The organism is Mucilaginibacter sp. P5_A4 (genome assembly GCF_056400605.1).
In genome coordinates this window covers 1-57,671 of sequence record NZ_JBFUKX010000030.1, presented here as the reverse complement: position 1 = coordinate 57,671, position 57,671 = coordinate 1, and the positions used below count along the sequence as shown (strand labels likewise).

Here is a 57,671-nt window from a genome sequence, read left to right as displayed (position 1 = left end):
TGAGCACTTCAGAAACATTGCTAAACCTGGAGACAGAACCGGTGAATTTGTCGGCTGGTAAAATACCACTGTACGCCACATCAACATCGTACCATCTCGAAACTATCCGCATAATCTGCTGTATATCGTTACTTTCAAACACAAACAGGCCGTTCTTCCAGGCTGTGGCTTCCTCCACATCCACATTGCTGATATTAAATGCAAGAGGATTTAAAAAAGCCTGCTGCCCCGGCTGCAATATCCGGGATTGATTTTTGGCAGCTGATGTTACTTTTACTTTCCCCTCAAGCAGGGTGGTTTTAACAGCCGGCTCATCATCATAGGTATTGATATTAAAATGCGTGCCCAATACCTCCACCGTTTGCGATTTACTATAAACTCTAAACGGTTTGGCCGCATTATGCGCAACTTCAAAATAAGCCTCGCCTGTTAACTCAACTTTACGTTCATTGCCGCTAAAGATTGTTGGATAGGTTAACGAAGACGCAGCATTAAGTAATACCCTGCTGCCATCGGGCAACACAACCCAATATTGGCCGCCGCGCGGGGTGGTCATGGTGTTGTAGGCAATTAATTTTGCCTCATCGGATGTTGATTTTTGGGAAGAATTGTAAACTATACGTCCATCGGCTGTTTTATTAATTACTACTGCGCCCTGCTGTGCAATTGTCCCGTTTTTGGCACCTGTTAAAATAACCTGTTTGCCATTGGCAAGGGTTAAAATTGCCTTGTTACCACCAGGAGCTATGTCATTTTTAAACGGGTGGGATTTATGCTGAACAAGGGATAGTTTCTCGTCGTGACGATTCGCCAGGTATAAACCGGCGCTAAATGCAACCAACAAAATGGATGCAGCTACAGACATCCATTTTATTTTAATTTTTCTTAATATATATGGATTTTTCTCTACCCGATCGCTTATTTTATTAAATATTTCCCTCTCAAAGTCTTCCCTTTTTCCAATTTTTTCATCCCAGGGAATATCTTTCAAATCAAACTCATCCAGGTAATCATCCAAAAGTTTTCGTTCCTCCGGCGTACATTTACCGGATAGGTATTTCTCATACAATTCAATGTAATCTTGCTGGTTCATGAATTCATATTAGGTTCTAAGTGTATAGGCACTTTTTTAGGGGTGTACACACATACAATCGGGGCAATAATTAAATAAAAATCATAAACAACTCATTATCAGTTATTAATATTTTAAAAAAAAGCATAAATTGTACCGGCATTATTTTAATTAAATAACATAATTTTAACCGGCCAATTATTATGTTGAATAATCACTTAACAGATGCACAGTTGTGGGAAGCCATCATTAATGATGATTTCCGTGCTTTTAATGCATTATTCAAGCGCTACTGGCAAAAATTATTCATGAATGCCTATACCAAGATAAAGGATAGAGACGCCTGCGAAGAGATTGTGCAGGATATTTTTATTTATTTGTGGAATAAGAGAAAGCAGTTAGAAATAGAGTCGTTCCCAAAGTACCTTGCTGCCTCAATCAGGTATAAGGTTTTAAATCATTTAAGGTCGGCAAAATTATCCCAATTATCTTATATAGAAAATCTTAACGATATACGTGATCATGTTTGCGCTAATGAGGGTGATGAAAATATTGAGCAAACTGAGTTAATTCAACAACTCCATGCGTATCTCGACCACCTTCCAAACCGCTGTAAGGAGATTTTTGTAATGAGCAGACTGGAACATTTATCAAACGAGGAGATTGCCACACGTTTAAACATATCTAAACGAACGGTTGAAAACCAGGTTACCAATGCTCTAAAGCTATTAAGGTTGTCTTTAAAAGATTCGGCCTTTGTTTTTCTTCTTTTGGCTATTATTTCGAGACGGTAATTTTCTGGCATCTCTGCTCCAATGCCAGGAATTATTAAATTATTTATCGGCCACACAGCGAAAACCGAGATGTTCCATACCACTATCCTCTGTACTTTTCATCCGGCGCGATACCCGGTAACCCGAGCAGTAACTGTCATTGCACAGGAATGAGCCACCCCTGATCACCCGCTTAATGGCATAAGGCTCATCCGGGTCGAAGCTTTTAGCCGGTCCCGCTGGATTTTGGATGCCATTAGACTGGCTGATAGTTTTATAATAATCATTGTTATAATAATCTGCACACCACTCCCATACATTACCGGCCATATCATATAAGCCATACCCATTTGCAGCAAAGCTTGATACCGGCGCCAACCCATAAAATTTATCTTTCACTGTATTTTTATCGGGGAAGTGGCCCTGCCAGGTATTGGCTTTGACCTTACCCTGGTCAACAGGCTCGTTACCCCATGGATAAACATTACGCTGCAATCCACCGCGGGCAGCCCACTCCCACTCCGCTTCGGTGGGTAAACGTTTACCTGCCCATTTACAATAAGCAACGGCATCGTACCAGGAAATATGCGCAACAGGGTAATTCTCTTTTCCTTTAATACTGCTGCCAGGGCCATGCGGGTGTTTCCAATCGGCGCCTTGTTTCCAGGTCCACCACTGGCTGTAATCATTCAGATTAACAGGATGCGTTGGCGCACTAAAAACCAGCGATGCCGGCACCAGCAGGCTATCGTCGGGCTTTTCGGTTCCGGGAGGCAATTGTTTTTTTAGTTCATTCCAATCGGGTTTCTTCTCGGCGGTGGTCACATAATGGGTGGCCTTTACAAACCTGTTAAATTCGGCATTGGTTACTTCGGTAGCATCAATCCAAAAACCATTAACCGTTACCTTATGCTTCGGATATTCATCGGGGGAGGCCTGTTTATTATCAGCCCCCATCAGGAAGGTACCTTTCTTTATAAAAACCATACCCTCATGCCCTTTGCTTGCTCCCGGTTTCTCCAATAACACTGCCTGGCGGTTGGCTAATGATGGAAAACGAGCCGGGATGTTCGATTCACAGCAAATAGCTTTTTTTGCCGGCAATGCAGGTTTTACGATAATGCCCGCAGCTGCTGGTTTGGGTTTACATGATGAAAAAGACAAGGCCACGCCTATCATTGCAACGCCACAACCTATGCCCAATAATTGCTTACTTCTGCTTATAAATAATTCCTTCATCACCGGCTAAATGTTTTGTTTTTAATATTATATCTTACTTATATTCTTAATTCGCTTTAATATCAAGTATAGCTTTAGGTTTTATTAAATTGAAATCTAAAACTACATTGTTTGCGTTTACCCATCGCAGGTATTCCAATGAAAGCTTTTTTACAACATCAGGATTTTTTGCTGCCAGGTTGTTGGTCTCCCCTCGATCGCTTTCTATATCATACAGTTCCCATTGATTTACAGGGAATACCGATACCAGTTTCCATTTACCTTCGCGGATGGCCCTGTTGCCCCATAATTCCCAAAACAGCGGTTTATCGCGGTTAAGGTCCTCGCCCTTAAAGAACAGCCCCGTAAGGCTTTTGCCAATTAATGGATTGGTTTTAGTTCCGTTGAAAGCTGCAGGGTATTTAGCGCCCGCCACATCGTAAAATGTAGGTGCCAGATCTACCAGGTGTGCAGTTCCCCTTGCAATGGTATTGGCTTTTATCTTACCGGGGAACCAGGCGATCAATGGTGAGCTCATACCGCCTTCATATAATGCCCCTTTAAAAGAACGCAGCGGCGAATTGGAAACAAACGACCAATTTTTTCCCTGGGCTTCAAATGAGCCAGCGGTGCCTACAGGCCCCAAATTGCGCGCGGCGTGTACTTTACCATGAGCTACATCTTCAGCAGGCGCCCCGTTATCCGATATGAACACGATCAAAGTATTATCATCCTTTTTTAGCTGCTTTAGTTTATCAAGCACCTTGCCTACGTTCTGGTCCATACGGTCAACCATGGCCGCGTAAACTTCCATCTTAGCCTTCCATAGTTGCTGCTCATCATAGGTGAGGTTATCCCAGTTGGGCACTTCCGCATCTCTCAATGCCACAGGTTGATTAGGGTCACGTAAACCTAATTGTACCTGGCGGGCCAGGCGTTCTTTGCGTAACGAATCCCACCCGATGTTGTACCGGCCCTTGTATTTGGCAATATCCTGAGGCAATGCCTGTAGTGGCCAATGAGGCGCGTTGAAGGTTAGGTATAAAAAGAAGGGCTTATTGGTTTTGCTTTGGTCATCCAAAAATTTGGTGGCATGGTCGCCTATCTCATCCGTCATATAATAACTGTCATCCGGCTTGTGCCAGCGCTTGTTATCTTCTTCAATGACCACAGGATACTTATTACCCACCAATGGCATATAACCTGTATTAAAATAATTTGCCGCGCCACCGATGATTCCGAAGAAATGATCAAAACCCCGCTGGTTTGGCCAACTGGTACTATCATTACCTACATGCCACTTGCCCGACATTAAGGTACTGTAGCCATTTTGCTTTAAAACTTCGGCCAAGGTTAGCGATTCCTTATTCAAATAACCCTGGTATGCTGGTAAACCCAGGTTTTGATCAAAATAACCTATACCCGCCTTATGCTGATCCTGGCCCGTTAAAATGGATGCCCGGGTTGGCGCGCAGATGGCATTGTTGTAAAACTCTTTTAAGCGCAGGCCCTGTGAGGCCAGTATATCCAGGTTGGGCGTATGAATCTCGGAGCCATACGAGCCGAGGTCTGAATAGCCCATATCATCCACTACAATGAGAATAATATTAGGTTTTTTACTTTGGGCCCGAACCTGTTGTAAACCGGTGCCTGCTATTAAAAGCGCGGCGCAGGCAATACTTAATTTTTTCATTTATTTTTTCGATTTGGGTGATGGCGTATCTATCATTGATTTTTGATTTGATTGTGCAACACTCGCTTTTTTGTGGATCCTTAACTTAAACACATCATCCCAATCTATAAAAGGATATATGTTATTAGTTTTGGCCTGTTCATCAAACAAAGCCTGCAGTTCTTTTAATTTTTCGGGATATTTTGCGGCAAGATCTGTCCTTTCATTAAAATCTTTATCCAAATTATAAAGCTCCCATTTATCCTTATTATAATCTCTTACCGTATCAGCACTGTTGCGGGAGGTATTAAAAAACGAGGTATTGTGATAAGCCTCTGCTTTCCATCCATCTTTATAAATGGGGCGTGAGCCAAATATGTAATAATACTGCAGGTTATGCCTTGAAGGAGCTTTAACATTATCAAATGAATAAACCAACGATGTTCCCTGTAAGGTGTCCTGTTTTATGCCTTTAATATATTCTGGCAGTTTAATACCTAAAAATTCAACAGTAGTAGGCAGCAGATCGCTCACATGACTGTATTGCGTTCTGATACCGCCTTTATCCTTTATTCCCTTTGGGTAAAAAACAATCAATGGGTTGCGCGTGCCGCCTTCTGAATTGGCATCCTGTTTCCAGTACTTAAATGGCGTATTTGCAGCCTGCGCCCAACCCAGCGGGTAGTTTACCTCGGTACCTTTTGGAGTACCAATATCGTCTATTTTGCTGAGATTATATTTAATAGTTTCCTCTTCCGAACGACCATTGGTAAGTATAGAACGATCGATATCGCCATTCTGAGATCCTTCTTTGCTCGCACCATTGTCGCCAATTACTACAAATATAAGGGTGTTATCCAGTTGGTTGCTTTGCTTAAGATAGCTTATCAAACGCTCTGTTTCATGATCGGTATAGGTAAGGTAACCGGCGTACACCTCCATAAAGCGGGCATATAATTTTTTTTCGTCTGCCGACAATGTGTTCCAGGCTTTTATACCGGCATTTCGCGACGACAGTTTTTAAGCTGTGCTGGAATAGCCGGGGAGAATGTATTTAAACCTGGGGCAGGATTTAAAAAAGTGTTCATTGTTTTAATTTTACGGAGGCAAATATAGAATTATTTTTATAAACTACTAATTCTATAGGAATTATATTTTTTATTTGATTAAGAACACCCTTTTCGTCCCGTTTTTGTTAGTGGATTACAATAGTTGATACTACGGGGATTGCTATTGAACGATGATATCGTGGTGGCCAATGTTCTAAGAAGCTTTCTAAATTTGATTTAATAATGTTTTTATACTTCTAATGAAACGCATATCCACGCGTTATTGAGTAAGAAAATAACCGACCCGCAGGGAGCTCATTAATGCCTATAAAAGCCAAAACACAACATCAATAATCTCCAATAAGCAGGTCCGCTATGCAAGAAAACCCTTTCTATCCGCTCTGAAAGTTGGGGATTGCTTCGTACCTCCTATAACGGTGATGAGGTGCTTGCAGTATCGATAGACGCCATTGCTGTTTTTTCCAGAAGGACTGGTGTATACTCAGCAGTGACGCCTATAAAGATAAATCGTCTTCTATCGCACAATATCCCTCTTCTTCTTCTTCCCCACTATCCACTTCTGTAATTTCCAGGTCAAATACGCCGAACCGGCACCTACCACCGCACCGCCTAAAACATCACTTGGATAATGCACCCCAAGATATAATCGCGAGTAACCAACCGCACTTGCGTAAACAAACGAAGGCGCTATTACATACCATTTGGGTATAGCCAAACTTAATGAGGTAGCCGTAGAAAAAGCAAATGCAGTATGTCCCGAGGGAAAAGATGGATCTGTAGGGTATTCCTTAGCGTAAATCACGTCTGGATGCACAATAAACGGGCGCTCGCGGTTGAATACTTTTTTGATCACATAAGTTGCACTGCCTGCAACAATAAATGACCCTGCAGTTTGCAGTCCGCTTATTTTAAGCTCATCATCATGATTTATATAGCCCGCAACAATTAAACTTACCGGTGCGGCTATGTTTACAATAATAGCTTTATCGCTTACAAACTTCCAGGTTTTATCGGCACCACTTGCAGGCCCGTTGATGCTTTTAAGCAGGTTAAGATCAATTCCCTGGGCAAAAAGATTTGCGGTAAAAAACAGGGCTAAAAGGGTAATTTCTATTTTCTTCTTCACTGGTGATAATTCAACCCAGCAAATATGAAATAACAATCTGTAGTAATACTGAAGAGCCTCACCTAAATCCTCTCCAAAGGAGAGGACTTGAATTGCTTCTTTTTAAAAAAGCCTTCTGCAAACAAAAAAGCCTTCGTTTGCAGAAGGCTTTTTTATTTATATGATTTTTCCAGAACCTTCCTTTGGAGAGGGCAGGGTGTGTCTTTGAGCCTAATTCACCCTGTGTATCTCAATAGCCTCCGGTATCGAAAGCATCAACGGAACTTTTTCAACCGTTACAAAGCTCAGGTCGAGGCCAAAACCACGTTCTTCTGATAAACTTAAGTGTTTCAGGTACACATAAAAATCCATGATAAATCGCTCATATAACGACAGGCTATGCGAACGTGAAAACACCTTTTCAATAACCACAAACCTAAAATCGCCAACAATCTTGTGTTTATTTAGTGATTTATAGTGACTGGTAATATCAACCTCGCCCTTTTTAACCAAATCTTCAACCACTTTCCTAAACAACAGGTTTATTTGCTGCTCAACGCGGAAACCTAATTTAAAGTCGATACGGATAAGTTTATTTGGCACTAAAAAGTCAACCTCATATTCGCGTTTGTAAGGCTCATCAACTACGTCAACGTGAACCAGCCAGTATACGTCGGCACGTTTAGGCTGTTTTTGTAATATGGAGTAAACTATTTTCGATTCAATTTCGGAGTTWAAATTGGCGCTGGTTAAATAAACCAGCTGCGATGCGTATTTAGGTACGCTTTCGTCAGCGCTCAGTTCATTAATAATGTTATAATAATCATCAATACCTACAAACTTAACATAACGGTTCCTGATTTTGCGCGCCGTATGCCACGTCCACATTACGGTGAACAATATAAACCCTATTGATAAAGTAAACCAGCCGCCATGTAAAAACTTAACCAGGTTACCTGTAAGGAATGTACCTTCAATAACCAGGTAAACAGCTAAAAATATATTAATAATGTAATTCGGTACTTTTTTACGTTTCAGGAATTTGGATACCAGTATTGTGGTCATGAGCATGGCCACCGTGATACTTAAACCATAAGCCGCCTCCATTTTATCCGAGTGGCGAAATATCAGTACAACACCCAGGCATCCAGCCCAAAGCAGCCAGTTAACACTGGGTACATACAATTGGCCCTTTTGTTCTGATGGATAATTGATACGCACTTTTGGCCAAAGGTTAAGCCGCACAGCCTCGGCAATTAGCGTAAACGATCCCGATATTAGCGCCTGGCTGGCAATAATGGCGGCAACAGTAGCTATACCTATACCAAATATAAGGAACCAATCGGGCATAATTTTATAAAATGGGTTATTGGCGTTCAGGTCCATAACAGTGCCATTTCTTTGCAGCAACCAAACAGCCTGGCCCAGGTAGTTAAGAATTAAACAGGCTTTAACGTATATCCAGCTTATCCGGATGTTTTGCTTACCACAGTGGCCCAGATCTGAATATAAAGCCTCGGCACCTGTAGTACACAAAAACACAGCTCCTAAAATAATAAAAGCGCTATGACTGCTGCTCGAACTTAATAATTCATAAGCATAATAGGGGTTTAGCGCCCTGATGATGCCGGGTGAATAAGCAATATAACTGATCCCCAACACGCCCATCATGGTAAACCAAATGAACATAATTGGCCCGAAAGCTTTACCAACCAGCGATGTACCAAACTGTTGAATAATAAACAGCCCGGTAATAATGGCCATAACAATTTGTACAGTAGGCAAATGGGGATAATAGGTTTGCAAACCTTCAATTGCCGACGATATGGTGATTGGCGGAGTAATGATACCATCTGCAAGCAATGCGCAGCCACCAATAACTGCGGGCACAATAAGCCATTTTGCCTTTCGGCGCACAAGTGAGAACAGGGAGAAAATCCCACCCTCGCCTTTATTATCGGCACGCAATGTGATCACTACATATTTCAATGTAGTTTGTAATGTTAACGTCCAAAAAATTAGCGAGACTCCTCCAAGTATTAAAGTTTCAGAAATTTGGTTTGTACCAACTATGGCTTTAAATACGTATAATGGTGAGGTACCAATATCACCGTAAATTATTCCTAAACTGATGAGGAGGCCGGCGGCCGACAGTTTTTGCAGATCTTTGTGGTTTGACACTATTTTGCTTTTGTGAAGCCGCAAAAATATTAATTTTTTCCATTAAACTTAAATAATCATTAAACGTATACGTAAATTGCATGTCTATACCTTAAAAACAGCCCTGGTTGTTAAATTTTGTTAAAAAGTTTTACAAAAACGTCATTTTCTTAGGTCATCAGGGCATTATTTATACTTTTGTAAGGAATCTTAATAATGAGGCGAAAAATTACTTATTCTTTTACTTACACACATGCATGGCTTGTACTAGTTGCGATGGCAACTTTTATGAATTTTGCATTCGCTGACGGAGTTGCGCCTCATAAGGAAACTTATGCAAATAAGCTTAAGGGAGATACCACCTATCACGTTACTAAAACCAAGGGTGGTAAGCCTTCCTATTTAAAGAACGGCCTTCACCTGGCATTGCCACCGTTAAAACCTGCCGTAACATCAGCAGTAAAAGTGAATGTATCGCGCTCCGACGATAAATTGCTTAATGATGTGCAATTGTACCCAAACCCTGTAACCGACCAGATTAACCTTAAATACTCCATCAGCCGTAACTCCAACGTAACCGTTAAAATAATGGATGTTTTGGGTAATGATATTACCACCGTGTTTAATCAAAGGGTTGAGGTGGGCGATCATAATATTACCTACTCTATTAACAACAAACTTAGCCGCGGCTTTTATTTTGTACGCGTAGTGGCCGGTACCGAATCGGTTATTAAACGGATCTCGGTGTTGTAGACTTTCTAAATTGCTTGTAAATTTAAATTCGCGCAAAAACTGCCCTTTTTATTTCTTTCAAACCCATCCTATTTGCCAATACTCGGCGCCAAACAGTTTCATTTAATAGCTTTTTCTGGCGTTTGACCCGTTAAATAATTTAAAAGTGATTGCTGGTTATTTCCTCCTCCCAGCTAACAAATCCATCAATTTTTTTAGCTTTGGCGTTTATAGCATTTCCATATGAAAATAATTGCCATTGGCCGCAACTATGCCGAACATGCCAAAGAATTGAATAACCCGGTACCTGCAATCCCGGTTATTTTCATGAAACCGGATACTGCCATTATAAAGGATAACAAGCCTTTTTATCACCCCGATTTTTCGGAAGATATACACCATGAGATCGAGATAGTACTCAAAGTAAGCAAGGAAGGCAAACATATTGGCGAAAAATTTGCCGCCGGTTATTACGAAGAAGTTGGTTTAGGTATTGATTTTACCGCCCGCGATGTACAAAGCCGTCATAAAGAAAAAGGCCTCCCCTGGGAATTGGCCAAAGCTTTTGATGGTTCGGCGCCAATCAGCATTTTTGTGCCAAAAGCAAAGTTTACCAATATCTATAATATCAATTTTAAGCTGGATGTAAACGGCGAAACCCGCCAGCAGGGCAATACCGGCAATTTGCTTTTCTCTTTTGAAAGCATTATCGCCTTTGTATCCAAATACATCACCCTAAAAAAAGGCGACCTGATTTTTACCGGCACGCCGGCAGGTGTAAGCAAAATAAAGCCCGGCGACAGGCTTGAAGGTTATTTAGAGGATGAGAAAATGCTTGATTTTTACGTTAAATAAGCATGATTAAAAAAAGAACTATTGTTATCTGCGCCTTGTGCATAAGCCTTTGTTTAAATTTACAGGCGCAAACTACTATTATACAAAGCAGGCCCTACCCTCAAAATTATTTCCGCTATCCGCTTGATCTGCCCCCTACTACGGCCGGTTCATTTGGCGAGTTAAGACCCCAGCATTTTCACTCCGGGCTCGATTTTAAAACCAACCAGCGCACAGGCTACCCGGTATATGCCGCAAATGACGGCTATATTTCAAGGGTTCGGGTTCAGTTTGGCGGTTTTGGGCGGGCTATTTATATTACCCATCCTAATGGATATACCACCGTTTATGGTCACCTGCAAAGCTTTACACCAGCGGTTGCAGCTTTGGTAAAAGCTTACCAGTATGAGCATCAAACCTTTGAGGCCGACTTTAAATTAAGCCCGGCCCAGGTGCCTGTTTGTAAGGATGAAGTTGTAGCTATATCCGGTAATGCAGGTGCATCTGCCGGTCCTCATGTACATTTCGAGATCAGGGACACACAAACCGAAGAAACCATCAACCCGCAGTTGTTTGGCTTAACTATTCCGGACAAAGTGCCACCCACCATCACTTCCATAGGTATTTATCACCTTAACGGCAATCCATTCAGCGAAAAAACACAGCGTGAATTTATGGCCGTTAATGGGGCAAACGGCAATTATCACTTAACAAAACCCCAGGTATTACATTTAAGCGGCTATATTGGTTTCGGTATAAATACAACCGATATGAACAGTACATCTGCCAATCATAATGGTATTTATTCGCTGGAGCTGAAACTGGATGGCCACACAGTGTATACCTTTGCAGTTGAACGTTTTGCGTTCGATCAAACTCACGCCATTAATGCCTATATAGATTACCCTGCTTTTACCTCATCGCACAGGTGGATGCAGAAATGCTTTATTATGCCAGGCAGCCATATTTCGCTTTACCCGCAATCTATCAACAGGGGTATTATAACCTTTAATGATAATGAAATGCATGAGATTGAATACGTGGTAAAAGATGTGGCTGGTAATACATCATCATTAAAATTAAAAGTGCAGGCAAGTCAGTTAAACGCTGCTGCCAATAAAATAGCAGGTACTTTATTTCACTATGATAAAAAAAGCGAGTTTAGTACCGATAAGGTAAAAGTGACTGTTATGCCCGGCAATTTGTATGACGACCTGGATTTTGCCTACTCCAATTCACCAAGACCGGTTTCCGCCTATTCATCGGTACACCATATCCATAACCGCTTAACCCCTATTCATGATAATTATGAGCTTTGGATAAAGCCCGAAGCAGATTTAAGTAAATATGCCGATAAAGCAGTTATTGTAAGCACAGCGGGCTTTTGCCAGGGCGGTTATTACCAGGATGGCTGGGTAAAATCGCAGCTGAGCAGTTTTGGCGATTTTTATATTAAACTGGATACTATACCACCGGTAATACGCCCACTAAATATCAGCAACGGCAGTAATATGAAAGTGGCCCGCAGCATTAATTTCAGGATAAGCGATAACCTGTCGGGCATAAAAAGCTATATTGGAACCATTGACGATAAATGGGTTTTAATGGAATTGGATTATAAAAGTAAAATTCTAAGTTATACCTTTAGCGGCGATATTGAGCCTGGTAAACACGTATTTAAGCTTACCGTTGCCGATAACAAAAATAATTTTGCAGATTTTACCGCAGATTTTTACCGATAAACAACCCAAACAATGTCAACATTAAAAGAAGGCGATAAAGCCCCGGATTTTACAGCAAAAGACCAGAACGGCAAAACCGTTTCATTAGCTGATTATAAAGGCAAAAACGTGATCCTTTATTTTTACCCCAAAGATGATACTCCCGGCTGCACAGCTGAATCGTGCGATTTCAGAGATAATTATCAATCGCTACTGAGCAAGGGCTACGAGGTGATTGGTGTAAGTACCGATGACGAAAAATCGCACAAAAAATTCGAGACCAAATATAGCCTGCCTTTTACGCTGATAGCCGATAACGAAAAGGCAATTGTTGAAGCCTACGGCGTTTGGGTTGAGAAAAACAATTACGGCAAACAGTATATGGGCACCGCCCGCACCACCTTTATAATTAATGGCGATGGCATCATCGCCCACCTGATTAGTAAAGTTGATACCAAGAATTCATCACAACAAGTGCTCGACTTAGTAAAATAAGTGTTAAAAGAACAATAATTATTTTTACTTTAGCAGCTCAGTTCCCTAAATTTATAATGAAATCAACTATTAAAGACTTAGAAAAAACCGCGTCACAGATCAGGCGCGACATTGTACGCATGGTACATGGTTGTCAATCTGGCCACCCGGGTGGTTCATTAGGTTGCACAGAGTATTTTACCGCCCTGTATTTTGAGGCGATGAACCACGACCCTAAATTTAATATGGATGGTATTGGCGAAGACCTTTTCTTTTTATCAAACGGCCACATTTCGCCGGTGTTTTACAGCACTTTGGCGCATGCGGGCTACTATGATAAAGCCGAAATGGCAACCTTCCGTAAGCTTAATTCGCGCTTACAGGGCCACCCTACCACACATGAGCATTTACCGGGTGTACGTATTGCTTCGGGCTCATTAGGCCAGGGTTTATCTGTGGCTATCGGCGCCGCTTTGGCTAAAAAACTAAATGGCGATAAAAGCCTGGTTTATACACTACATGGTGATGGCGAATTACAGGAAGGACAAATTTGGGAAGCAGCAATGTTTGCGCCGCATAACCAGGTAGATAACCTGATATCAACTATTGATGTAAACGGCCAGCAAATTGATGGGCCAACCAAACTTGTTTTATCACTTGGCGACTTACATGCCAAATGGGAAGCTTTTGGATGGGATGTTTTGGAAATGAAAGGCAATGACATGGCTGATGTGGTTAAAACTTTGGCATTGGCTAAAAGCCGCAGTGGTAATGGTAAACCTATCATGATATTAATGCATACCGAAATGGGTTATGGCGTTGATTTTATGGTTGGCAGCCACAAATGGCATGGTGTTGCTCCTAATGATGAGCAACTGAAATTAGCATTGGCTCAATTGGAAGAAACTTTGGGCGATTATTAATCGGTTGCGGGGAGCGAGGTTCGGGGAGCGGGTATTTTGTACCTCCTTTTTACAGTAACCAAGCCACACAACTAATTACAAACCACATCAAAAGACAAAAAATGAAGAAGTATACTTATACAGAAAAAAAAGATACCCGCTCGGGCTTTGGCGCCGGGTTGCTGGAAGCCGGCAGAAAAAACGACCAGGTGGTTGCACTTTGCGCCGACCTTATAGGTTCGTTAAAAATGAATGATTTTATTAAAGAATTTCCTGAGCGTTTTGTACAGGTGGGTATTGCCGAAGCAAACATGATGTGTATTGCTGCAGGTATGACCATTGGTGGTAAAATACCTTTTACAGGTACTTTTGCCAACTTCTCAACCGGAAGGGTATACGATCAGATTCGCCAATCAATAGCGTACTCCAACAAAAACGTTAAAGTTTGCGCATCGCACGCCGGTTTAACTTTAGGCGAGGATGGTGCAACACACCAGATACTGGAAGATATCGGCCTGATGAAAATGTTGCCTGGGATGACCGTTATCAACACTTGTGATTATAACCAAACCAAAGCTGCCACAATGGCAATTGCCGAATATGAAGGCCCGGTTTACCTGCGTTTTGGCCGCCCGGTTGTTCCTATTTTTACAGATCCTGATCAAAAATTCGAGATTGGAAAAGCATGGATGGTGAATGAAGGCGCCGATGTTAGTATATTTGCTACCGGTCACCTGGTATGGCAGGCAATTTTGGCAGGCGAGATACTGGCAGAACAAGGCATTGATGCCGAGATTATTAACATCCATACTATTAAACCTTTGGATGCCGAAGCAGTATTAAAATCGGTAGCAAAAACGGGTTGCGTGGTTACTGCCGAAGAGCATAACCGTTTAGGTGGATTGGGCGATAGCATAGCACAGGTTTTAGCTACACATAATCCTACCCCGCAGGAATACATTGCTGTAAATGATAGCTTTGGCGAAAGCGGCACACCTGAGCAGCTGATGACCAAATACGGCCTTGATGCAGAACATATTGTGCTTGCCGCAAAAAAGGTTATCGAAAGAAAACAAAAATGCTTAATTAGCATTTAACTATAAAAATTATAAAATGTCGGTGCAGGTTGAAGATTCAGAGATTTTAAGCAAGTTCCAGGACGAAAAAACGCGTAACGAAGCGTTTAACCTGTTGCTTAAAAAATACCAGCAAAAAATTTACTGGCACGTTCGCCGAATGGTAATTGACCATGACGACGCGGATGATCTTACCCAGGATGTTTTTGTAAAAGTTTGGAAAAACCTGTTGGGTTTTAGGAACGACGCGCAACTTTATACCTGGATGTACCGCATAGCATCCAACGAATGCATTACTTTTTTGAACAAGAAAAAACAAAAAAATAATGTTTCGTTGGATGATGTTGCTTATGAACTGGCTGATACACTGGCCGATTCGACCTATTTTAACGGCGACGCGGCACAACGCAAATTACAGGAAGCGTTGCTAACCCTGCCAGAGAAACAGAAACTCGTATTCAACATGAAATATTATGAGGATATGAAGTATGAAGAGATTTCGGCAGTGCTGGGTACAAGTGTAGGTGCTTTAAAAGCATCCTTTCACCTTGCAGTTAAAAAAATAGAGACTTATTTGCTTTCTAAAGATTAATTCAGAATTAATTCAGATTTACGTTAAACCTTTTAGCACTTTGTTCATCTATAGTTATGTATGAAAAGCGATATGGACAATAGGGAATGGCTGGATGATTATACATCACTTAAACAGGTAAACACAAACAACCCGTTTATGGTGCCGTCTGGCTATTTCAATGAATTAGCGCAGCACATAACATCACGCATCAGGCTGGAAGAGCTAAAAAGCTCATCTACAGGGTTTATCGTTCCTGAAAATTACTTTGAACAATTAAGCAGCAACATACAAAGTCGTGTAAATATTGAATCGGCTTTAGGTACCGGGAACACCGGCTTTACTACCCCTCCCAATTTTTTTGAAAAACAGGCAGGCAATATCCAAAGCAGGATTACCATTGAACAATACGTGAATAATGAAGCTGAAAGCTTTAGCATTCCCGAAAATTATTTTGAAGAGCTGGGCACTAACATCCAAAGCAGGATTGCTGTGGAGGAACTTTTAAATAACCAGGATGAAGGTTTTACGATTCCTGAAGGTTATTTTGATGAGCTGGGCAACAATATTCAAAGCAGGATTGCAGTGGAGGAACTTTTAAATGAGGAAAGCTTTACTGTGCCGGCAAATTATTTTGAGCAGCTCAACCAAAGCATTTTAAATAAAACTGTTAACCAGGTTGAAGAAGTTGCCCAGGTGATTAACCTGCAGGATACAGTTCAAAAGAGAGGTGTTATTCGCAAAATGTTCGCTTCGGCTACCTTTAGGTATGCAACAGCGGCTTGTTTTGCTTTAATTCTTGGCGTAGGTGTGGTTTTGAAAAGCCCGACACCTGCAGATCATAACCACTCTTACCTGCACCAGGAATTATCAACTGTGCCTGTAGCCGAAATTAAAAACTACCTGCAATTGCATATGGATGCGAGCGATACCCGTACACTGATGGACGGCTCACAAAAAATTAACAGCGAGAGTTTGGACGAAGATCTGTCGGATTATATAGATACTAATTAATTAAGGAGTTTTAATGGGTAAGTTAATCAGGCATATTTTTTTAATACTATTTATTATAGCTGCCGGTCTGGAATCCTACGCGCAGGTTAACAACCTGGCACCGGCCAGGCAGAACGCGGCACGCCCTAAGAAAAATGGAATGGGCGCTAAGCTTGAGGCCGCACGCAACAATTTTATCAGCAAACAGCTTGATCTTAGTGACCGTGAATCAACTAAGTTTTGGCCCCTATACCGCCAATACCAACAGGAGCTAACTGCTGTACGCATCTTAAAACGTTTAAACAACTCCAGTGCCTCCTCTAATGGTACAGAGCAAATAGACAAGGAAATTTACTACGAAAGCCAAATGGTAGCTATACGTAAACGCTACCGGGACTCTTTTTCAAAAATACTTCCGCCCGAAAAAGTAAGCAAGCTTTACAAAAGCGAACAGGAGTTTAACGACGAGCTCATCAAACAACTCAGCGAACGCAGCGAACGGGCGGGGAATTAGGCATTAGGCATTAGGCATTAGGCATTAGGCATTAGGCATTAGGCATTAGGCATTAGGCATTAGGCATTAGGCATTAGGGGGAATTGCCGGCGATTTGTTTTGTTTTAGATTTCTCACATTAAAAGTTCACTGGCATTACCTCACAATTAACTTATCTTTGGACTGATAAACTCAAGACTTAGCACTTAATACTTTTATGCCTACCCTACGTCAGCTTTTTTTGGCTAATAACGCGCAAACAACCAATTTTCCTTTATTACTGGAATTTGAGCATGCCGAGGGTATTTATATGTACGATGCAGCGGGCAAGGCTTTTATTGACCTCATCTCGGGTATTGGCGTAAGCAGTTTGGGGCATGGCAACCCACACGTAAAAGAGGCCATTAAACAGCAGGTTGATAAATACATGCACCTGATGGTTTATGGCGAGTTTGTACAAACACCGCAAGTACGTTTTGCTGAAAAGCTGGTGTCCTTACTTCCCGGGAACCTGCAATCAGTTTATTTTACCAACTCGGGCGCCGAGGCGGTTGAAGGAGCCTTAAAACTGGCCAAGCGTTTTACCGGCAGGCAGCAAATAGTGGCCTTTCATAATTCGTACCACGGCAGTTCGCACGGAGCCTTAAGTGTAATGGGTAACGAGGAATTTAAGCAGGCCTACAGGCCTTTGCTGCCTGGTGTTACCTTTATCCGGTTTAATAATGCCGACGATCTGCCGCATATAACCGATGAAACCGCCTGCGTTATTGTTGAAACCATACAAGGCGAGGCTGGTATCAGGGTACCTGACATTGCCTACATGCAGGCTTTACGCAAACGGTGTGATGAAACAGGCACACTGCTTATTTTAGATGAGATACAGGCCGCGTTTGGCCGTACAGGTAAACTTTTTGCTTTTGAGCATTTTGGCATTGTGCCCGATATATTGTTACTGGCAAAAGCCCTGGGGGGAGGAATGCCCATCGGCGCTTTTATATCATCCAACAATATAATGGATTCCTTAAAAGAAAACCCTATCTTAGGCCATATCACCACCTTTGGTGGCCACCCGGTATGCTGCGCAGCAGGACTGGCCGCCCTGGAGGTTTTGATTAATGACGACCTGGCATCGGGCGTAGCCGAAAAGGAAACGCAGTTACGCAAGTTGCTGGTTCACCCGGCCATAAAGGAAATTCGGGGAAAAGGGCTGATGCTGGCCATCGAACTTGAAGATTTTGATCTGAATAAAAAAATAATTGACCGCTGTATTGAAAACGGCGTAATAACTGACTGGTTTTTGCATTGTAGCAATTCTATGCGCCTTGCCCCGCCACTCATCATCAAACCTGGTGAAATTGAAAAAGCGTGTGAGGTAATTATAGAAGCCATAAACTACTGCACAGCCTAATTTGTAAGCAATATTCTCCATTTGCTGCTGGTAACTTTTAGGTCATCAATATTAAATAATATCTTATAAAATTTAGTTTTAATTAAATTGGTATAGTTTATGCATTTATCCACATAGCCATAAAAATGCGCTGCAGGCGCCTCTATCTTTATAATCAAGAGCACTAATGCCCTTTTTTATAGTCAACGAAGTAAACAAACAATTAAAAATTGATGTTTTTTCTGTACCACAGTTTTTAATATTTCTACCAAACATGAAAATAGCATATATATCTACCTATCCTCCCCGCGAATGCGGTTTAGCCACATTTAATCAAAATTTAATGTGTGCTATCAACGCGAACTTTCCTGAAAGGACATCACTGTTACAAGGCGGCTTTGTTGTTGCTTTAAATGATTCGGAAAGCATCCAGGAATACGAGTATCCCGAGGAGGTAAAATACGTTATCCGTCAAAATCACCAAAAGGACTATATCAAGGCAGCCAATTATATCAACACCAGCAATGCTGATGTTTGTATTATGGAACATGAGTTTGGCATTTATGGCGGCGAAAGCGGCATTTACATATTGCCATTGATAAACCGGTTAGAGAAACCTTTAATATCCATACTGCATACCATACTAAAAGATCCCAGCTATGTTCAGCGCATCATCATCCGTGAAATTGCCGAGCAATCTTCAAAGATCATCGTAATGAGTCATCGGGCTGTAGAGTTTTTAACTTGTATTTATGAGATCCCCGCCGAAAAGATCCAGATCATTGAGCATGGTGTGCCGGATATAGAAGCGCTGGAAGAAAACCCGGTAAAAAATCTCATCACATTTAAAAACCACCGGGTAATGCTAACATTTGGTTTACTAAGCCGCAATAAAGGATTAGAAACCGTTATAAAAGCCTTACCTAAAATTGTAGCTAAACATCCGGATGTGATGTACGTGATATTGGGGAACACGCACCCTGGCGTTATCAAAAGTTCGGGCGAGGAATACCGCGATCACCTGAAATCGTTGGCCGCGCAATTAGGTGTATCACAAAACCTGGCGTTCATCAACAAATTTGTTCCCGAGGAAGAACTGATAAATTACCTTACTGCCTGCGAATTATACGTTACCCCATACCTGAACGAAGCACAGATTACCAGCGGCACCTTATCATACGCTGTAGGTGCAGGTGCTGCCGTTGTATCAACCCCATACTGGCACGCCACCGAGCTTTTGGCTGATAACCGCGGAAGATTGTTTGATTTTAAAAACTCCGAAGCGCTTGCCGAAACCGTAATTGAATTGCTGGACCAGGACCGCGTTTTACTGGAATTAAAAGAAAACGCCTATCAATATGGCCTGCACCTGCGCTGGCCGGTAATCGGTTCTGAATTTATTAAAGCAGCACAGGAATCGGTTTCAAGGTTTGATTTTAGTGACAAGATATTAAAGAACAGCATTGTTGACCCCGAAATACTCCCTAAATTCAGTTTAACACATGTATTGCGTTTAACCGATGATACCGGTATAGTACAGCATGCCAAATATGGTATCCCCAATTTAAAAGAGGGCTATTGTTTGGATGATAACGCACGTGCGCTCATTATGGCGCTGATGGCTTACCAGCGTAATAAAAGCAACGAAGCTTTTGAACTGCTCCCTATCTATCTAAGCTATATTCACTATATGCAAACGGATGACGGTAACTTCCGTAACTTCCTGAGCTTTGACAGGCGTTACCTGGATGAGGTTGGTTCTGAGGACTCATTCGGGCGTACCGTTTGGTCATTAGGTTATTTGATAAGTTGCGCAGCCAGTAACTCATACAGGGAGTTTGCATTAGAGATCTTCCATAAATCGATACCGCATTTTGCAGCATTAAAACATTTACGGGGAGTGGCCAATACTATTATTGGTGTAAGTTTGTATTTACAGGTTTTCCCTACAGATGAAGGTATGGTTAAAATGTTGGCCAACCTTACTCAACCACTTATAGATGCATATGAAAACACGCAATCAGATGACTGGCAATGGTTTGAAGAAAAAATGACCTATGATAATGCCATACTACCGCTTGCACTTTTGCATTCCTGCGAAATTACAGGTAACGACAATGCCAAAAGAATAGCACTTGCAACCATGGCATTTTTAGATAAGCTAACCCTATCTAACGGTTATTTAAGCCCGGTTGGTAATGATGGCTGGTATTATCGTGGCGGCACCTTCCCTACATTCGATCAGCAGGCCATTGAAACGATGGCCATGGTGTTGATGCATTTCCAGGCTTACCAGATCTTTAGGGTACCGCAATATGTTGAAAAAATGTTCCTGTGCTACAAATGGTTCCTGGGCGAAAACACGCTGCGTGCCCCTTTATATGACCATGAAACCAAAGGTTGTTGCGATGGTTTGCTGCCAAAAGGCATTAACCGTAACCAGGGTGCCGAAAGTACGCTGGCTTACCTGATATCGCATTTAACTGTATTGAAAGCATTTGAGCTGGAATACGAATACAACAAATATGGGCAAAAACTGGAGATCTGCTAAATGAAGGTAGCGGTTTTAGCACCTGTAGCCTGGCGCACACCACCCAGGCATTACGGGCCATGGGAACAAATTGCATCAAATATTGCCGAAGGGTTAATAAAGCTGGGTATTGAAGTTACACTTTTTGCCACGGGCGATTCTGTAACTGCCGGTAAACTGGATGCAGTTTGTGCCTACGGTTACGAGGAAGACCGCAGCCAGGATGCCAAAGTACTGGAGTGCCTGCACATAAGTAACCTGATGGAAAAAGCCGGCGGGTTTGATATTATTCACAACAATTTTGATTTTTTGCCGCTTACTTATTCGGGTCTCATCAAAACACCCGTCATCACTACGATACACGGTTTTTCATCGTCAAAGATCATCCCGGTTTATAAAAAGTATAACCACATAGGTAATTATGTATCCATCAGTAATGCCGATCGCAGCCCGGAGCTTAGCTACATGGCAACGGTTTATAACGGCCTGGATACCCGCGATTTTGAATTTTATGAAAAACCGGAGGATTATCTGCTTTACTTTGGCCGCATTCATCCAGACAAGGGCACAGCCGAAGCGATCCAAATAGCAAAAAAAAGCAAACGAAGGCTGCTCATAGCGGGTATTATACAGGATGCGAATTACTACCGCGAAAAAATAGAGCCTTTTTTATCCGGTGAAATAGAATATGTTGGCCATGCCGGGCCGGATAAACGTAAAGCACTTTTAGGTAAAGCCGCTGCCTTGTTACACCCCATCAGTTTTAATGAACCATTCGGAATGAGTGTGGCCGAGGCCATGCTTTGCGGTACCCCGGTAATTGCATTTAATAAAGGATCGATGCCGGAGCTGATCAGGCATGCACAAACAGGCTTTTTAGTTAATACGGTTGATGAAGCGGTTGAAGCAGTGTCACGACTGGGTGAAATTAAAAGGATTGATTGCTATAATTGGGCAGGTTCCCGGTTTTCAAGCGATAAGATGGTGGCAGATTATTTAGAACTATATGTGAAGATACTGGGTGGAAAACAAGATAGCTGAAAGCATGCATAGTGAAGGAAAAAGCCATAAACAAGCTAATGCGGTACTTGTTAAAGTATCACAATACTAAAAACGGCTTTAAGCTTTACCCCGTAAACTATCACCCGGCATCCCTTATCAATCCGTTTTCTTCGGAAGAATTACCAGATTCTGGCTGATTTATGAAATCATTTAACGGCCTTATTTTGGTCTCGCCAAGCAGTGGATAAGGGTTCTCGGTAACTTCCTCCTGAACTTCTTCCTGCTGATGTTGCAAAACTTCGGCTTTACGGGCATAGCTGTAACCTAATTTTTTGTTTTCTTCCTCAATAAAATTGAACAGATCGCCAAGGCACGTGTAAACCGATTGCAAATATTTGTAGTTGGTTGAAGTAAGAGACTTGCCTAAGTCTTCAGGGCCCTTTCCAGGCTCGCAAAAATTAAGTTTGGTAATAATACCATTAATCAGCTCAACTTCAAATTTGCCCTCGTTGTGCCAGGTTAAGCTGTTTTTTATTTCTCTAAAATGATCCATTGTTTTATAAGTTTTTTATCATATAATAAATCATAACACCCACTGTAAAATTAAATAGGGCCACCTTTATTATTACATCAATGGATATGCCAAACTCATGTTTTTTTTTTAAATTTTTAATAACCTGCCATATTGAATTGTAACGCCATTTTTTTAAATGAACGACAAGAAATCAGGATACAAAGTTGAAATAATACGGCTTATTATTTAGGACGGTTTGCTGTTTGTGGAAGGCCGAAAGCAGAACGAAATCTGGGGCATAGCTATTGGCCAATTTAAAAGGTAACAAAAGCTGGTTATTCGCTTTTATCCTCTTTTAGCTTCGTTAACAGCTCCGCCAGGCTCACCTCGGCAAATGCGGTTGAGGAATCTGATACCCCATATGGGATAATCAGCTTGTCGTTGTGTATTATTGCTCCACAGGAGTATAATACATTAGGCACATAACCCTCGCGTTCATCGCTATTAGGGATCAGGAGCGGCTCATGCAGACGGCCTATTTCAATAGCCGGATCATCCAGTTTTAATAAACTTGCGCCCAATACATAGCGGCGCATAGGGCCTACGCCATGGGTTATTACCAGCCAGCCATCTTTAGTCTCGATAGGCGAACCGCAGTTACCTATCTGTATAAATTCCCAGGTAAATTTAGGTTGCTGCAGCAGGATTGGCTTTTCCCATATATTTATCTTATCCGCATACATGATATAGTTATTACAGCCATCAATACGGGATATCATTGCAAATTTGCCATTTATTTTACGCGGAAACAGGGCCAGGTTCTTATTTTGAGCGCCTGCACCATATAAGGGCATTATTTTGAAATTATAAAAATCTGTGGTTTGCAATAGTTTAGGCATAATGAGCGAACCATCGTAAGCAGTATAGGTAGCATAGTAAACAGAACTGTTATCTTCATTAGTGAACTGAACAAAACGGGCATCCTCAATACCTTTACGCTCGTACTCAGATATCGGGAATATTACCCTGTCGGAAATATCGGTATCCAATGAAAAAACAATCTCATAATATGAATCGGCCAGCCAGAGTACTTTATCGTATTCCAGTTTTTTCATATCGCTTTCCTGTAGCCCTTGCGATTCGATAATGATACGGCGCAGGTTGGCGTATTCAAAGTGATGGTCGAGCTTTGATTCCAGCTCATTTAAAACATCAATATCTATCTGGGTTACGGCTGCTTTATCAAAAAAAAGTTTTTTATTATAAACGGCGTTGCGTACAATTTCGGCCTCATCGATATAATTACCCGCAGGTAAAATGGTAATATTATTAAACTTATCAATTAATCCACGGCGAAACGTGATAGATGAAATATGCCCCTCGCCTACCGCCCTGAAACTGATGATCACCCGGCGTTGTCCGTCTTCAAGTTCAGTCTGATCCGGGTCCTCAACAATGGATGGATTAAAGAATGCTGCCGATTCTATAGAATATTCGTGTGTAAAATAAGAACCGATAAGCAATTTACGGCTAATCGTAAGTGTATCATAATCAATATTCAACTCTATAAATAGCGGTTTTAATTTGCTGCAATGACGATTTAAAACCCGGGTTATATTACGGTGACGTTTGGAGTATTCCTGCAACAGCGGCGAAACAATACCAAAGGCAATTTCCTCGCTGATGCCCATTACCCGTTCTATTACTTCTTTAGCACGATCATTACCATTGAAAAAGAATCTTGCAATTACACGTTTGGGGTCGGGGTTAACTCTTATGGGTTTGCGTTCAATGGAAAGTCTCATATAAAAGAATAATATTTACTTGGTAACAGCGTTTGGCTGAAATTGATTTTGGTAATTTTAAATAGACAAACGTAAATAATTTTATTAAAGTCTTAAAGGAAGGATATATTCTGAGTTGGCGATTTTTTCCACCTTCTTCTTTGTCAATAAGTCTTTTATCTTTTTATCCATACCTTTTGTAAATTGCGCGCTTATGAATGTATTAATTGTTGAAGACGAGAAAGGTTTGGCCCTTGAGGTTGATGAGTTTTTAAGCCACGAAGGGTTTACAGTTGAACACGCACGCACCAAAAGATCGGCAGAGGAAAAGATCTTTGTAAATAATTATGATTTCATACTGCTTGATCTCGGCTTGCCTGATGGCGATGGTTTCGACCTTTTGAAGATGCTCAAAGGTTTGGATAAACGCGACGATGCCGTTATTATCCTCACTGCTCGTGGCGCGGTCGACGATCGGGTATCGGGCCTGGAGCAAGGCGCTGATGATTACCTGGCTAAGCCATTTTCTTTAAGCGAATTGTTAGCTCGCATGCATGCCATTACCCGCCGCAAGCACCGGCTGGAAAGTAACGATATTAACATTAAAGGATTAAAAGTTAATATCCAGAACCGTACGGTGATGTATAATGAGGAGCGAATCAATCTTACCAAAAAAGAGTTCGAGATCTTCAACTACCTTGTACTCAATAAAAATCGTGTAATATCGCGTACCAACTTAACTGAACACGTTTGGGGCGATGTATTGGAGATAAACTCCGACTCGAACTTTGTGGATGTGCATGTAAAAAACCTTCGAAAAAAACTATCCCAATACATTCCTATCGATTGGTTTGAAACCGTAAGGAGCATTGGTTACCGAATCAATATTTAACCAAACAGAGTGTAAATGAAACTACAGGTAAAACTGGCCCTTTATAATACGCTTACCAAAGTAGCTATTATCCTGTTCACGGGCCTGCTTATCCTGCTATCTATCGAGAAAATTTCCTACAATCATATCGAACTTCGCCTTGAAAATGATCAAAAAGAAACCTTAAAAAGTCTATCGTCAAAAGAGATCGGCAGTATTTTAAAAGATCAGAAAGCTTATACCGACTATAATATTTTGAAGGAAGAGTTTATCACCATTACACTGGCAAAATACAACCCCGAGATCACAAAAGAAGTAAAGTTTACTACCGAAACGCGCGATTTTGACAAGTATACCCAAACTTACCGCGTTTTAACCCACCGGCTAAATTTTGAAGGGCATACTTATATGCTTCGCATTGGCGTGGCCATTGAATCGGTTGAGGAGTTAAAATCAATTATCAAAAAGTTTACTATCCTGGTTTTGATTATTGCCCTGGTGCTGACATTGATAAGCGACCTGATTTTTACTAAATTTTTATTGGCCCCCTTTTACCAGATCATCGATCGTAAACTTATTAAGGTAAACGATCCCATGAACTTTGATTATGAAAAGATAAAAACCACCACACAGGATTTTGAACTGCTCGACGATAGCATCAGTTCGCTGATGAGAAAAATATCCAACCTGTTTATCCTCGAAAAGCAATTCATCGCCAATGTTTCGCATGAGTTGCTTACACCTATATCCATCATTAGTTCGAGGCTTGAGAATATTTTATTGCAGGAAGAATTGAGCGAGGGCAGCGAGAATAAAATGCATGCATCGCTAAAAACACTCAACCGGCTCAAATCTATCATTAACAGTTTATTGCTGATATCGAAGGTTGAAAATAACCAGTACGATAAAGCCGATATGGTAATGATAGCAGCCGTAGTAATGGAGATACAGGAAGAGCTGGAAGACCGGATTGAAGAAAAACACCTAACCTTTATCAATAACCTTAAATACATTTACACCATACAGGGCAATCGCCCGCTAATGCATACACTGTTATATAATATAATTAATAATGCCATAAAATATAACAACACCGAAGGAAGTATCACCATAAGTGATGAACTGAAAGAGGAAATGTATACCATCATTATTGCCGATACCGGCGCGGGCATGGAGCAAAAACAAATAGAAAGTGCATTTAACCGCTTTGAAAAGCTTGAGACCGATGAAAAAGAGAGTTATGGTTTAGGCTTAGCTATTGTTAAAAGTATTACCGCATTTCATGACATTAAAGTGCAAATAAATTCGGTAAAGGGCAAAGGGACTGCCGTTAAATTGATATTTAATACCCCCATCCCGCTTTCATAGACCTTTCCTTTATATCATTTTATTTCTTTTAACCAGGTATGTTTTTAACATGGTTTGGTATCCTTCATTAATATCAACATCAACCAGGTCGATATGATATTGGGCGCATTTTAATTCCAGCTGATGCCGGTATTCTGTTAATGAAGCTTTGTAGGCATCCCTTATTTTACCGGGATGTACCTTTATTTCGGCTCCGCTTTCTATATCAACAAAATGATGCGGGCGGTTATCAAAGTTAAAGTCAATCTCCTTATGCTTATCGTTTATATTAAAAATAATCACTTCATGTTTACTAAACTTTAAATGCTGAACCGCTGCAAACAAAGCCTGCTGCTTATCAGGATTCAGGCTATTTTCCAGCATATCGCTAAAAATTATTACCATTGATCGCTGGTGAATTTCATTAGCCACATGGTGCAATACCTGGGTAATATTGGTAACCGTGTTTACCTGCGGGTTATTATATGCTTTCTCCAATTCGGCATATAAATGAAAAAGGTGGGTTGTGGTTGATTTTGCAGCGCTCAGCCAATCTACTTTGTCCGAAAACAGGCAGAGTCCAAAAGCATCCCGTTGCTTCTTAAACAAGTGCATTAAGGATGCCGTGGCATATATAGAAAATTGCAGCTTGCTAATCCCTTTTTCAGGAAAGTTCATAGATGATGAAGTATCCAGCAGCAGATAGCAGCGCAGATTGGTTTCCTCCTCAAATTGCTTTACAAACAGTTTATCGGTACGGGCAAGCAGTTTCCAATCGATATTTTTTACTGATTCGCCGTTATTGTACAAACGGTGTTCGGCAAACTCTACCGAAAACCCATGGAACGGGCTTTGGTGCAGCCCGGTTATAAAACCTTCAACTACCTGCCGGGCCAGCAGCTCAAGATTGGCTAACTGCCGTATTTGCTGATTGTTGTTTAATTGGGGCATAAGGCTAATATAGGGCATAAAAAAAGCGTTGCCAAAATATGCAACGCTTTTTAAAGTAAAATATGGTGGATTAAGCTGTTGATAAACTTAATTTATGCCTGTACGGGTTAAGCTAATTGCTTAGCTAATTTCTCAGTTAATACTGATTTTGGAACTGCACCAATTTGTTTATCCACAATTTCGCCATTTTTAAAGAATAATAAAGCAGGGATGTTACGGATACCGAATTTCATTGATATACCTGGATTGTTGTCGACATTTACTTTACCAACAACAGCTTTGCCTTCGTATTCTTTTGCAATATCTTCAACTACCGGACCAACCATTCTACACGGACCACACCATTCTGCCCAAAAGTCAATAAGTACGGGTTTGTCTGATTTCAGCACAAGTTCGTCAAAGTTTGCATCAGTTATTTCTAAAGCCATGATTTTTATTTTTAAATTTTGTAATACAAATATATACTATTCAATTAGCTTGCCACAAACACAGCCTGACAATGTGACAATTATATTAATATAAGTTATCCACTTAACGTTGGCGTGACTGTGAGTTTTTAACAAGGGGTTAATTGAAGGTAATACAAGAAACGTCATTGCGGAGGAACGAAGCAATAACGATAATAATGTAAACTATATCCTCCTACCCCAACACCGGCTGCACATTTGTAATATTGAATATCCCCTCAATCAAATCATCACTCGGGTTTACTTTAAAGTTTTTAGATGATAGCTCCACCTGCATGGCCTCTTCGCGGTTATTGATCTTGAAGCGCAGCTTGCAGTTTTTAACCGGGTATTTCTGGTTATTCTCGTTAATAATGTGTTGTATATCATCCAGCAGTTTGCTGTTAAGCATGCTGATATCGATACATACGGTTAATGATTTGGTGAGCTTATCCCGCATTTCGGACAACAAATCCATCACCATGATGCGCAGGTCCCAGTTATCTTTCTGGCGAAATTTCTCTTCTATGTTGCCTTTGATATGTAAAAAGTAGCCATCCATCATCAGGTTACGAAATTTCACATAGTCGTCGCCAAATAGGGCAAACTCATACGACTCGTTGTAATCCTCCAATACAAAAGTACCAAAGGGCTTACCTGTCTTGGTCATTTTGTGCTGAACATTCCCCACCAGGCCGCCAATACGGATCTCGCCCCTCTTACGCAGCTCATTAAAAGCGCCCATAATATCTTCGCCACCCTCACCAGAGCGGGCTTTTTGCATCAATTTCAGATCGCTGATGGTGCTGTTGCAAAAACGTTCAAGCTCTACCTTATAATTATCAAGCGGGTGGCCCGTTAAATAAATCCCGATCACCGTTTTTTCGTATTTCAGCTTTTCTATCAGCGGCCATTCTTCTGCCTCGGGCATAGCCGGTTCAGGAACGTATGAGGCTACCGAGCCCCCAAATAATGACGATTGTGAACTGCTTTGCACATTCTGGTAATCGTTGGCATACTTAGTAAGGCGTTCAATACCTGTTAATACACCAACATCTGTTTTAGCAAAAAATTGCGCGCGGTTATAGCCAAACTCATCAAAAGCACCACCATAAACCAGGTTTTCGTATGATTTACGGTTTACGCTGCGGGTGTTGGACCGCCGTGCAAAATCATATACAGACGTATACGGGCCATTAGCTTCGCGCTCCTCAATAATACTTTCAACCGCTTTATCGCCTACCCCTTTAACGCCCGTTAATCCAAAACGTACCTGGCCTTTTTTGTTTACCGCAAAAGCCATGTCCGACTCGTTAATATCCGGACCTAAAACCTGTACACCCATCCTGCGGCATTCTTCCATGAAAAAGGTGATCTTTTCCATATTGTTCTGGTTATTTAAAACCGCTGCCATGTACTCAGATGGGTAATGCGCTTTTAAATAAGCTGTTTGGTAGGCCACAAAGGCATAACAGGTAGAGTGCGATTTATTAAAGGCGTACTGGGCAAATGCTTTCCAGTCTGTCCATATTTTGGTAAGCTTATCTTTGGGATGACCTTTAGCCATAGCCCCATCCATAAACTGGGACTCCATTTTATTGAGTACCTCAATTTGCTTTTTACCCATGGCCTTACGCAAAACGTCGGCATCACCCTTACTAAAGCCGGCCAGTTTTTGTGATAAAAGCATCACCTGCTCCTGGTACACGGTAATACCATAAGTTTCGCCCAGGTATTCCTCCATATCGGCCAAATCAAACACAATGGGTTCGCGGCCATGCTTACGGCTTATAAAGTTGGGAATATACTCTATCGGGCCCGGGCGGTACAGGGCGTTCATGGCAATTAAATCCTCAAACTTATCGGGCTTTAGCTCGCGCAGGTACATTTGCATCCCGTCACTTTCAAACTGGAAAGTACCATTGGTATCGCCGCGTTGGTAAAGTTCATAGGTTTCCTTATCATCAAGGGGAATGTAATCGATATCAATATGTACCCCATGATTTTGCTTGATCATCCTCAATGCATCTTTCAAAATGGTGAGGGTTTTTAAACCCAAAAAGTCCATCTTGATTACGCCGGCATCCTCAATTACGCGCCCATCATACTGGGTAACCAGCAGGTCGGAGTCTTTGGCAACTGCAACCGGTACTATATCGGTTAAATCATAAGGCGCTATGATAATACCTGCCGCATGTACGCCTGTGTTACGTACCGAGCCTTCCAGCTTTGAGGCTTCACGTAAAACCTGCCCACGCAAATCGTTACCATTAACAATCTCTTTTAACTCCGGCACCTGTTCAATAGCTTCCCTTAGGGTGATACCCAAAGTATCGGGAACCAGCTTTTTGATCAGGTTCATTTCGGATAGGGGCATATCCAACACACGGCCCACATCCTGGATACTGGTACGGGCAGCCATGGAACCATAAGTAATGATTTGTGCTACCTGGTTTTTACCATATTTTTCAACCACATAATCAATTACCCTCTGGCGGCCGGCATCATCAAAATCCGTATCAATATCGGGCATCGACTTACGATCGGGGTTAAGAAAACGCTCAAACAGGAGGTTGTACTTCATCGGGTCGATGTTGGTGATCCCTGTACAATAGGCTACAACTGATCCCGCTGCCGAACCACGGCCCGGTCCAATAAACACCCCTATATCGCGTCCATGCTTAATAAAGTCGGCCACAATTAAAAAGTAGCCTGCAAAACCCATGGTACGAATAGTGAACAACTCAAAGTTGATCCGCTCCTCTACCTCGGGCGTAATTTCTTTATAACGCTCTTTGGCGCCGGTAAAAGTTAGATGCTTTAAGTATTCCCACTGGTTAAGGGTATCTGCATCGGGTGTGCTGTGAATATTAAACTCAGGCGGAATAACGAAATTGGGGAGCAGAATGTCGCGCTTTAATTTAAGCACTTCCACCTTATCAACAATCTCGTTTGTATTATCTAAAGATTCGGGCAAATCGTTAAACAGGTGGCTCATTTCCTGTTGTGTTTTAAAGTAAAACTGATCGTTTGGAAAACCAAAACGATAGCCACGACCGCCTTCTTCATCGGTAGCTATGGGGGTGCTTTGCATATCACCTGTATTTACACAAAGCAAAATATCATGAGCATTTGAATCCTGCTGATCTACATAGTGCGAATCGTTGGAGCAGATCACCTTTACATTATACTTTTTTGCATAGGTAAGCAGCACCTTATTAACAATGTTTTGATCCGGAATATCATGGCGTTGCAGCTCAATGTAAAAATCCTCTCCAAACAGGTCAAGCCACCATTTAAACTCGGTTTCTGCCGCTTCGGGGGTGTCCCTTAATATAGCCTGTGGTACCGATGCGCCAATACAGCAGGTAGTAGCAATTATCCCTTTATGGTATTTTAATATTAGTTCCTTATCAATACGGGGCCATTTGCTGTATAAGCCTTCCATATAACCCAGCGAGCATAACTTAACCAGGTTTTTATAACCCTCAGGATTTTTGGCCAGCATCAGCTGGTGGCGGCGAACATCCTTTTTCTCTTTGGTAAATTGCTTTTTATGGCGATCTTCCACCACATAAAATTCACAGCCTACTATGGGTTTCACATTGTGTTTGCCCGCCTCGGCCACAAACTTAAATACGCCGAACATATTACCATGATCGGTGATAGCCAGTGCCTTCATCCCGTCGGCTGCGGCCTTTTTATATAGCTTTGATATATCGGCAGCGCCATCAAGTAACGAGAACTGGGTATGTACGTGTAAGTGAGAAAAATCTGGCATAGTAAATCCGTTTCAGCAAAAATCCTGTAGAAATACAAAGTTACCAAAAAACAAGTTGGTGATGTTGGGTGTTGAAAAGTTAAAAACAATCCAGCCCCCGGGTGGGGACTAAAACAAGCTCGTTAAAATTCTCCGCTGCGGGGAGAGATTATTTTTTTAAGGATCTAATAAAAGCTTCGCCGTTTAAGGAGGTTTTAGCATACTATTTGATTATATTAACCAAGTTGATCTTCACCCTTGAAAAATTAATGCAATTGAAAAAATTTATAAGAATAACCCTCAAAACAATACTCTGGATTCTTACCAGTGTAGTTTTGCTGATTATTCTTGTAGTAATTTTAATACAGGTTCCCGCTGTTCAAAACTTCGCTAAAGATAAAGCGGTAACTTTTTTACAGGGAAAGATCCATACCCGGGTAAAAATAGGGCATATCAGTCTTGGCTTACCTAAGTTGCTGGTTTTGGAAGATGTTTACTTTGAGGATCAAAAGAAAGATACCCTTATTGCTGGTGATAAATTAAAGGTGGATATCAGCCTGTTTAAATTACTGCACAACAAAGTAGAGATAAACGAAATTAACCTGCAGGGCATTACCGCAAACGTAAGCCGTGGGGCCGACAGCGTTTTCAACTTCGACTATATTATTAAAGCCTTTGCCGGCGAACAGAAAAAAGAGGTTAAGCCAACTGATACTGCCTCGACAATGAAATTCTCTGTCGATAAGATTAACCTCGACAGGATCAATATCAAATACAAGGACCTGACAACGGGCAACGATGTAAAATTCCTGCTGGGTCATTTTGATACCCGGATAAAGGATTTTGATATGGATAAAATGAAATTCACCATACCCAGGATCACCCTATCCGGCGTTAACGCGCGCATCATTCAAACACCTGTAGGCTCTTCAATTGCACAGGCTGCTAAAGTTGATACCGCGGTGCAGCCCATGAACTTAGACCTTAACCTGGGTGTGATAGATGTATCAAAAATAAAAGTTGACTACCGCAGCAACGAAATGACCGCCAATGTCGATCTCAGCAAGTTTTTGGTCGAGATGGACAAGATAGACCTGAAACACCAAAAAGTGGGGATCAAAAACGTTGAGCTGAATGATACCAAAGTAGCCTTAAGCCTGGCCAAACCGCAAACTGTAACCAAAGCAATAGTTAAAACCGCCAAAAAGCTTGATACCCTATTGGCCGCTCCGCAATCATCACGCTGGGCTATAGCGTTATGGAAGATACGCTTCAACAACGACAACCTTAAGTTTGACAATAACGCTCAGAAAGCCATAGCAAAGGGCATTGATTTTGGCCACATGGACCTTCGCAGCCTGAACGCAGATGCTGAAAATATTTCCTACAATCCCGATACTATTTCGGGCAAGATTAACTCATTCTCTTTCAGCGAAAAAAGCGGCTTAAAGATCAACAAGTTTCGCACCGCTTTCTTTTACGGGCCGACCAATGCTTATATGAACGATTTGCTATTGGAGACCCCGCAAACCACGCTGCAAAAATCGGTACAGGTAAGATATCCGTCTATAGCAGCCATCACCAAAAACATCGGCTTGCTGGGTATTAATGCCAATTTGGACGGCAGCCGTTTAGGGTTAAAGGATGTGTTATTGTTGATGCCCACCATGGCAACTATGGAGCCATTTAAATCATCGCCAAATACGGTATTTAAAATAAATGGCAAAGTAAACGGGCAGGTAAATAACCTCAATATTCCCAACCTGGAGATTACCGGTTTAACCAATACCCACATCAAAGCAGCGGCAAAGCTGAAAGGGCTGCCCGATGTGAATAAGGCCTATTTTGATGTTTCCATAACCGACTTTAATACCAGCCGTACAGATATTACCAAACTTGCGCCTGCAGGCAGCATTCCCCCAAACGTGACTATTCCCGAGAATATGAACCTGAAGGGTAATTTTAAAGGTAGTATGTATACTTTTAACACCAAACTGGCCCTGCGATCAAGTCTTGGCGCTGCAGATTTGGCTGCAAGTATGAAAGATGGCCAAAACAAAAGCAAAGCAAGCTATAAGGCTAATATTAAAGTTAATGAGCTTAACGTTGGCGCACTTACCAAACAGCCTCAAACCGTTGGTAAAATAACGTTAACCGCCAACCTGGAGGGTTACGGCATCGATCCTAAAACTGCCAGCATTAAATTTAACGGTAATTTAGCAAAGGCCTATGTTAAAGGTTATACTTATCAAAACCTGGCTTTAAAAGGCAGCTCAAGCAATGGCGCTTATACCGCTATTGCCCGCATGAAAGACCCGAACATCAATTTCGGCCTGGATGCCAAAGCCAACCTGAATAAAAAATACCCATCAGTGAATGCCACTTTAACGGTGGATAGCATTAACCTGCAAAAGCTAAATTTTGTGAAGGAGGACATGCGTTTTCACGGTAAGATAATTGCTGATGTGCCTACTGCCGACCCGGATTACCTGAATGCCAATATTAAAGCAACTGATCTTTTAGTGGTAAACAAAGGCCAGCGGATCCGAATGGATACCGTAAGCCTCATCTCGACAGCTAATGCCGATAGCAGCACGCTGCGATTAAAAACCCCCATCATGACTGCCCATATGGCCGGTAAATACAAGCTTACCCAAATTGGTGATGCCATACAGGATGTGATTAATAAATACTTTAATACCGCAATTGCCGGTGGACAACAGGTTGCTGTAAAAAATAAAAGTGGCAAAATAGTTAAAACAGCGCCTGCTGTTAAAACCAAATACTCACCGCAGCAATTTGTGTTTGATGCGCATTTGATTAAAACGCCGCTGCTCACCCAATTTGCCCCCGATTTGAAACAGCTGGATCCGGTATTGCTTAAAGGCAGCTTCAACAGTTCAACCGGCGAGCTGGTGGTTAATGGCTCGATACCAAAGGTTGTGTACGGCACCAATACCATAAACCATGCAACGCTAAATATCAACACAGGCAACAACGCGCTTAATTACAACCTCTCGGTTGATGAGGTAAAAGTTGGTTCGTCTGTTGATCTGCTTTATACCAGCATATCGGGCAGCGCCCAAAACAACAAACTTGGTATAAGCCTGCAGATGCGCGATGCTGCTAAAAAAGAACGCTACCGCTTAGCAGGTACATTCAGCATATTACCAAACGAGTACCAGTTTAGTTTTAACCAGGATGGCTTGTTGCTTGATTATTTGCCATGGACCGTAAGTGCCGATAACTTTTTCCAATACGGTTCAAAAGGAATCATGGCACATAACTTTACTATTACCAACAACAACCAGGTATTAAGCGTTAACAGCAGTACGCAGGAATTTAATAGTCCGCTTAATATTAAATTCAGCAACTTTAAAATAGAAGCACTTACAAAAATGGCCCAACAGGACAGTCTGCAAATTGGCGGTACCATTAATGGCGACGCGGTAGTAAGCAACTTCCAGGCTTCCCCGGCATTTACAGCTGCCATCAACATAAACGATTTTAATTTTAAAGGGGATACAGTAGGCAACATCGCCCTAAAGGTAAATAACCAAACCAACAATGCCTATGCCGCCAATGTGAGCATCACTGGTAAAGGCAACCAGGTTGACCTGAATGGGATGTATTATACCACACCCGAAAGCAGGTTTGATATGAATCTGAATATAGTTAACCTGAGCATGAAAAGCATTGAAGGTTTTAGCTTTGGCAGCTTGCGTAACGCATCGGGTAATATTACCGGGCAGTTAAAAATAACGGGAACTACTGATGCACCATCTGTAAGGGGCGATATAAACTTTAACACAGTTGGTTTTAATGTAGCCATGCTCAACTCCTACTTCAGGATGCCGAAAGAGAGTATCACGTTTAACGACGAGGGCATCCGCTTTAATGATTTTACTTTGGTTGATTCAACGGGGAATAAGGCCACTGTGAGCGGCAGCGTTTACACCAAAACATATTCCGATTTCGCTTTCGGGCTTGATATCAACTCTACCAATTTCAGGGCTGTTAACTCTACCCAGGCCGATAATAAGCTGTTTTACGGTAAGCTCTACGTAGATAGCCGCATCAGGATCCGCGGAAATATGGCGAAACCAGTTGTGGATGCTAACCTGACAGTAAACCCCAAAACCGACATGACGTTTGTACTGCCAACTACCGATCCGGGAATAGAGGACAGGAAAGGAGTAGTTGAATTTATAGATCAAAACGCGCCCAAAATGGATTCTATATTGCTGGCAAAACAACTCGACTCCCTCAGGAAATCGGATATTACCGGGCTTGATGTATCTGCCAATATAAAAATTGATAAAGATGCCGCCTTTACCATTGTGGTTGACGAACGTAATGGTGATATTGTTCACCTGAAAGGCGAAGCTAACCTAAACGGCGGTATAGACCCAAGCGGGAAAATAAACCTTACAGGTACTTATGTGGTTAACTCCGGCTCGTATAACCTGTCATACGCAGCTCAAAAACGTAAATTCAACTTTAAAAAAGGAAGTACTATTGTTTGGACGGGCGACCCAACCAGCGCCAATATCGATCTGACGGCTACCTATGTGGCTAACGTGCCCCCTATCGACCTGGTTGAAAACCAGGTTAGCGGCACAGACAACTCCACTATGTATAAGCAAAAGCTGCCCTTCAACGTTAACCTTAGCTTGAAGAATCAACTGCTTAAACCCGATATCAGCTTTGATATTGTGCTTCCTGATAGCAACTATACTGTACCTCCCTTTGTAGTTAATACCGTGAACACCCGCCTGGGCCAGGTAAGGCAGGACCCTAATGAGCTGAATAAACAAGTACTTGGAGTATTGGTATTAGGGCATTTTATTGGTGATAACCCACTGCAAAGCCAGGTTGGTAGCGGAGGTGTTGAAGGCGCCATTCGTAATAGTGTGAGCAGTTTATTGTCAGAGCAGCTGAACAAACTGGCAGGTAACCTGATAGAGGGGGTTGATTTGAATTTCGGACTAACATCCGGCGAGGATTACTCATCGGGCACAGCAACCAACAGAACAGATCTGAACGTGGGCCTTTCCAAACGCTTCCTTAACGACAGGCTTACTGTAAGCGTTGGTAATAATTTTAACCTGGAGGGTAACCAGCAGGGTCAAAAAGCTACTAATATAGCAGGTGATGTATCTGTAGGTTATAAACTGAGCAAAGATGGCCGGTATACACTGCGGGCTTACCGCCGGGATGAGTTTATTGTAATACAGGGCCAAATAGTTGAAACCGGTTTAGGATTTACCCTAACCGTTGATTATAACCGTTTCAGGGAGATCTTCCACAAGCGTACCGAAGAAGAAAAAGAAATGCGCCGCAAATACAGACAGGAGCAAAAAGAAAAAGATAAAGCTAAAGAAGCCGCCGATAAAGCGGCTGCGCAAAAAGCACAAAATACACCTACAAGCTAAGGCCATGATCAGAAATTTAAGATATATACTGATATTAACTGTTTTGCTGAATGCATGCAGTAATACCAAATATTTGCTGCCTGGTCAAAAATTGTATACAGGCGGAGAGGTAAAAATTGCAGATAAAGAAATTAAGAAAAGCGATAAAGAAGCGTTAAACGACGAACTGGAAGCTTTACTCAGGCCGCGTCCCAACGGATCTATATTGGGTTTAAGGGTAAAACTGTATATCTATAATATAACCAGGACAAAAAAAACAAAGGGACTGGCTCACTGGCTTAACACCAAATTTGGAGAGCCGCCTGTTTTAATAAGCGCTGTAGACCTCGAAAAAAACAGCAGCATACTTCAAAACCGGTTACAAAATGTAAGCTATTTCCAGGCGCAGGTTACCGGCGATACGGTGAGTAAGCGTAAAACGGCCAAAGCCGTTTATACTGGCCAGGCAGGACCAGCATACAAAATAAGGAAGGTGACCTTTCCGCAAGGTTATGAAAGCATTGATACCGCAATAGCCGGAGCTGCTGCTAAAACCTTATTAAAACCTGGCGAAAACTACAACCTTGATGTAATTAAAAACGAACGCATCCGGATAGATGCCCGGTTAAAAGAAGAAGGTTTTTACTTTTTTGCACCCGAGGATCTGATCATGAAGGTTGACAGTACTGTTGCCGGTCACCAGGTTGATATTTTTGTGGCTGTTAAAAATACTATAGCAGAAAGAGCGCAGGAAATTTATACCATCAGGAATATTTATGTGTACCCAAGTTACTCCTTAAGAGACACCTCGCTCATGCTGGATAAAGCAAAGCCGTATCGCTGGTATAACATAGTTGAACGAAGAAAAACCATTAGCAGTTATGCTTTTGCCAATACGGTTTTATTGCGCCCTAATGATGTATATAACCGTACCACCCATAACAACTCTTTAAACCGCTTTATTAACCTGGGGCCATACAAATTTGTAAAAAACAGGTTTGAGGATGTAACGCCCGACTCGCCAAAGCTGGATGTATACTACTTTTTAACCCCCCACCCCAAAAAATCATTACAGCTGGAAATCCTGGGCCGTACCACATCAGCCAACTACACCGGTACGCAGGTAAACCTTAACTGGAAACATCGCAATGCATTTAAAGGTGCCGAGGCTTTAGCCATAACCTTATTTGGTAGTACAGATGTGCAATTGGGCGGTAATAATAATGGCTTTAATGTATACCAGGCCGGTATCACCACCACAATATCGTGGCCAAGATTCATCAGCCCCATATATCCAAAAGCCGATAACGCTTATATTCCACGTACCAACTTAACATTAGGATATACACTGGTTAACCGGCAAAAGCTGTATACTTTAAATTCGTTTAACGCATCATTTGGTTACCAGTGGAAAGAGAATGCACACCGCAGCCATGAGCTAAACATTCTCAATTTATCATTTGTAAACCCCGAAAGTGTATCACAGCTTTATAAGGATAGCATAAAAAACACCCCAAACCCTGCATTACAGCATGTTATTGACAAGCAGTTTACCCTGGGCCCAAGCTACGGCTACACCTTTACCAATACCACCGACGATTACCGAACCAATACACTGTACTACAATGGCAAAGTTGGTTTATCAAACAATATATATGGCTTAGTTACCGGTGCCGATACTACGGCAGGCAAAGTAAAAAAGTTGTTTGGTGCTATATTTAACCAATACGTTAAACTGGAAAACGAGATACGGTTTTTCCATAAAACCGGGCCCAACAGCACCTTTGCCAGCCGCTTGATAGTGGGCGTGGGCCTGCCTTATGGCAACTCCACCCAGTTACCATACAGCCAGCAGTTTTTTATAGGCGGACCAAACAGCTTGCGCGGTTTCCAGGCACGTTCAATAGGTCCGGGATCATATAACCCCGCCACGGCTGTAAATGTTAACCGGGGCGATTTTTTACCTGATGAATCGGGTGATATAAAAATTGAAGCCAACGTAGAATATCGGCCAAAATTATTTAGCATAGTACGCGGTGCCTTGTTTGTTGACGCAGGTAACATATGGCTATTGCACAGTGGCGGACGAAAGGGTGCTGCTTTCAGCAAAGATTTTTTGAATGACATTGCCGTTGATGCCGGCTTTGGTTTACGTTTCGATCTGTCTGTACTGGTGCTGCGTACCGACCTTGGCTACCCGCTCCGCTCGCCCTACGCTACAAATGGTCAACGCTGGAACTTTAACACCCGCTATGCCGTATTTAACTTAGCCATTGGTTATCCGTTTTAATTAACGACACATTTACATTTGTGAATCGCTGATTGTAATCTGCATATTTGCATAGCTACAGTTTGCACATCTACAATTATGACATCCATTCCCCTCCAGATCATCGACCTGCACGACGATGGCTTTCATCCCCTGATAGAAGTTATCCTGTTTGGCAAAGCATTTATTATGGTGTTAGATACCGGTGCATCAAAAACTGCTTTCGATCAAACCATGCTGGCCGGGGCAAGTGATGCAACTTCCATATTGGAGAGCGACAGGCTGTCAACAGGTTTGGGTACCAATACCATGCAATCGTTCACTGCCATAATCAGCGGCATGCAAATCGGCAGTTTATTGGTTGATGATTTTGAAGTTGCGGTATTGGATCTGTCTACCATCAATATAGCCTACAGCCAGATGGGCCATCCACAGGTATTGGGCGTTTTAGGCGGCGATATCCTGATGAAATACAAAGCAGTGATTGATTACGGTAAACAAGTAATTAAATTAAAAAAGCCCCGCGTTAAAAAGCGCAGGACTTTGAAATAGTATGATAAAGTGTTATTTAGTCACCTTCACTTTAAATTCCGCCCTGCTTAATTTAAAAAAGGCGATGGCATAAGCTAAAAACAGCACCACACCGATGGTTACCCATAAAATTGAAACTGCTGAATAATTCGTCCTGGCGGGTGTTTGGCTTCATATTAATGGGATATAGGTTTTAACGTTTTAAATTGCTGGCAAAAGCGTATGGCGGCAAGGTTTAACAATATATACAGCATCAATGCCATCATCAGAATTATTGGATGTAAATAGTCAACAGCATAGGCCGGCAAAAAAAAGAGCAGCCAATTAAGCAAACCAAATGATGCTGCTGCCTTTTTAATCAAGTGGATCCTTAAAAAGCGTTGGCCGTTATCTACAGATTTCAATACCCTTTCCTTCAACGAAAAATGTGCATAGATAACGGACGAACCGGCCAGCAACATACACCCCATTAGCATTGACAACTTTACCGGCTCCGTATTCGGTAGCCTAAGGCTTAGTAATAGCACTACAATTGTAAACCCCAGTATAGGCCAGGTAAGGTAGTATCTCAAACTTTGCCACCATAATTTTTGGATGTTTTGGTTGTAAACATCTTCCTTGTTAATCGCCAGGTTTGCTATGCCCTCATACCCGCCAAACTGACCGTCAACCACTTGCTGAAACAGGATTTCAATATGACTATTGTAGTCATCCGCACGTTTTTTTTCTATAGCAAATATAACATGGTCAAGAATTTCATCGTAAATCTCCCCGTATTTAATCCCGTATGTTTTCATACGCTCTTTAATCCATTTTAATTCTTCTGCCGATATCATTTTAAAGACGGTTTAGGGTTTGATTGTACTATTGTTTGGGTTATGTTAAAGCTTTGGTCGCTATCACCTTCCTGCAAAAGCGTATGGCTGTTAAATTCAATACCACAAAAAACATCATTATAGTAATGCACACTTGTAACGGGATATGTTTAAAAGCACTCCAATTTTCGGCCCCATTATTAAATATAAAAAAGAGTTGTGGCAAATAAATCATTCCGTTGAGCAAAAACGCGGGTATTTGCGTTTTAGTTATGAGCTGTGCCTTTAAAAGCGACTTTTTTCCTTTAACAGCATGCAACTTACCGGCCAACGACAAGTAGGCATATATTACCGGCGAAAAGGCCAGTAATAAGCATCCTGATAGTAAGAAAATTTTTACCACCCGTATATCAGGTAGTTTTAAGCTGATCAGCAATACCAATACTATAAAAGTCAACATTGGCCATGTAAGATATTGTTTAGCACTTTGCAGCCAAAGGTTTTGCATGCCTTGCCGGTATATGTCTTCCTGTTGTTTAGCCAGGTTTTCAATTCCAAAAAGGCCCTTAAAATGCTCGTCGATCACTTGCTGAAACAGCCATTTAATATCCTGCTGGTCACCCGCTTTGCGTTTTTCTTCTATGGCCGTGATAACATGATCCAATATCTCATCATAAATCTCCTGGTATTTGATGTCGTATATTTCCATACGCGTATCAATCCACTTTAGCTCATCGGTGGTCAGCGTCATTTTATAGCGGGTTTAAGGTTTAATAACAACTGTAACTGATCGATAAATGAACGTGCTTCTTCCAGTTTACTGGTAACTTCTTTACCACCTTGTTCGGTAAGGCGATAGTACTTGCGCACGCGGTTATCCACCACCCGGGTAAAAGTTTCCAGCAAACCATCGGCTTCCAGCTTGTGCAGGGCCGGGTAAAGCGCCCCTTCAGTAAGCAGGATCTCACCGGCGGTTACTTCTTTTACCTTTTGAGTAATTTCGTAACCATACATTTCGGCATTATCTTCCAACAGTTTTAAAATAATGGTTTGCAGCGTGCCTTTTAGCAATGGGTTTGTGCTCATATCCAAATGTAAGCTTTTAAATTTATATACATAACAAAATTATGTATATAAATTTAAAAGCTTACCCCCCCCCAGCCCCCTAAAGGGGGAGCTTTTTTATTTTCAGATATTTTTAATTAAAGCAAAAAAAAGCCTTCCAGATACTGGAAGGCTTTTTGTTTACTTGCATATTTGCCCACTCACTCCCCCTTCAGGGGGCCGGGGGGCTTCCTATGTATCTATCTTGGCATACTTAGCGTTACGCTCAATAAACTCGCGGCGTGGGGCAACCTCATCGCCCATCAGCATGCTGAAGGTATGGTCGCACTCAGCAGCGTTTTCGATAGTAGCACGTTTAAGTGTACGGGTGGCAGGGTTCATGGTAGTATCCCAAAGCTGAATGTCGTTCATCTCGCCCAAACCTTTGTAACGTTGTATGTGAACACTATCTTCCTTACCGGCACCTTTTAAGCGCTGTACGGCAGCATCGCGTTGTACATCATTCCAGCAGTATTCAAACTCTTTACCTTTTTTAACCTGGTATAGCGGCGGCGAAGCAATGTATACATAACCGGCTTCTACCAACTCTTTCATATAGCGGAAGAAGAACGTAAGGATCAGCGTGGTAATGTGCGATCCATCCACGTCGGCATCCGTCATGATGATGATTTTGTGGTAACGCAGTTTGGTAATGTTAAGCGCTTTATCATCATCAGGTGTACCCCGGCTAACGCCAAGGCCGGTAAACATGTTCTTGATCTCTTCGTTCTCGTATATCTTGTGCTCCATGGCTTTCTCCACGTTCAGGATCTTACCACGCAATGGTAAAATAGCCTGGTATTCGCGGTCGCGGCCTTGTTTGGCAGTACCACCTGCCGAGTCGCCCTCAACCAGGTATAGCTCGCAAAGCGATGGATCGTTATTGGCACAATCGGATAATTTACCCGGCAGGCCAGATCCCGTCATAACACTCTTGCGCTGCACCAGTTCGCGGGCCTTACGGGCTGCAGCACGGGCAGTAGCGGCCAGTATTACCTTATTAACAATCAGCCTGGCTTCTTTAGGATTTTCTTCCAGGAAATTACCCAGGATTTCGCCTACAGCCATATCCACAGCACCCATTACCTCGTTATTACCTAACTTGGTTTTGGTTTGCCCTTCAAACTGCGGCTCCTGAACTTTCACCGAAATTACGGCCGTTAACCCCTCGCGGAAGTCGTCACCGGTAATTTCCATCTTCATGTTTTTCAGCAAGCCCGATTTATCAGCATATGCTTTCAATGTACGGGTTAAACCACGGCGGAAACCGGCAACGTGGGTACCACCTTCAATAGTATTAATGTTATTTACGTATGAGAAAACATTCTCGGAGTAAGTATCATTATACTGGAAAGCAAGCTCAACCGGGATCCCGTTTTTAATACCATCAAGATAAATAGGATCGGGAATAATAGCTGTACGTGTGCCATCCAAAAACTTAACAAACTCGCGCAAACCACCTTCAGAATAAAACTCTTCTGTTGGGAAAGAGCCATCCTCATTAGGAATCCGCTCATCGGTTAACGTTAGGCGGATACCTTTATTTAAAAATGAAAGTTCGCGTAAACGACCGGCAAGGGTATCGTACTTATACTCGGTGGTAAGGTTAAATATGGTAGCATCTGGTTTAAAGATGATGGTAGTACCTCTTTTATCCGTTTCGCCAATGGTTTTAACATCAAATAAAGGTTTTCCCTCTGAATACTCCTGCGTCCAGATTTTACCTTCGCGGTAAACCAGCGCAGTAAGGTGGATAGATAGCGCGTTAACGCAACTAACACCCACGCCGTGTAAACCGCCCGATACCTTATAAGTATCCTTATCAAATTTACCACCGGCGTGTAACACGGTCATTACTACCTCTAAAGCCGATTTCTGCTCCTTAGTGTGCATCGCGGTTGGAATACCACGACCATTATCTTCAACCCTTATCGAGTTATCTTTTAATATAAAAACTTTAATTGTGTCGCAGTGGCCGGCAAGGGCTTCGTCGATTGAGTTATCAACTACCTCATATACTAAATGGTGCAAACCTTTAACGCCTGTATCACCAATGTACATGGACGGACGCTTACGTACCGCCTCTAAACCTTCTAATACCTGTATATTATCTGCTGAATAATTGGATTTGTCCTGATTTTCTTCGCTCATATTTATTTAGTACAACAACCTTCAAAAGTACGAAAAATAGCCGGGATTAACGAATAATTGTGGATAAAAAGCGACGTGTGAGGAATTTGAAGATTTGGTAATTTGAAGATTTGAAAATGAATTTTTAACGCGAAATTTTCAAATTCTCAAATCTCCGAATTTTCAAATAAACAATTGATTAGGATACTTGCAATGAAAGTTTATCTTTGTCAAACTTTTTTAATTTTTTACGTGAGATAATGAAAACTACTGTTTCAACTTTAACAAAATTCACCTTCGGGATATTAATTGCAGGTAGCATAGCCGCCTGTAACCAAAATAAAACTGCCGATAAACCGGCCGCTGCTACATCTGCTGTAAGTGACAGTAAAGAACCCATCGTTTATATCAATTCAGATACTTTATTAAGTAAATACGAGTACACAAAAGATATGAATAAGCGCCTGGAAGAAAAAGGAAAAGCTTCACAAAGCGATTTACAGAACAAAGGCCAGGCTTTTCAGCGTGAGGTTGCAGAGTATCAAAAAAGTGCTGCTACTTTGCCGGCAGATCAGCGCCAGGCAACCGAGCAACGTTTACAACGCAAACAACAGGAATTACAAGGCTACCAGCAAAACGCAACTGCCGAGTTTCAAAATGTGCAGGCAACTGAAAGCAGCAAACAATACGATAAAATTGCTGAGTTTACAAAAGCTTATGCTAAAGAAAAAGGCTACAGATTGGTATTGCTATATTCAAAAGCAAGCCCGGTTGTATTATATGGCGACCCGTCATTAGATGTTACCAGCGATGTAATTAAAAGACTTAACGACGCCTACGCGAAAGAGAAAAAATAATTTCAATTTGAAAATTGAAGATATGCTAATTTGAAAATTCTTAGAGGCTGTTTAAAAATAAACGCGTCATTACTGTTTTTTCCAATTTTCTAAGTRCCATTAAACTATAGGTTTTTGATTTATAACTTTTGTGGTTCTTAAATTGAGGCTAAAATTTGCCGGATTTGTGAGATAGGCGGATGATAAGTTTCCAATTAATCCGGCTCTATATATCACGATATAAATTGATTTTTCTTCAAAAAAGTTTATTTATAGTGAAGRCAGGAATACTATATAGAAATTAATTAACAAAGAAAAAAGAAGTAAATCACTTTGCGTCTTAGCGTCTTTGCGCGAGATAAATTCAGATCTCGGCCTACAATCCGTCAGCTTGATTTTAATCACAAGTTAATATTGGGGTTTATAGTGTTGATTATCAGCCGCATAAGTGTTCCGCTCCTTGTTGATTTTTAAAAAGCTTAAGTTGTTGATAATCAGCCACAATGCGTTCCAAAGCGTTCGGGGTGTTCCACTGCACTCAAATGGAACACTTAATAAATCAAATTTAAACAGCTTCTTAGGAAAAATCATTTTCAAATCTCCAAATTATCACATTTTCAAATTATAAATATTTTTATAAAAACCTCAACTTCGGTTGAGGTTTTTTAATTTAGAGGAATATGAAAAACATGGCGCACGAAAAATTTATGCGGATAGCTATTGAGCTGTCAGAATATAATGTTAAGCAAGGCATGGGCGGCCCTTTTGGTGCTGTTATCACCAAGGATGGCATGATCCTGGCCCGTAGCGCTAACCGTGTTGTACCTACCAATGATCCAACGGCTCATGCAGAAGTTTCGGTGATCCGCATGGCTTGCCAGGAGCTTGGCACTTACGATCTGTCGGGCTGCGAAATTTATACCAGTTGCGAACCCTGCCCTATGTGCCTGGGCGCTATTTACTGGGCCCGTATTGATAAGGTTTACTACGCCAACACCAAAGCTGATGCAGCTGAAATAGGTTTTGATGACCATGCTATATATCATGAACTGGGAAGCCCCATGGCCAACCGCAAACTTCCGTTTGTACAATTATTGCGTGATGAAGCCCTTGCTGTTTTTAAACTTTGGCAGGATGAGGAAAATAAGATGAAATATTGAGGCAATTTGAAAATTTCAGATGCCATTCTTCTCATTTTCAAATCACCGAATTTTCAAATTATTCGTCTTCTTCTCCGCTCTCAAAAAAGTTATCTTTCAGGTCATCAATTTCCCTTCTGTCGAGTTTAGTAGGCCGACCTGCACCGCGGTCGCGTTTAAGTATCGGGGCATGAAACATGGACTTAAAGGCCTGGGTTTGCTCAACCGGGGTTATATCCATGTAATAATCAACAGCCTTTTTAGCATCCACCCTATTTTCGAGCAGACCTGTAACCCTAATTACTTTACGATCGGGTCCTTTTGATACCTGGTAAGTATCGCCAATTTTCACCTCGTACGATGCTTTGATATTCTTACTATCCAACTTTACGCGCCCGGCCTTACAGGCATCAGAGGCCAGTGTACGGGTTTTAAAAAGCCTGATAGCCCATAGGTACTTATCTATTCTTAATTTTTCTTTTTCGGGCATAACCCTGCAAAAGTAAACAGTTTTTTAAAACAATTATTGCCGTTCTCGCCAGGCCTCAAGGTCTTTTTTGATAAATTTATGGAACATCTGCCCGACGTAACCAACACTGATATAGTGAAAAATTCAATTCCAAAAATCTGCAATGATGATATCGCCAGTAAAAATGCAGAAAATGGACATAGCATTCATAATCAGGAAGAGGTTAGGTGGTAATAATACCGGGTTGCCGGTTAACACATAATAAATTGCCGGTTTTACTCAAACACATTCACCTTAATTCAAGCAATTCTCCTTAAAATTCCTTTAATTTGCCAAAAGTTAATTTCATCAATGCAAGATCTTAAAAAACTGATTGAAGATGCCTGGGAAGACAGGAATCTGCTAAATTATAATGACTATACTAATGCCATTGAAGCCGTTATTGAACGTTTAGACAAAGGCGAAATTCGCGTAGCCGAACTGATAGGTACACGCTGGCACGTAAACGAGTGGATAAAGAAAGCCGTGGTATTGTATTTCCCAACCCGCAGTATGGAAGAAATTAAAGTTGGTCCTTTTGTTTTTCATGATAAAATGAAACTAAAAACCGACTATAAAGCAACCGGCGTTCGTGTGGTACCTCATGGTATTGCCCGTTATGGAGCTTACCTGGCCAAAGGTGTTATCATGATGCCATCATATGTAAATATAGGCGCTTATGTTGATGAAGGTACCATGGTTGATACCTGGGCAACTGTAGGTTCATGCGCTCAAATTGGCAAGCACGTACACTTAAGTGGCGGTGTTGGTATTGGCGGAGTATTGGAGCCATTGCAGGCCGCCCCGGTTATTATAGAAGATAATTGCTTTATTGGCTCAAGAGCTATTGTGGTTGAAGGTGTACACGTTGAACATGAGGCTGTATTAGGCGCAAATGTGGTTTTAACGGCATCAACAAAAATTATTGATGTTACCGGCTCAACTCCGGTTGAATATAAGGGCCGTGTACCGGCACGTTCGGTGGTAATACCGGGTTCATATACCAAAACATTTCCCGCCGGCGAATACCAGGTACCATGTGCTTTAATCATTGGTACCCGCAAGGAATCAACCGATAAAAAAACATCCCTTAATGATGCTTTAAGGGAAAACAACGTTGCTGTTTAGTAATTAGTTGATTAAGTTGGGGTAAGTGAGTGGTTAGATTTTGAAAAGATCCAATAACGCAACCATTCATTTAATCAATCATTCACATAATCAACTCAATAAATGAAAATACTGATAAGGCTGCCTAACTGGCTTGGCGATGTGGTGATGAGTACCGCTTTCATTGCCGCAGTGAGGCAGCTTTATCCTTTAGCACAGGTTGATGTTATCATTAAAAGCGAACTGGGCAATTTAGTCCCGCTTATTCCCGGAATAACCACTATCCATCTTTTTTCAAAGCAGGAATACAGCGGCCTGCCAGGTGTTTATCGTTTCGGTAAAAAACTGCGTGCAGAAAAATACGATCTGTTTTTTAACCTGCCGCATTCCCTTTCTTCATTAGTTATGGGTAAGGCCACATCTGCAAAAAAAAGAATTGGTTTTGATAAAGAGGGCGGTTTTTTCCTGCTTACTAATTCTTACAAAAAACCTTTTAATCGTCACCGGGTTGATGAATATTTATACCTGCTTGAGCAGTTTACAGGTAAAACTATCCGGCACAAACACGTTGAGCTAATACCGGCTTTAAGTACCCCAAAGCAAACCAACCGAGTTTTGGTCAATTTTAACTCCGAGGCTACATCGCGCAGGATGCCGCCTGATAAAGGCATACATTTGCTCAATACTTTAACCAACACTTTTCCGGGTACAATATTTTGCCTTATCGGTTCCCCGAAGGAATCTGAATTTGTTAACCAGCTGATTGCCGGAGCGGAAAATGCCGACCGGCTTGAAAACTATGCCGGTAAAACCAACCTGCCCGGTTTGTGCAGCTTAATGGCCGGGAGCGCGGCTTTATTAACCACAGATTCGGGGCCGGCCCATTTGGCCAACGCTGTGGGTATACCTGTTATAGTATTATTTGGAGCAGGAAACGAGCATAATACCGCACCATACAATAAACAAAACTTATCCATAATACGTTATGCTAAACTAACCTGCGAACCTTGTGTGCGCAATACCTGCAAGCTTTATAACGTACCCAAATGCATGGAAATGCTTAACGAATTTGAAATTATGAACAATTTAGGCCAATATATAGATCATGCTTAGAGACGAAGTTGCCAACGCTTTTAAAGTGCTGCAGGAAGGCGGCATTATCCTGTACCCTACAGATACCATTTGGGGCATTGGCTGTGATGCTACCAATGCTGAAGCTATAAAAAAGATCTATCGCCTTAAACAGCGCGATGAAGCTAAAAGCATGGTGATCCTACTGGATACAGAAAACAAGCTGGAGAGCTACGTACAAGAAGTAAATCCCCTGGCTTACGACCTGATAGAATACGCCGAAAACCCTTTAACCCTGGTAATGCCCGGCGCCAAAAATATTTCACCATCATTGATAGCCGCCGATGGTAGTATAGCTATACGGGTAACCAGTCACCAGTTTTGTCAACAACTGATACAACGCCTGCGTAAGCCACTGGTATCCACATCTGCCAATATCAGCGGCAAACCCTCTCCTCAATACTTTTCGCAGGTTGACCAGGAGATCATAGATGGTGTTGATTATGTGGTTAACATTGATCAGCATAGTAAGGAAATCAAAAATCCGTCAACCATTATGAAGCTGGCTCCGGATGGTCGTTTTGAGTTTATCAGAAGGTAGAATCAAAAGCTAAGATTGTTGTTAACTTAAAACCGGCTCATCATTGCTGTAAAGGACTTACCCGCGGCGATTTATTTATTTCAGACAGCTTCTTAAAATTTTAAATAACCTTACCTTTGCACTTTGCTTTAAAGCCTAAAATTTAGGATTTAGCCCTTAGAATTTAGCGTTTCCTATGAAAGAACACCTGCAGCATCCTGTATTTTCTGTTATATCCAAACTTGCTGCACAACACAATGTACAGGTATATGCTATTGGTGGCTTTGTTCGTGATATTTTTTTAAATCGCCCCTCAAAAGATATTGATATTGTAATTATTGGTAATGGCATTGAGTTTGCCGAAGCAGTGGGCGCTAAACTCAAAGTAAAGGTTGCAATCTATAAAAATTTTGGTACAGCTTCGCTCAAATACCGCGACCTGGAAATTGAATTTGTAGGCGCCCGCAAAGAATCATACCGCCGGGACTCCCGCAAGCCCATAGTGGAAAACGGCACTTTGGAGGATGATCAAAAGCGCCGCGATTTCACAATTAACGCGCTGGCCATTTCTCTCAATCCCGATACCTTTGGTACGCTGCTTGACCCATTCAACGGTTTGGCCGATCTGGAACAAACACTCATCAGGACACCGCTTGACCCTGCCGAAACCTTCTCCGACGATCCGTTGCGTATGATGCGGGCCATCAGGTTTGCTTCGCAGCTTAATTTCAGGATTGACGATATTGCCGTGGCCGCCATTAAAAATAATGCCGATCGTATCAGCATCATATCCCAGGAACGTATTACCGACGAACTTAATAAGATCATCCTGTCACCGGTTCCCTCAATCGGGTTTAATTATTTGTTTGATACCGGGCTGTTGCACAAAATCTTCCCGCAAATGACCAGTCTTTACGGGGTTGATTATATTGATGGCAAAGGCCATAAAGATAATTTTTACCATACCCTGCAGGTGCTTGATAACATTTGTGAAACCACTACCGATCTTTGGTTACGCTGGGCCGCCATATTACATGATATAGCCAAACCTGCCACCAAGCGCTTTGAGCCTGGTCACGGGTGGACTTTCCATGGGCATGAAGATAGGGGCGCACGCATGGTGCCTAAAATATTTGCACAGTTAAAACTACCACTTAACGAAAAAATGAAGCAGGTACAAAAACTTGTTCAGCTGCATTTACGCCCAATTGTATTGTCGCAATCTATCGTAACAGATTCGGCGGTACGTAGGTTACTTTTTGAGGCAGGTGATGACATTGATGGCCTGATGTTGTTGTGTAAAGCAGACATTACCACAAAAAACGAATACAAGGTTAAAAAATACCGTAACAATTTTGAGCTTGTTCAGCAAAAATTAAAAGATGTTGAGGAGCGCGATAGCATAAGAAACTGGCAGCCACCGGTTACCGGGATAGATATTATGCAGCTTTTTGGTATAAAAGAGGGTCGTGAGGTAGGAATTATCAAAAATCAGATCCGCGAAGCCATATTAGAAGGTGAGATTCCGAATACGCGCGAAGCTGCCATTAATTACACAATTATCAAAGGTTTAGAAATTGGCTTAAAAGTTGTGGCAAGTTCAAAATTAAATTAAAACACTATTTTTGTCCCCACTAAAAATTTACTAAAATAATGGCACTATACAGGTTCAGGGTTACTTTCGAAGATTATGATGATGTGATGCGGGAGATTGATGTAAAATCTAATCAAACCTTCGAAGATTTACACCGCGCAATACATCAGTCAACCGGTTATAATCCCGAATTTCCTTCATCGTTTTATATTAGCAATGATCAGTGGATGAAAGGTGAAGAAATAACCTATCTGCCCAATCAAAAAAGGAAGGACCGTGGCGTATCACTGATGAGTAATGTAAAGCTGTTAAGTTTTATTGATGATCCGCACCAAAAATTTTACTATACTTTCAATTTTGATCGTCCGTTTGATTTTCACGTAGAATTAATGAAGATCATTCTTAATGATACACCGGGCACTACTTATCCTGCCGTAATTAAATCAGTTGGTGAAGCACCTAAACAGTTTGGCAACGTATTTACGCCCACGGTAGCTGCTGCCGCTGATGAAGACTTCGACTTTTTAAATGAGATGGCATTTAATCCTGAGGATACCGAAGATTTCTCGGAAGTTACAGATGTTGATGCAGACCTGCCCGAAGAAAAGGCCGAAGAGGAAGAAGATGACGGATTCGGCGGTGAATTTGGAGATGATGAGGGCTTTGAAGATGATGACAAACCACACCGCGATGGTGACGATTATTAATATAAGTTAATAAGATATCTACACCCGTCATTGCGAGGAATGCTTCGTTCCGCCCCATGACAAGTTGTAAAACCCCAGACTTACGAAGTTTTTAAAACTTCGTAAGTCTTTCGCCGATTTGTCCCCCTCCTTTAGAGTCTCGGTATCTTAATACTCGTAATGACATTTTTTTTACCGCATAATTACTCATGCCCCATCCCACTCCCAAAACACTCGTTGTAGTTGCCGGCCCTACAGCTGTAGGTAAAACAGCAGCTGCGATTGAGCTGGCAATGTATTATGATACCGTTGTGGTATCGGCTGATTCAAGGCAGTTTTTTAGGGAGATGAGTATTGGTACGGCAAAACCCAGTGCTGCAGAGTTAGCCCAGGTTAAACATTATTTTATAGATTCACATTCTGTAAATGAGGCGTTTTCGGTTGGCGACTTTGAAAAACAAGGGCTTGCTTTACTTGATGAACTTTTTAAAACGCATGATCATGTTATTTTGGCAGGCGGCTCCGGCCTTTACATCAAAGCCATTTGTGAAGGTTTTGACGATCTGCCAACAGCCGATCCGCATACAAGGGAAAAGCTAAACCTCGAACTGGAAGAAAAAGGAATAGGCTATCTACAGGAAAAATTAAAATCAGCTGATCCGGTTTATTATACAGAGGTCGACTTAAGTAACCCTCAACGCATCATCAGGGCATTGGAAGTTTTTGAAAGCTCGGGCAATCCTATATCCTTTTACAGGCAATCCACAGTTAATAAACGCCCGTTCAATATAATAAAGCTGGCTTTAAACCTCCCCCGCGAAATATTGTATGAACGTATTAATGATCGCGTAGATATCATGATGCAGCAAGGTTTATTAGCAGAAGTAACAGATTTAATCCCACATCGTCATTTAAACGCATTAAACACTGTTGGGTATTCCGAGATCTTTGATTATTTTGATGGAAAATCAACCCTTGAAAAAGCCATTGAAATGATTAAGCAAAATACCAGGCGCTTTGCCAAAAGGCAGCTCACCTGGTTTAGAAAAGATAAATCATTTATTTGGTTTGATGCCGGAGAGCCGGATTTTATTCGTAAAATGATCGAAACCGTTGAAAGCGGATCCTGAGTTTAAGGCAGTAAACTTTGCAGATAGGCGCCATAGCCACTTTTCAAATATTTTTGCACCAGCAGTTTTAACTGATCATCGTTAATAAAACCACGGCGATAAGCCACCTCCTCAATACAACCAATTTTGGTCGACTGACGTTTTTCTATCACCCGCACATACTCTGTAGCATCACTCAAAGAGTCAAAAGTACCTGTATCCAGCCACGCTGTACCTTTATCCATTACACCAACATGCAGATTACCCTGGTCCAGGTAAAATCTGTTTACATCCGTAATTTCGTATTCGCCACGCGGCGACGGTTCCAGATCTTTCGCTATCTGGATCACGCTGTTATCATAAAAATACAATCCGGGTACAGCGAATTTTGATTTAGGGTTAACCGGCTTTTCTTCAATAGATAAGGCTTTAAAATCTTCATCAAACTCTACAACGCCATATCTTTCAGGATCGGCCACGTGATAAGCAAAAATAGCTGCTCCATCAACATCATTAAAGCTGCGAATTAGTTCATTAAAACCGGTGCCATAGAATATATTATCGCCCAAAATAAGGGCTACCTTGTCCTTGCCGATAAATTTCTCACCAATTACAAAAGCCTGGGCAAGCCCGTTTGGTTTTTCTTGTATGGCGTATTCAAATTTGCATCCCAGTTCAGTCCCGTCTCCCAAAAGACGCTTAAAACCGTGATTATCCTCGGCGGTTGTTATGATGAGTATTTCCCGGATATCAGCCTGCATTAAAACGCACAACGGGTAATAAATCATCGGCTTATCATATATGGGCATTAATTGTTTACTTATTGCCCTCGTAATTGGATAAAGCCTTGTACCCGATCCGCCTGCTAAAATGATCCCTTTCATAAATTCAAATGTATGTGATACTGATTTTTTAAAAGTAATTATTTTTCATTATAACTTGTAATATTATGGTATAATGTATACATCGTAATAAATTACCACACTTTTAAACGATTGGTGGATATATAACGTTGATACTTACGCGGCTATTAATAATTGCTCATAATTTATCCAACGGAACATATTCTGTACCAGCTTAATTTTTGAGGTTAAATTCTACTTAATAGCCTTAACATTAGCATAAAAATTGCTAATATTGCAGTTTTATTGCTAAACCCTACTATTTAGGTAGATTTAGCGGATTTAAGGTTACCATGCATAAATATTATCTTACTCATCTGCAGGAATTAGAATCGGAGGCCATTTACGTGATAAGGGAAGTGGTTGCACAGTTTGATCGTCCTGCTATACTGTTCTCGGGCGGTAAAGACTCCATCGTTGTTACTCACCTGGCCCAAAAAGCTTTTTGGCCGGCTAAAATACCTATGCCGCTTATCCACATTGATACGGGGCATAATTTTCCGGAAACTATGGAGTTTCGGGATAAACTGGTTGAAAAACTTGGTGTACAACTAATAGTAGGCTCGGTACAGGAAGCTATAAATAAAGGTCGTGCGGTTGAGGAAAGCGGTATTAATGCAAGCCGAAATGAGCTGCAAATAGTATCCTTATTAGATACCATTGAACATCATAAAATTGATGCTGCCATTGGAGGGGCGCGCAGGGATGAAGAAAAAGCCCGTTCAAAAGAGCGTTTCTTTTCGCACCGGGATGAGTTTGGCCAGTGGGACCCAAAGAACCAACGCCCCGAATTGTGGAATATTTTTAATGGCCGCAAACGTATGGGCGAACATTTCAGGGTGTTCCCGATAAGTAACTGGACCGAGATGGATATCTGGAATTACATTCTGCAAGAGAATATAGATATACCTTCTTTATACTTTGCGCATAATCGCAACGCAGTTTACCGCGATGGTACTTGGCTGCCTGCATCAGAGTTTTTGTCGCTGCGCGATGGTGAGTCTATAGAAAATAAGCTAATGCGCTTCCGTACACTTGGAGATATTACTATTACAGGTGGTATTGAATCTGAGGCGGATACTTTAGAGAAAATTGTAGCCGAAGTATCAGCCACCCGCAGCACCGAACGTGGTAACCGCAGCGATGATAAACGCTCAGATACCTCAATGGAGGACAGGAAAAAACAAGGTTATTTTTAAATTGATCAATCAGCTTTTTAGCTAAAATATAACGTGGGGTGCCTAAAGGCTACACACATTGAATTATGGAACTATTACGTTTTACAACAGCCGGCAGTGTAGATGACGGAAAAAGCACACTTATAGGACGATTGCTTTACGACTCCAAATCCATTTTTGAGGATCAGATGGAAGCCGTAAAACAATCGAGCGAAAGAAAAGGATTACAGCATATCGATCTTTCATTGCTTACCGATGGTTTGAGATCAGAAAGAGAACAAGGTATCACCATTGATGTAGCCTACCGTTATTTTGCTACACCAAAACGTAAATTTATTATAGCAGATACCCCCGGGCACATTCAATATACCCGTAATATGGTTACCGGTGCATCAACCGCCAACCTGGCTTTGGTATTAATAGATGCCCGCAAAGGCGTGGTTGAACAAACCTGCAGACACTCGTTCATCGCTTCGCTATTAAAAATTCCTCATATCATTGTCTGCATTAATAAAATGGACCTGGTTGATTATTCGGAAGAAACATACAATAAGGTGGTTGAGCAGTACAATGCATTTGCCGGCAAAATTGATGTTACAGACATCCGTTATGTGCCCATCAGCGCACTGGAAGGCGATAACGTAGTTAACGATTCGGTGAATATGCCATGGTATAAAGGCGAAAGCTTATTGCACACATTAGAAACAATTCATATTGGCAGTGATGAAAACCATACCGATGCACGTTTCCCTGTACAAACAGTAATTCGTCCGCATGCTGCAGAATATCATGACTACCGGGGCTACGCAGGCCGTATAGCCGGTGGTATTTTTAAACCGGGCGATAAGATAACCGTTTTGCCTTCGGGCTTAACCTCAGCAATTAAATCTATCGATACCTATTCGGGTCCGGTTGAGGAGGCTTTTGCGCCAATGTCGGTTTCAATTACTTTGGAAGATGATATTGATGTAAGCCGTGGCGATATGATAATAAAAGATGACAGCGAACCACAGGTAAGCCAGGATCTTGAAGTTATGCTATGCTGGATGGGATCCCGCGGCCCACGTCCTGGTGCTAAGTATCACCTTAAAAATACTACCCGTGAGGTAATGGCCATTATAAAAGAGGTTTATTACAAATTGGATATTAATACAATGGAAAAGCTGGAAAATGCAGGAGATATTAAAATGAACGAAATGGCCCGTGTACGCCTGCGTACTACACAGCCCCTTGTTTTTGATGAGTATCGCAAAAACCGCATTACAGGATCGTTGATATTGGTTGATGAAGCCACAAATGAAACTGTTGCCGCAGGAACCATACTTTTATAGCGCCTCTCAGCCCCTGATAAAAGATAAAGCCCGGCTCTTTTCAAGTCGGGCTTTATCTTTTATCGGCTATATAAATTACAAGTTTTCTTTAATCGGTTACTAATTCAATTTTTCCAGGCAAGTCGCCAAACTATCTCTCCAGTAAGGAATTTCGATATTAAAAGTGGTTTTGATCTTAGTTTTATCCATTACAGAAAAGGCGGGACGTTGCGCTTTGGTTGGATACTCTGAAGTGCGAATGGGTAATACTTTTACTTGTGTCTCCGAAATATCAAATATTGCTTTGGCAAAATCATACCACGAGGTTACACCCTCATTGCTGTAATGATAAACGCCGTAGCTTTCATTGCCAGATGCTACAATATCAAGTATACAACCAGCTAAATCAATAGCATAGGTCGGTGTACCTACCTGATCGGCTATAATTTTCAGCAAATCCCGCTCGGCACCCAATTTTAGCATAGTTTTGGTGAAGTTGTTGCCATACTCAGAATATAGCCAGCTGGTACGAATGGTATAATATTTTTTTAAAATTGCCGCTATAGCCTGCTCACCTTCCAATTTGGTAAGGCCGTATACACTTATGGGTTCAGCAATATCATCTTCTCTTAAAGGATGAGGTGTATCACCCTTAAAAACAAAATCTGTTGAGATCTGGATCAGTGTTGAGTCATATGCCTTGCATTGCTTTGCCAGGTTAGCTGCGCCGGTATTATTAATACTTCGGGCCAAATCAACCTCATCTTCGGCTTTATCAACAGCTGTATACGCAGCGCAATTTATGGCAAATGCTGGTTTGTATTTCTCAAATACGTTAACCAAAAGGTCTTCTCTAAGTATATTTGCCTCATCTTCGGGCAGGAAATGAATGTGATCTTCTCCCCTATCAATTGCAATCTTTTTAAGGCAATTTCCTAACTGCCCCGATGCTCCAAATACTATAATATTATTTTGCATGATCATGTCTTACTTAAAAACCCAGATCGCCTATATCTTTCAGAAAGGGCAGTTCCCGATCCTTTTCTGATACATTCAACTCATCGCCGCTCATTTGCCAGTCGATGTTCAGTATTGGATCGGCATAATGTAAGCCGCCCTCGGCCTCTTTATTATAGTAATTATCACATTTATACTGAAAAATAGCAGTATCGCTAAACACAATAAATCCGTGAGCAAACCCCCTGGGGATAAAAAGCTGGTGGTTATTTTCGGCAGTGAGCAAAACGCTTTGGCACTGGCCATATGTTGCAGAACCTTTACGCAAATCTACAGCCACATCAAGAACTTCGCCCTGTGTTACCCTAACCAGTTTAGCCTGTGAGTGCTCGCCCTTTTGCAGGTGTAAACCCCGCAATACTCCCTTTGTTGAAAACGATTGATTATCCTGAACAAAATTAACTGTGTAACCCACTACCTTGTTAAAGGTATCAGCATTAAACGATTCAAAAAAATAGCCCCTGTCATCGTTAAAAACACGTGGCGTTAAAATTATAAGTCCCTCAATGGAGGTTTCTGTAATGGTCATATATTGTTTTTGTCCCGCTTTCTGGTGCAGGTATTTGGCAAAGCTATTAAATTTTTGCTGGTAGGTTAATTGAAAGAACGTTTTAGTAATTAAAATTAACTCTATCAACTACCTACTAAAAACCTAAATATACTTTGCCCCAAATCTGCTTTTCACATCAGCTACTACCTGTTTTACATTCTGCTCCTGGTCGCGGGGGCAAATGAGCAGGGTGTTGTTGGATTCTACTACGATGAAGTCATGCAATCCCTTCAGTATCACCAGCTTTTCGCCAGGTACATTTACCATACAGTTGGATGAGTCATACATGATCACCTTCTCCGACGGGATAACAGCGTTGCCTACATAGTCCTTTTCGGCAAGGTCATAAAGCAAGGTCATAAA

47 protein-coding genes and 1 pseudogene (1 of these 48 running past the window's edge) are annotated in these 57,671 nt (G+C 41.6%); 28 read left to right on the top strand and 20 right to left on the bottom strand.

What is annotated here, in order from left to right; all coding sequences use genetic code 11:
- Positions 1-1,093, bottom strand: the 5' portion of a protein-coding gene (locus AC1DQW_RS17555; RefSeq protein ID WP_477455275.1) for a FecR family protein. Its footprint begins 68 nt before the window's first position; only the first 1,093 of its 1,161 coding nucleotides appear in the window; it begins with the start codon at positions 1,091-1,093; its stop codon lies off the left edge, out of view.
- 182 nt (positions 1,094-1,275) lie between these two features.
- On the opposite strand from AC1DQW_RS17555, the gene AC1DQW_RS17550 reads away from it, so the two are divergent.
- Positions 1,276-1,866, top strand: a complete 591-nt coding sequence (locus AC1DQW_RS17550) for an RNA polymerase sigma-70 factor (protein ID WP_477455274.1) — start codon at positions 1,276-1,278, stop codon at positions 1,864-1,866.
- A gap of 39 nt (positions 1,867-1,905) precedes the next feature.
- Here the strand turns inward: AC1DQW_RS17550 and AC1DQW_RS17545 are convergent, their stop codons facing one another.
- From AC1DQW_RS17545 to AC1DQW_RS17525, 5 genes are all read right to left on the bottom strand, one after another.
- Positions 1,906-3,084 (bottom strand): formylglycine-generating enzyme family protein, encoded by a 1,179-nt coding sequence (locus tag AC1DQW_RS17545; protein WP_477455273.1) that lies wholly within the window; start codon positions 3,082-3,084, stop codon positions 1,906-1,908.
- A 46-nt stretch (positions 3,085-3,130) separates the two neighbouring features.
- Positions 3,131-4,756 (bottom strand): arylsulfatase, encoded by a 1,626-nt coding sequence (locus tag AC1DQW_RS17540; protein ID WP_477455272.1) that lies wholly within the window; start codon positions 4,754-4,756, stop codon positions 3,131-3,133.
- On the bottom strand, positions 4,757-5,713 hold the full coding sequence (locus tag AC1DQW_RS17535) for a sulfatase-like hydrolase/transferase (protein ID WP_477455271.1): 957 nt from the start codon (positions 5,711-5,713) through the stop codon (positions 4,757-4,759).
- 606 nt (positions 5,714-6,319) lie between these two features.
- Entirely contained in the window at positions 6,320-6,931 is a 612-nt protein-coding gene (locus tag AC1DQW_RS17530; RefSeq protein WP_477455270.1) for a phosphatase PAP2 family protein, read from the bottom strand.
- 210 nt (positions 6,932-7,141) lie between these two features.
- Positions 7,142-9,091 carry a KUP/HAK/KT family potassium transporter gene (locus AC1DQW_RS17525; protein WP_477455269.1) on the bottom strand — a complete coding sequence of 650 codons (1,950 nt, stop codon included), beginning with the start codon at positions 9,089-9,091 and terminating at the stop codon, positions 7,142-7,144.
- Between the two features lie 267 nt (positions 9,092-9,358).
- Here AC1DQW_RS17525 and AC1DQW_RS17520 point away from each other — a divergent pair, with 267 nt between their 5' ends.
- The 12 genes from AC1DQW_RS17520 (at position 9,359) to AC1DQW_RS17465 (ending at position 21,824) form a co-directional block, all read left to right on the top strand.
- Positions 9,359-9,823 (top strand): T9SS type A sorting domain-containing protein, encoded by a 465-nt coding sequence (locus AC1DQW_RS17520; protein WP_477455268.1) that lies wholly within the window; start codon positions 9,359-9,361, stop codon positions 9,821-9,823.
- 222 nt (positions 9,824-10,045) lie between these two features.
- A complete protein-coding gene (locus AC1DQW_RS17515; protein WP_477455267.1) occupies positions 10,046-10,657 on the top strand; it encodes a fumarylacetoacetate hydrolase family protein in 612 nt (203 codons plus the stop codon).
- Between the two features lie 2 nt (positions 10,658-10,659).
- Entirely contained in the window at positions 10,660-12,378 is a 1,719-nt protein-coding gene (locus AC1DQW_RS17510) for a M23 family metallopeptidase (RefSeq protein ID WP_477455266.1), read from the top strand.
- Positions 12,379-12,390: 12 nt separating this feature from the next.
- Entirely contained in the window at positions 12,391-12,852 is a 462-nt protein-coding gene (gene bcp / locus AC1DQW_RS17505; RefSeq protein ID WP_477455265.1) for a thioredoxin-dependent thiol peroxidase, read from the top strand.
- A gap of 56 nt (positions 12,853-12,908) precedes the next feature.
- Entirely contained in the window at positions 12,909-13,754 is an 846-nt protein-coding gene (locus AC1DQW_RS17500) for a transketolase (RefSeq protein WP_477417921.1), read from the top strand.
- 101 nt (positions 13,755-13,855) lie between these two features.
- Positions 13,856-14,830, top strand: coding sequence for a transketolase family protein (locus tag AC1DQW_RS17495; protein WP_477406773.1), 975 nt, complete (start codon positions 13,856-13,858; stop codon positions 14,828-14,830).
- A 16-nt stretch (positions 14,831-14,846) separates the two neighbouring features.
- The gene (locus tag AC1DQW_RS17490) at positions 14,847-15,401 is read left to right on the top strand and encodes an RNA polymerase sigma factor (RefSeq protein ID WP_477406771.1); all 555 of its coding nucleotides are present in this window, start codon (positions 14,847-14,849) and stop codon (positions 15,399-15,401) included.
- 60 nt (positions 15,402-15,461) lie between these two features.
- Positions 15,462-16,394 (top strand): hypothetical protein, encoded by a 933-nt coding sequence (locus AC1DQW_RS17485; protein ID WP_477455264.1) that lies wholly within the window; start codon positions 15,462-15,464, stop codon positions 16,392-16,394.
- Positions 16,395-16,407: 13 nt separating this feature from the next.
- Positions 16,408-16,887: a hypothetical protein gene (locus tag AC1DQW_RS17480; protein ID WP_477417917.1), complete on the top strand. Its 480-nt coding sequence runs from the start codon at positions 16,408-16,410 to the stop codon at positions 16,885-16,887.
- A gap of 196 nt (positions 16,888-17,083) precedes the next feature.
- Positions 17,084-18,274: an aspartate aminotransferase family protein gene (locus AC1DQW_RS17475; RefSeq protein ID WP_477455263.1), complete on the top strand. Its 1,191-nt coding sequence runs from the start codon at positions 17,084-17,086 to the stop codon at positions 18,272-18,274.
- A 253-nt stretch (positions 18,275-18,527) separates the two neighbouring features.
- Positions 18,528-20,804: a glycosyltransferase family 4 protein gene (locus AC1DQW_RS17470; protein ID WP_477455262.1), complete on the top strand. Its 2,277-nt coding sequence runs from the start codon at positions 18,528-18,530 to the stop codon at positions 20,802-20,804.
- Positions 20,805-21,824, top strand: coding sequence for a glycosyltransferase family 4 protein (locus AC1DQW_RS17465; RefSeq protein WP_477455261.1), 1,020 nt, complete (start codon positions 20,805-20,807; stop codon positions 21,822-21,824).
- A 100-nt stretch (positions 21,825-21,924) separates the two neighbouring features.
- Here AC1DQW_RS17465 and AC1DQW_RS17460 read toward each other — a convergent pair whose 3' ends face one another.
- Positions 21,925-22,338: a hypothetical protein gene (locus tag AC1DQW_RS17460; protein ID WP_477455260.1), complete on the bottom strand. Its 414-nt coding sequence runs from the start codon at positions 22,336-22,338 to the stop codon at positions 21,925-21,927.
- A 296-nt stretch (positions 22,339-22,634) separates the two neighbouring features.
- Complete coding sequence (locus AC1DQW_RS17455; RefSeq protein WP_477455259.1) at positions 22,635-24,104, bottom strand: glycoside hydrolase family 130 protein; 1,470 nt, start codon at positions 24,102-24,104, stop codon at positions 22,635-22,637.
- A 193-nt stretch (positions 24,105-24,297) separates the two neighbouring features.
- Here AC1DQW_RS17455 and AC1DQW_RS17450 point away from each other — a divergent pair, with 193 nt between their 5' ends.
- Both AC1DQW_RS17450 and AC1DQW_RS17445 read left to right on the top strand, forming a co-directional pair.
- Positions 24,298-24,975 (top strand): response regulator transcription factor, encoded by a 678-nt coding sequence (locus AC1DQW_RS17450; RefSeq protein WP_477455258.1) that lies wholly within the window; start codon positions 24,298-24,300, stop codon positions 24,973-24,975.
- 15 nt (positions 24,976-24,990) lie between these two features.
- Positions 24,991-26,322, top strand: a complete 1,332-nt coding sequence (locus AC1DQW_RS17445) for a sensor histidine kinase (protein ID WP_477455257.1) — start codon at positions 24,991-24,993, stop codon at positions 26,320-26,322.
- Positions 26,323-26,331: 9 nt separating this feature from the next.
- Here the strand turns inward: AC1DQW_RS17445 and AC1DQW_RS17440 are convergent, their stop codons facing one another.
- The 3 genes from AC1DQW_RS17440 to dnaE form a co-directional block, all read right to left on the bottom strand.
- A complete protein-coding gene (locus AC1DQW_RS17440) occupies positions 26,332-27,252 on the bottom strand; it encodes a DUF58 domain-containing protein (RefSeq protein ID WP_477455256.1) in 921 nt (306 codons plus the stop codon).
- 107 nt (positions 27,253-27,359) lie between these two features.
- On the bottom strand, positions 27,360-27,680 hold the full coding sequence (gene trxA / locus AC1DQW_RS17435) for a thioredoxin (protein WP_295720942.1): 321 nt from the start codon (positions 27,678-27,680) through the stop codon (positions 27,360-27,362).
- A gap of 214 nt (positions 27,681-27,894) precedes the next feature.
- Positions 27,895-31,479, bottom strand: coding sequence for a DNA polymerase III subunit alpha (gene dnaE / locus AC1DQW_RS17430; RefSeq protein WP_477404031.1), 3,585 nt, complete (start codon positions 31,477-31,479; stop codon positions 27,895-27,897).
- 254 nt (positions 31,480-31,733) lie between these two features.
- Here dnaE and AC1DQW_RS17425 point away from each other — a divergent pair, with 254 nt between their 5' ends.
- From AC1DQW_RS17425 to AC1DQW_RS17415, 3 genes are all read left to right on the top strand, one after another.
- Entirely contained in the window at positions 31,734-36,893 is a 5,160-nt protein-coding gene (locus AC1DQW_RS17425; protein ID WP_477455255.1) for a translocation/assembly module TamB domain-containing protein, read from the top strand.
- Positions 36,894-36,897: 4 nt separating this feature from the next.
- On the top strand, positions 36,898-39,162 hold the full coding sequence (tamL, locus tag AC1DQW_RS17420; protein ID WP_477455254.1) for a translocation and assembly module lipoprotein TamL: 2,265 nt from the start codon (positions 36,898-36,900) through the stop codon (positions 39,160-39,162).
- Positions 39,163-39,240: 78 nt separating this feature from the next.
- Positions 39,241-39,693, top strand: coding sequence for an aspartyl protease family protein (locus AC1DQW_RS17415; RefSeq protein WP_477455253.1), 453 nt, complete (start codon positions 39,241-39,243; stop codon positions 39,691-39,693).
- Between the two features lie 155 nt (positions 39,694-39,848).
- On the opposite strand, the gene AC1DQW_RS17410 is transcribed toward AC1DQW_RS17415, so the two are convergent.
- From AC1DQW_RS17410 to gyrB, 4 genes are all read right to left on the bottom strand, one after another.
- Positions 39,849-40,508 (bottom strand): hypothetical protein, encoded by a 660-nt coding sequence (locus AC1DQW_RS17410; protein ID WP_477455252.1) that lies wholly within the window; start codon positions 40,506-40,508, stop codon positions 39,849-39,851.
- A 40-nt stretch (positions 40,509-40,548) separates the two neighbouring features.
- The gene (locus AC1DQW_RS17405; RefSeq protein WP_477455251.1) at positions 40,549-41,238 is read right to left on the bottom strand and encodes a hypothetical protein; all 690 of its coding nucleotides are present in this window, start codon (positions 41,236-41,238) and stop codon (positions 40,549-40,551) included.
- Positions 41,235-41,573: a PadR family transcriptional regulator gene (locus tag AC1DQW_RS17400; protein ID WP_477455250.1), complete on the bottom strand. Its 339-nt coding sequence runs from the start codon at positions 41,571-41,573 to the stop codon at positions 41,235-41,237. Before AC1DQW_RS17400 ends, AC1DQW_RS17405 begins: the two co-directional genes overlap by 4 nt.
- Before the next feature lie 210 nt (positions 41,574-41,783).
- A complete protein-coding gene (gene gyrB, locus AC1DQW_RS17395) occupies positions 41,784-43,742 on the bottom strand; it encodes a DNA topoisomerase (ATP-hydrolyzing) subunit B (RefSeq protein WP_477455249.1) in 1,959 nt (652 codons plus the stop codon).
- Positions 43,743-43,981: 239 nt separating this feature from the next.
- Between gyrB and AC1DQW_RS17390 the strand changes: the two genes are divergently transcribed.
- Together AC1DQW_RS17390 and AC1DQW_RS17385 are read left to right on the top strand one after the other, a co-directional pair.
- A complete protein-coding gene (locus AC1DQW_RS17390; RefSeq protein WP_477455248.1) occupies positions 43,982-44,578 on the top strand; it encodes an OmpH/Skp family outer membrane protein in 597 nt (198 codons plus the stop codon).
- Between the two features lie 659 nt (positions 44,579-45,237).
- The gene (locus tag AC1DQW_RS17385; RefSeq protein WP_477406907.1) at positions 45,238-45,717 is read left to right on the top strand and encodes a nucleoside deaminase; all 480 of its coding nucleotides are present in this window, start codon (positions 45,238-45,240) and stop codon (positions 45,715-45,717) included.
- 58 nt (positions 45,718-45,775) lie between these two features.
- Here the strand turns inward: AC1DQW_RS17385 and AC1DQW_RS17380 are convergent, their stop codons facing one another.
- Positions 45,776-46,186, bottom strand: a complete 411-nt coding sequence (locus AC1DQW_RS17380) for an RNA-binding S4 domain-containing protein (protein ID WP_477455247.1) — start codon at positions 46,184-46,186, stop codon at positions 45,776-45,778.
- Between the two features lie 330 nt (positions 46,187-46,516).
- On the opposite strand from AC1DQW_RS17380, the gene AC1DQW_RS17375 reads away from it, so the two are divergent.
- From AC1DQW_RS17375 to miaA, 6 genes are all read left to right on the top strand, one after another.
- Positions 46,517-47,332, top strand: a complete 816-nt coding sequence (locus AC1DQW_RS17375) for a 2,3,4,5-tetrahydropyridine-2,6-dicarboxylate N-succinyltransferase (RefSeq protein ID WP_477406903.1) — start codon at positions 46,517-46,519, stop codon at positions 47,330-47,332.
- Between the two features lie 102 nt (positions 47,333-47,434).
- Positions 47,435-48,424: a glycosyltransferase family 9 protein gene (locus AC1DQW_RS17370; RefSeq protein WP_477455246.1), complete on the top strand. Its 990-nt coding sequence runs from the start codon at positions 47,435-47,437 to the stop codon at positions 48,422-48,424.
- Positions 48,417-48,983: an L-threonylcarbamoyladenylate synthase gene (locus tag AC1DQW_RS17365; RefSeq protein WP_477455245.1), complete on the top strand. Its 567-nt coding sequence runs from the start codon at positions 48,417-48,419 to the stop codon at positions 48,981-48,983. The genes AC1DQW_RS17370 and AC1DQW_RS17365 overlap by 8 nt, the downstream gene beginning before the upstream one ends.
- A gap of 175 nt (positions 48,984-49,158) precedes the next feature.
- Complete coding sequence (locus tag AC1DQW_RS17360) at positions 49,159-50,577, top strand: CCA tRNA nucleotidyltransferase (protein ID WP_477455244.1); 1,419 nt, start codon at positions 49,159-49,161, stop codon at positions 50,575-50,577.
- 38 nt (positions 50,578-50,615) lie between these two features.
- Entirely contained in the window at positions 50,616-51,263 is a 648-nt protein-coding gene (locus AC1DQW_RS17355) for an IS1096 element passenger TnpR family protein (protein WP_477408363.1), read from the top strand.
- Positions 51,264-51,451: 188 nt separating this feature from the next.
- On the top strand, positions 51,452-52,372 hold the full coding sequence (gene miaA, locus AC1DQW_RS17350) for a tRNA (adenosine(37)-N6)-dimethylallyltransferase MiaA (RefSeq protein WP_477455243.1): 921 nt from the start codon (positions 51,452-51,454) through the stop codon (positions 52,370-52,372).
- Between the two features lie 2 nt (positions 52,373-52,374).
- On the opposite strand, the gene rfbA is transcribed toward miaA, so the two are convergent.
- Entirely contained in the window at positions 52,375-53,235 is an 861-nt protein-coding gene (gene rfbA, locus AC1DQW_RS17345) for a glucose-1-phosphate thymidylyltransferase RfbA (RefSeq protein ID WP_477455242.1), read from the bottom strand.
- Between the two features lie 311 nt (positions 53,236-53,546).
- Here rfbA and cysD point away from each other — a divergent pair, with 311 nt between their 5' ends.
- Both cysD and cysN read left to right on the top strand, forming a co-directional pair.
- The gene (gene cysD / locus AC1DQW_RS17340) at positions 53,547-54,452 is read left to right on the top strand and encodes a sulfate adenylyltransferase subunit CysD (RefSeq protein WP_477455241.1); all 906 of its coding nucleotides are present in this window, start codon (positions 53,547-53,549) and stop codon (positions 54,450-54,452) included.
- A gap of 65 nt (positions 54,453-54,517) precedes the next feature.
- On the top strand, positions 54,518-55,762 hold the full coding sequence (gene cysN, locus AC1DQW_RS17335; RefSeq protein WP_477455240.1) for a sulfate adenylyltransferase subunit CysN: 1,245 nt from the start codon (positions 54,518-54,520) through the stop codon (positions 55,760-55,762).
- A gap of 99 nt (positions 55,763-55,861) precedes the next feature.
- On the opposite strand, the gene rfbD is transcribed toward cysN, so the two are convergent.
- The 3 genes and pseudogenes from rfbD to AC1DQW_RS17320 form a co-directional block, all read right to left on the bottom strand.
- On the bottom strand, positions 55,862-56,719 hold the full coding sequence (gene rfbD / locus AC1DQW_RS17330) for a dTDP-4-dehydrorhamnose reductase (RefSeq protein WP_477455239.1): 858 nt from the start codon (positions 56,717-56,719) through the stop codon (positions 55,862-55,864).
- A 13-nt stretch (positions 56,720-56,732) separates the two neighbouring features.
- Positions 56,733-57,395 carry a dTDP-4-dehydrorhamnose 3,5-epimerase gene (rfbC, locus tag AC1DQW_RS17325; RefSeq protein WP_477455238.1) on the bottom strand — a complete coding sequence of 221 codons (663 nt, stop codon included), beginning with the start codon at positions 57,393-57,395 and terminating at the stop codon, positions 56,733-56,735.
- Between the two features lie 15 nt (positions 57,396-57,410).
- Positions 57,411-57,671, bottom strand: a pseudogene (locus AC1DQW_RS17320) (mannose-1-phosphate guanylyltransferase); the annotation flags it as partial.

Coding starts and splice junctions, on each gene's coding strand:
- AC1DQW_RS17550 (WP_477455274.1), top strand. CDS start 1,276: ATGTTGAATAATCACTTAACAGATGCACAGTTGTGGGAAGCCATCATT.
- AC1DQW_RS17545 (WP_477455273.1), bottom strand. CDS start 3,084: ATGAAGGAATTATTTATAAGCAGAAGTAAGCAATTATTGGGCATAGGT.
- AC1DQW_RS17540 (WP_477455272.1), bottom strand. CDS start 4,756: ATGAAAAAATTAAGTATTGCCTGCGCCGCGCTTTTAATAGCAGGCACC.
- AC1DQW_RS17520 (WP_477455268.1), top strand. CDS start 9,359: ATGAATTTTGCATTCGCTGACGGAGTTGCGCCTCATAAGGAAACTTAT.
- AC1DQW_RS17515 (WP_477455267.1), top strand. CDS start 10,046: ATGAAAATAATTGCCATTGGCCGCAACTATGCCGAACATGCCAAAGAA.
- AC1DQW_RS17510 (WP_477455266.1), top strand. CDS start 10,660: ATGATTAAAAAAAGAACTATTGTTATCTGCGCCTTGTGCATAAGCCTT.
- bcp (WP_477455265.1), top strand. CDS start 12,391: ATGTCAACATTAAAAGAAGGCGATAAAGCCCCGGATTTTACAGCAAAA.
- AC1DQW_RS17500 (WP_477417921.1), top strand. CDS start 12,909: ATGAAATCAACTATTAAAGACTTAGAAAAAACCGCGTCACAGATCAGG.
- AC1DQW_RS17495 (WP_477406773.1), top strand. CDS start 13,856: ATGAAGAAGTATACTTATACAGAAAAAAAAGATACCCGCTCGGGCTTT.
- AC1DQW_RS17490 (WP_477406771.1), top strand. CDS start 14,847: ATGTCGGTGCAGGTTGAAGATTCAGAGATTTTAAGCAAGTTCCAGGAC.
- AC1DQW_RS17485 (WP_477455264.1), top strand. CDS start 15,462: ATGAAAAGCGATATGGACAATAGGGAATGGCTGGATGATTATACATCA.
- AC1DQW_RS17480 (WP_477417917.1), top strand. CDS start 16,408: ATGGGTAAGTTAATCAGGCATATTTTTTTAATACTATTTATTATAGCT.
- AC1DQW_RS17475 (WP_477455263.1), top strand. CDS start 17,084: ATGCCTACCCTACGTCAGCTTTTTTTGGCTAATAACGCGCAAACAACC.
- AC1DQW_RS17470 (WP_477455262.1), top strand. CDS start 18,528: ATGAAAATAGCATATATATCTACCTATCCTCCCCGCGAATGCGGTTTA.
- AC1DQW_RS17465 (WP_477455261.1), top strand. CDS start 20,805: ATGAAGGTAGCGGTTTTAGCACCTGTAGCCTGGCGCACACCACCCAGG.
- AC1DQW_RS17460 (WP_477455260.1), bottom strand. CDS start 22,338: ATGGATCATTTTAGAGAAATAAAAAACAGCTTAACCTGGCACAACGAG.
- AC1DQW_RS17455 (WP_477455259.1), bottom strand. CDS start 24,104: ATGAGACTTTCCATTGAACGCAAACCCATAAGAGTTAACCCCGACCCC.
- AC1DQW_RS17450 (WP_477455258.1), top strand. CDS start 24,298: ATGAATGTATTAATTGTTGAAGACGAGAAAGGTTTGGCCCTTGAGGTT.
- AC1DQW_RS17445 (WP_477455257.1), top strand. CDS start 24,991: ATGAAACTACAGGTAAAACTGGCCCTTTATAATACGCTTACCAAAGTA.
- AC1DQW_RS17440 (WP_477455256.1), bottom strand. CDS start 27,252: ATGCCCCAATTAAACAACAATCAGCAAATACGGCAGTTAGCCAATCTT.
- trxA (WP_295720942.1), bottom strand. CDS start 27,680: ATGGCTTTAGAAATAACTGATGCAAACTTTGACGAACTTGTGCTGAAA.
- dnaE (WP_477404031.1), bottom strand. CDS start 31,479: ATGCCAGATTTTTCTCACTTACACGTACATACCCAGTTCTCGTTACTT.
- tamL (WP_477455254.1), top strand. CDS start 36,898: ATGATCAGAAATTTAAGATATATACTGATATTAACTGTTTTGCTGAAT.
- AC1DQW_RS17415 (WP_477455253.1), top strand. CDS start 39,241: ATGACATCCATTCCCCTCCAGATCATCGACCTGCACGACGATGGCTTT.
- AC1DQW_RS17410 (WP_477455252.1), bottom strand. CDS start 40,508: ATGATATCGGCAGAAGAATTAAAATGGATTAAAGAGCGTATGAAAACA.
- AC1DQW_RS17405 (WP_477455251.1), bottom strand. CDS start 41,238: ATGACGCTGACCACCGATGAGCTAAAGTGGATTGATACGCGTATGGAA.
- AC1DQW_RS17400 (WP_477455250.1), bottom strand. CDS start 41,573: ATGAGCACAAACCCATTGCTAAAAGGCACGCTGCAAACCATTATTTTA.
- gyrB (WP_477455249.1), bottom strand. CDS start 43,742: ATGAGCGAAGAAAATCAGGACAAATCCAATTATTCAGCAGATAATATA.
- AC1DQW_RS17390 (WP_477455248.1), top strand. CDS start 43,982: ATGAAAACTACTGTTTCAACTTTAACAAAATTCACCTTCGGGATATTA.
- AC1DQW_RS17385 (WP_477406907.1), top strand. CDS start 45,238: ATGAAAAACATGGCGCACGAAAAATTTATGCGGATAGCTATTGAGCTG.
- AC1DQW_RS17380 (WP_477455247.1), bottom strand. CDS start 46,186: ATGCCCGAAAAAGAAAAATTAAGAATAGATAAGTACCTATGGGCTATC.
- AC1DQW_RS17375 (WP_477406903.1), top strand. CDS start 46,517: ATGCAAGATCTTAAAAAACTGATTGAAGATGCCTGGGAAGACAGGAAT.
- AC1DQW_RS17370 (WP_477455246.1), top strand. CDS start 47,435: ATGAAAATACTGATAAGGCTGCCTAACTGGCTTGGCGATGTGGTGATG.
- AC1DQW_RS17365 (WP_477455245.1), top strand. CDS start 48,417: ATGCTTAGAGACGAAGTTGCCAACGCTTTTAAAGTGCTGCAGGAAGGC.
- AC1DQW_RS17360 (WP_477455244.1), top strand. CDS start 49,159: ATGAAAGAACACCTGCAGCATCCTGTATTTTCTGTTATATCCAAACTT.
- AC1DQW_RS17355 (WP_477408363.1), top strand. CDS start 50,616: ATGGCACTATACAGGTTCAGGGTTACTTTCGAAGATTATGATGATGTG.
- miaA (WP_477455243.1), top strand. CDS start 51,452: ATGCCCCATCCCACTCCCAAAACACTCGTTGTAGTTGCCGGCCCTACA.
- rfbA (WP_477455242.1), bottom strand. CDS start 53,235: ATGAAAGGGATCATTTTAGCAGGCGGATCGGGTACAAGGCTTTATCCA.
- cysD (WP_477455241.1), top strand. CDS start 53,547: ATGCATAAATATTATCTTACTCATCTGCAGGAATTAGAATCGGAGGCC.
- cysN (WP_477455240.1), top strand. CDS start 54,518: ATGGAACTATTACGTTTTACAACAGCCGGCAGTGTAGATGACGGAAAA.
- rfbD (WP_477455239.1), bottom strand. CDS start 56,719: ATGCAAAATAATATTATAGTATTTGGAGCATCGGGGCAGTTAGGAAAT.